Raw genomic sequence first — 49,726 nt, forward strand, 5'->3', positions numbered from 1 at the left:
GGGTATGAACTCGCCAAGTCTCTTGATTAACCAGACTTGTGATCAAGAGACAGCCACATCTGTGGTGCCTTTTAGAATCTAAATTGGTGTTTAGCGAATGCTAAAGATTACTTCTGTGTTGCCGCTTTCATCGGTACAACGAATTCTGCCAGTGTTTTAAGCATTTCTTCTGGTTGTTCGACGTTGTTTTCAATGATTTTCACAACCGCTGAGCCAGAGATAGCACCGGCAGCGCCTGCTTGAATCGCTTCTTTTACTTGCTCTGGAGCTGATATACCGAAACCTAGTAGTGCTGGTGGCGCGTCGAACTTGTTCAAACGATCAAGCAGTGCGGTTACTGGCATGTTTGCTTTGGTTTCTGCACCTGTTACGCCAGCACGAGAAAGTAGGTAAGTGTAGCCACCACCTAGTTCTGAAACAGACTTAAGCGTTTCATCACTCGCTGTTGGCGGAGCAATAAAGATTGGGTGAACGCCAAACTTCTTCGCGGCCGCAACAAACTCACCACTTTCGTTAGTTGGTACGTCTGCAATCAATACTGAATCGATACCAGCATTCGCACAACGCTCGTAGAAGTTCTCAATACCACGTGCGTAAACCAAGTTCGCGTACATCAGTAGGCCGATTGGTAGCTCTGGGTATTTCGCGCGGATTTGACCAATAAGATCAAAACACACATCCGGCGTTACTTTAGAATCTAACGCACGAATGTTCGCACCTTGGATTGTTGGACCATCAGCCAGTGGATCTGAGAATGGGATACCAAGTTCAAGGGCGTCAGCACCTGCTTCAACCAAAGTTTCCATGATCTTAAGAGACTGTTCAGGGTTAGGATCGCCAACCGTTACGAATGGTACAAATGCGCCTTGATTCTTTTCAGCTAAGCGAGTGAAGAGTGATTGATAGCGATCCATTATAGTGCTCCTTTCTCTTTAAGGATGTCGTGTACAGAGAAAATGTCTTTGTCACCACGGCCAGACAAGTTAACGACTAATAGTTGTTCTTTTTCTGGTTCGTCGTGAGCCATTTTGATTGCATGAGCTAAAGCATGAGATGACTCTAGCGCTGCGAGGATACCTTCGTTACGTGCGATAGATTGGAACGCTTCTAGCGCTTCATCATCGGTTACGTTTTCGTATTCAGCACGGCCAATTGCGTTCAGGTGAGCGTGTTGAGGGCCAACTGATGGGAAGTCTAGACCCGCAGATACAGAGTAAGACTCTTCTACTTGGCCGTTCTCATCTTGCATCAATGGTGCTTTCATACCAAAGAAGATACCTGTTTTACCGTGCTTAAGCGGCGCGCCGTGTTGGTCGGTATCAATACCTTTACCCGCTGGCTCAACACCGATTAGGCGAACCGTTTCTTCTTCGATGAAATCAGCAAACATGCCGATAGCGTTTGAACCGCCGCCAACACAAGCGATAACAGCATCAGGAAGGCGACCTTCACGAGCTAGAATTTGGTTCTTGGTTTCTTCACCAATCATGCGTTGGAAGTCACGAACGATGGTTGGGAATGGGTGAGGACCCGCAGCCGTACCTAGTAAGTAGTGTGCATCTTCATAAGTTGCAGACCAGTCACGAAGTGCTTCGTTACATGCATCTTTTAGCGTAGAAGAACCAGAATGAACAGGGATAACCTCTGCGCCCATTAGCTTCATACGGAACACGTTCGGGCTTTGACGTTCAACGTCTTTAGCACCCATGTAAACGCGACACTTAAGACCCAATAGAGCACAAGCGAGAGCCGTCGCCACACCGTGTTGACCCGCACCTGTTTCAGCGATGATTTCATTTTTGCCCATACGCTTAGCAAGTAGAGCCTGACCAAGTACCTGGTTGGTTTTGTGTGCACCACCGTGAAGTAGGTCTTCACGTTTTAGGTAAAGTTTGGTCTTTGTACCTTTAGTTAGGTTGCGAGTTAGCGTTAGTGCCGTTGGACGACCCGCGTACTCTTGAAGAAGCGTCATGAATTCACTGCGGAACTCAGGATCGGCTTGTGCATCGATAAATGCTTGTTCAAGTTGGTCTAGTGCTGGCACTAGGATCTGCGGTACGTATTGACCACCGTATTCACCGAAGTAGGCATCGAGTTTAGCCATTATCTTATTCCTTCAATTCTATTGGCGTGTCTTCACACCAAGTCTTTTAGTCTTGTTTGAGCCTCGCAAGGCAAAGCTCACAAATGTGTTTTAATTTCCGCTTTCTAGCTCTAGTGCTGATTATTGCTTTTAAAAGCCTGACTAGTAATTACGAATCTCTGCAAAAGCGCGTTGCAGTTTGTCTGCGTCTTTTTTACCTGGAGCAGATTCAACACCTGAATTTAGGTCTAACCCTAAGCAGCCCAACTTAGCCGCTTGGTTAGCATTTTCTGGGTTTAGACCACCGGCCAACATGATTGCGCTTTGGTTGTTGATCAGGCTCCAATCGAACGCTTGACCGGTACCGCCAGTTTGAGAACCCACTTTGGTATCTAGCAGGTGACGAGTCACGTTGCTTTCCAGTAATTCTGGTAACGCGCTCTCAGCGTCGCAAGCCACACCGTAAGCTTTCCAAATCTCAACGCTTTCAGGCAGTGACTGTTTAAGTTCATCAACGTACGCTTGAGACTCATCGCCGTGCAGTTGTACAGCAAACAAACCGAGCTCTGAAACTGTGTGAGCTACGTCCGCAACACTATGATTTTGGAACACACCGACGTAGTTCAAAGGTGCGCCGCTCATCGTCAAACGAGCCGCTTCAATATCCACATGACGTTTAGACGCTTCAACGAAAATCAGACCACCGAATACCGCGCCAGCTTGGTACGCTTTTGCTGCATCATCGGAGTGGGTTAAACCACATACCTTGTTTTCGCCAAGCGTTACTTTGCGAACGGCCAGTTCGAGGTTCTTTTCTGCCATAAGAGAGCTGCCAATTAGGAAGCCATCTGCAAATGTTGAAAGGTCACGTACTTGTTGGTGTGTGTAGATACCAGACTCGGAAATTACGACTGCATTAGGTGCTAGTTCACGCAGTAGTGGGGCTAGTTCTTTTGTACGATTCAAATCCGTCGACAGGTCACGCAGGTTACGGTTGTTAATGCCGATCACCTTAGCGTTCAGAGCGACTGCGCGATGCAACTCTTCTTCGTTGCTGACTTCAGTAAGGACACCCATGTTGAGTGAGTGAGCAACCTCAGCAAGAGCTTGGTACTCTTCGTCATCCAATACCGATAGCATTAACAAGATAGCATCAGCCGAGTAGTGACGAGCTAAGTAAACTTGGTAGGTATCCACCATGAAGTCTTTACACAGGGTTGGCTGCTTAGCGATGCTGCGAACCTTAGGTAAAAACTCAAAGTCACCTTGGAAGTATTTTTCGTCGGTCAGCACTGAAATTGCGTTAGCGTGGTTGTTGTAAACCGATGCAATGTAGTCCAGGTCGAACTCGTCACGGATCAAACCTTTTGACGGTGATGCCTTTTTACATTCAGTAATGAAAACCGTCTGTTCGCCGCTCAGTGCATCATAAAAACTGCGGTCTGCTGCGGTTAACGCTGCTTTAAACCCTTCCAGTGGCTGAGCTTGTTTACGCGCTTCAACCCATTGGTATTTATCACGAACGATTTTTGCTAATACTTCCGCCATTTCAGCTTCTTTAACTAAAACGTGGGTCGACAGTTTATCGGTAGTCTGTGTCATGTTCTTTGTCTCAATTCGTCGTTCGTTAGGCGTGAGCAGCAAGCTTTTGTACAAGCTCGTAGGCTTTGCCAGAGTTCATCGCGTCAATGGCCTGTTGTGCGTTGGCTTTTAGGTCTTCGTGACCAAATAGGCGCATCAATAGAGCAACGTTCACGGCTACTGCGCCAACTTGGGCTTCAGTGCCTTTACCCGTCAGGATATCTGTTGTGATAGCTTTGTTTTCTTCTGGCTCGCCGCCCTTGATTGCTTCAAGCGGGTGAGTGTTCAAACCAAAGTCTGCCGGTGTCACTGTGTACTCGTGAATTGCTCCATCTTTGATCTCCGCAACGATCGTTTCGCCGTGAATGGCGACTTCATCAAGTCCGCTACCGTGAACAACCGCCGCGCGCTTCATGCCCATTTGCAGCATGGTTTCTGCGATAGGGCGTACAAGCTCTTTGCTGTAAACACCCATTAGCTCGATGTTAGGGCGAGCAGGGTTAATTAGTGGGCCAAGTATGTTGAAGATAGTACGTGTTTTCATCGTTTGACGAACTGGCATCGCGTGACGCACGCCACCGTGGTATTGCGGAGCAAATAGGAATGCTACGCCAAGCTCATCGACAGCCGTACGCGTGTCTTCCGCCGTCATCGCTAGGTTGATGCCAAACGAATCCAGTAGGTCAGAAGAGCCTGATTTGCTCGATACACTGCGGTTACCGTGTTTCGCAACTTTTAAACCACATGCCGCGGCAACAAATGCTGAAGTTGTCGAAATATTAATGGTGTTGTGACCGTCGCCGCCTGTACCTACGATATCTGCAAAATCGTAATCTGGGCGTGGAAACGGGTTTGCATTAGCAAGCAGTGCTTTCGCCGCACCGGCGATTTCTTCTGGCGTCTCGCCTTTGATTTTCAGTGCAGTCAGTGCAGAAGCCATCAGGATTGGGTCTAGTTCACCCTTGATGATAACGTCGAATAACTGTTGGCTTTCTTCTTGAGTAAGAGACTGCTGTTCGTAAAGTTTATTAATCTGTTCCATGATCGTTTCCTAGTTAGCCTTTTTATCAAGAGTGTCGTTCTTCTCAAGAGCCCATTCGATAGCGTTCGCTAGAAGCGTTGCACCGTAGGTTGTCATAATTGATTCTGGGTGGAATTGGAATCCACATACTTTGTCTTGTTCTTGAACCACAGACATGACCAAACCATCGACTTCAGCGGTTACCGTTAGGCTATCTGATACATGGGTAGCAACCAGAGAGTGGTAGCGAGCAATAGCCAGTGGAGAAGGTAAGCCTTGGTAAGTCGCATGATTTTGGTGCTCCATCATCGACACCTTACCATGAATGATTTCGCCTGCGCCTGCAACGGTGCCTCCATAAGCTTCAACGATCGCTTGGTGACCTAAGCAGATACCAATCATTGGCACCTTGCCTTTTAGCAGCTGAATTAACTCAGGCATGCAGCCCGCGTCTGCTGGAGCGCCAGGACCTGGTGAAAGTAGAGCAACAGGGTTGTCTAGTTCGTTGATTGCCGCTTCCACTACCTTTGCAGAGATGTTGTTACGGTATATTTTTACGTTGTGACCCAATGAGCGGAACTGGTCTACAAGGTTGTAAGTGAACGAGTCGAAGTTATCGATGAATACAATATCAGCCATGATTACGACTCCTTCTTGTTAGAGATGTTTTTAGTGTGAGCAGCTTGAATCGCTGAGATGACCGCTTGCGCTTTGCCGCGAGTTTCATCTGCTTCTGCTTGTGGGTCTGAATCGAATACCACACCTGCGCCAGCTTGCACTTGTGCCACACCATCTTCAACGTAAGCAGAACGAATTACGATACAGGTATCTAACGTGCCTTCACCTGTTAGGTAACCTACCGCACCGCCATAGCTACCACGACGCGTTTTTTCTACATCACGGATAAGCTGCATTGCACGGATTTTTGGCGCGCCTGTTAGGGTGCCCATATTCATACAAGCTTGGTAAGCGTGTAGGGCATCTAAATCTTCACGTAGCTGACCAACAACACGAGAAACCAAGTGCATGACATGGCTGTAGCGGTCTACTTTTAGCAGGTCTGCCACGTGGCGAGTGCCAGCTTCGGCAATGCGCGCTACGTCGTTACGAGCTAGGTCGACAAGCATCATGTGTTCAGCGTTTTCTTTCTTGTCGGTGCGCAGTTCAAGCTCGATACGGCTGTCTAGGTCGAAATCGATTTGACCATCAGGACGCTTACCGCGACGACGAGTACCCGCAATTGGGTAGATCTCAATTTGGTTGGTTTCAGTTTCGTATTTCAGCGCGCTTTCTGGAGAGGCACCAAACAGCGTAAATAGCTCATCTTGCATGTAGAACATGTAAGGGCTTGGGTTACTTTGTTTTAGTTCTTTGTAAGCTGCCAGTGGAGCGGGGCAAGGCAGCGTGAAGCGGCGTGATGGTACGACTTGGAACACATCGCCTTTTACTACGTATTCTTTTAGGTCACGAACCGTTTGACAGAAATCTTCATCAGAAACGCTTGGTACCGCTTCCACGTTGTCTAGTGGTGTCACTTCTGTGATTGCTTTCAGTGACTGACATTGCGTTTGAATGTCGGCTAAACGCTCAGTTAGTTGTGCTTTGATGCTTTCATCGTTAGTGAACAAGCTTGCATGAAGCAGGCCTTGGTTCTCTTGGTGGTCGAAACGAAGCAGGGTTTCAGCCACGTAGAATACAAAGTCAGGGCAGTTGTTGGTTGCTTCAGCATCGCCTAGCGGTTCAAAGTTCGCCACGATGTCGTAAGCGAATAGGCCAGCCATGAATAACGCGTGCTTATTATCAGCGTCTTGCTCAAAGCTGTGCTGAACCAAACGTAGTGCATCGAAAGAAGAAGCTTCTCTTAAGCGTGAGTCTTCGTCTAATTCGTTGCTCGACTCAACAAAAGTCAGCGTCAGTAAGTTATCCGTCAAATCAGATTTAATCTCTGCTTTCACGTTTTGAGTTAGGTGTTCGATAAGCGCTTGACCGTTTTCAGTCAGGGCTTGAAAGGTTACTTCATGTTCGCGGCATACAATGCGAACAGCAGAGTCGATAAGGAGTAGGCTTGTCAGGTTCTGTTTAGATTCAATCTCAGCAGATTCCAACAGCAAACTGTCCGTTTTGTTTTCACACAAGGTATGGAAAACACTGGTTGGATCTTGCGAGTAAGGAACTGAAGAATTGATGACCTCAATGGTTCCCAGCTTTTTGATTTCAATGGCCTTGTTCACAAGACCTCCTTTATGATTCTTTAAATTTCCTGCCGTACATAGTCGCATAAAGATACCTTTCACCCAATCTAGAATATGGTCAATTCGATGATTTGTTAGTCAGTTGAATGTGAGATGTTCGACAAATTAAAAAGCCCGCTATGGAAGCGGGCTTAGTGATAACTTTTTTATAAACAAACTGTTTAATTAGAAGTATACGTTAGCCCACCAAGAACTTGTCCAAGTGCGCCACCAATTAAGCTCTGAACTTGCTTCTACTGAAGAAAGTTCTAAAACTTTATCTTTATGGTCTTGGTTAAATTCTTGTAACATGGTGAACCTATCAAATGTGATACTTCGTATTTGTGTACTAGTTAACTAGTTTTCCGCTTGCGGGTCAAGTGTGTTGACACAAATATAACGATAAAAATTGAAAACAACGAAAAAGAATATATGAGAATTGATCTACATAGTCATACAACAGCCTCAGATGGCCGACTTACTCCACCTGAGCTAATTGACCGAGCGCTAAGCTTTAACATCGAAGCGTTAGCGATTACAGATCATGATACGACGGATGGGCTTGCTGAAGCGCGTAACTATATTGCGGATAACAATCTTCCTATTCAGCTGATAAATGGCATCGAAATCTCAACAGTATGGCAAAACAAAGATATTCATATTGTTGGTTTAAACGTCGACCCTGAGTCACCAGAGCTGAAAGCTCTTATTGAACAACAGAAGCAGCACCGTATTGGCCGTGCCGAACTGATTTCCCAGCGCCTTGAGAAAGCAACACGCGAAGGGGTATTAGAAGAGGTTAAGTTGATTGCTGGCGATGCACCGATCACTCGCGCCCATTTTGCTAAGTGGCTAGTCGATAACGGTTATGCGAAAACCATGCAGCAAGTGTTCAAAAAGTTTCTTACTCGCAATAACCCGGGTTACGTGCCACCAACTTGGTGCTCAATGAGTGATGCTGTCACGGCCATTCACGCCGCTGGTGGGCAAGCGGTATTAGCGCACCCAGGCCGATATGGTTTTACTGCTAAGTGGGTTAAGCGCCTACTGACTGCATTTGTTGAGGCAAAAGGCGACGCGATGGAAGTGGCACAACCTCAACAAGCACAACAAGAAAGACGCACTCTTGCGGATTATGCTATACAATACAAACTATTAGCCTCCCAAGGCAGTGACTTCCATTATCCATCCCCTTGGATGGAACTTGGACGCAATCTCTGGTTACCTTCTGGGGTCGAAGAAGTATGGAAAGATTGGGAGTTTCAAACGGTTTCACCATCTGATAGCGATGTCAGTATCTAAGTGAAGCAGCTCCTTCTGATGATAGAGTCGAGAGATTCGATAACGAGGATCAATAATGAGCCAGTTTTTTTATGTACACCCAGATAACCCACAAGCACGTTTAATCAATCAAGCGGTTGCGATTGTTCGTAATGGCGGTGTTGTGGTTTATCCAACAGACTCAGGCTATGCGCTGGGTTGTCAGCTTGAGAACAAACAAGCACTAGAACGTATTTGTAAGATTCGTCGTATCGACGATAAGCATAACTTCACTCTGTTATGCCGTGACTTGTCTGAACTGTCACTGTATGCACGCGTAGATAACGTTGCTTTTCGTCTGCTTAAGGCCCATACGCCAGGTGCTTATACGTTTATTTTTAAAGCGACCAAAGAAGTGCCAAAGCGTTTGATGAACGCGAAACGTAAAACCATTGGTATTCGTGTACCAGACAACAAGATCGCTCTAGACCTGTTAGAAGCGATGGGTGAGCCATTGATGTCTACGTCTCTTATCTTACCGGGTAATGAGACAACAGAGTCGGATCCAGAAGAAATTCGCGACAGCCTAGAACACGCTGTTGATGTTATTTTGAATGGTGGCTACTTAGGTGAACAACCGACCACAGTGATTGACTTCAGCGACGATGATGCTGTCATTCTGCGCCGTGGTGCCGGTGATCCAGCGCCGTTTGAATAATCGCATTACTGGTTAACAGCCTGTAACGATACAGAGCGCCTGCCATAAGTAAATAACAAGTGCTTTTTGGCAGGTAATTTGCGATAATACGCGACCGCGATTTGGTCGCGAAAAATTCATTCGACGTCTGTGAAGACGACAATTAGGTAGAAAAGAGTAAATGAGCGAAAAATTACAGAAGGTTTTAGCGCGAGCTGGTCACGGTTCTCGTCGTGAACTAGAAGGTTTAATCAAATCTGGCCGTGTAAGTGTTAACGGGCAAGTTGCGAAACTGGGCGAGCGTCTTGAAGACGAGAACTCAGTGATCCGTATCGATGGCCATACTGTTTCAGGTAAAGCGTCTGAAGAAGTGGTTTGTCGTGTACTAGCTTACTACAAACCTGAAGGTGAGCTATGTACTCGTCATGATCCTGAAGGTCGCCGCACAGTTTTCGATCGTCTACCTAAGATCCGTGGTTCTCGTTGGATTTCGGTTGGTCGTCTTGATGCGAACACGTCTGGTCTTTTGCTTTTCACTACCGATGGTGAACTTGCAAACCGTCTAATGCACCCAAGCCGTCAGGTTGAGCGTGAGTACCTAGTACGTGTATTTGGTGAAGTTACTGAACAGAAGGTTAAGAACCTTGTGCGCGGTGTTGAACTAGAAGACGGCATGGCTCGTTTCGAAGATGTGGTTTACGCTGGTGGTGAAGGTATGAACCATACTTTCTACGTAGCGATTAACGAAGGTCGTAACCGTGAGGTTCGTCGTCTTTGGGAATCACAAGAAACAACAGTAAGCCGCTTGAAGCGTGTACGTTACGGTGATATCTACCTTGACAAGAAACTGCCTCGTGGCGGTTGGAAAGAGCTAGATCTTCAAGAAGTAAACTACCTGCGTGAGCTTGTAGAACTTAAGCCAGAGAAAGAGACACTGTTGGACCTTGATCCTTCAAACACTTCTCGCAAGCGTGAGCGTTCTCGTAGCCAGAAAATTCGTCGCGCTGTTAAGCGTCACGAAGAGCGCGCAAATGCGCCAAAAGGCCGTAGCAACCAAGCTAAACGTAAGAAGCCAGCTACTCGTGGTACTACAACACCTGATTCAGGTCGCAGTGCACCAGCAGCAAAAGGCAAGCCTCAGGCTAACAAAAGCAAGCCAAAGATGAACAATGGTCGTCCGGCTAAACCAGCTAAGCCAAGAACACGTCAGTAATTACATGACTTCTTAAGCTTAAAGCTTTATTGTCTTAAAGCTCTGAATACTAAAAAACCTGCTCATTGAGCAGGTTTTTTTACATCTAAGCAAATAGAAGGTGCGGGATGCGAGTAATCGAGTATCGAAAGCATGCTGCCATAAACGCAGTAAGCGTGCTCTTCGCATCTCTTATCTCGTTTACGCGCATCTATAATCTGTTCGTATCTCGTATCTCGTATCTCGTATCTCGTATCTTCTACTTATGATTCGAAAAGTTATCACCCTTCGCCAAGCGGTCGTAAAGCACCACGTTCACAGATGCAGCGAGGTTCATACAACCATTGGTTGGAACGTAAATCGTGTCGCGGCAGAAATCAGTGATCTCTTTCTTTAGCGTGCCATCTTCTGGGCCAAAAATATAAAACGCGCGTGGTGGGTGTTTGTAATCCGGTAGAGGCTTCGCACCTTCAATCAGATCAACGGCCACAGGCACGCAGCCTACTGGAATAATGTCTTTCAGCTCTTCAACACCAATCAGTGGCAGCTCTAAGTGCTTCTCTTTGGTGTCGGTATGGAATTTTCGCGCATGATCGTATCTTGTGCCTGTGTAGAACACAGAGTTAGCGCCGTAGCAGCCAGCCGCTCGCATTACAGAGCCTACGTTTTCAGGCGTCTTTGGGTTAACTAGGCCAATGCAAGCATAGCCTTTGGATTGTGTGTCTGTTTTTGCTTTGGTCATATCAGTGAATATAAAGTTGATAAAGAAAGAGAGTTCTCATGCAAGGAAGTAGCGTGATAAAAATAGCCGAGCAAGTGGCTCGGCTAGATTTTTAACTCGTTTACATGAGTGCTTGTTTACTCATGAAGTTGAGCGCCAGCAGTCGTATTAGTCGCGCTTCCACAGCATGTGACAGAACTTATGCTCTGGGTCACGGCTGATTAGCATGCGAGCAAATACGTCGTCTAGAACGTCATCAGCTTCATTCACAAGACCAATGCGCACTTCTGCGTAGATTTCTTTGTCGACTTCAAAGCCAACATGTTCAACCCAATCATCACCTGTTTCAACAAGCTCTGCAGCGCCACGGTCTTCAAACTGAGCCGTGAATAGAATCACATCTGCAGGTTCAAGGTTATCGGGTGCTATCTCTAGGAAGATGTCGTATGCAGTATCAATTGCGTCGTCATAAGACATTAGGTCGTTAGCTTCGGTCATAATAAGTATCTTAGCTTGCGCGGTTCATGTATTTACGTTCAGCAGTGTTTACTACTACTTTGTCGCCAGTCGCGATGTACTCAGGTACTTGGATAGTCAGACCTGTAGAAAGACGAGCAGGCTTAGTACGAGCAGACGCTGATGCACCTTTGATTGAAGGGTCAGTCTCTTCGATAACTAGCTCAACAGACGTTGGTAGCTCAAGTGTTGCTGCGTTGCCGTCGATAAGGATAGCGTACATACCTTGAGTGTCTTCGTTGATGAACAGTAGTTCGTCTTCGATAGTTTCACCGTTGAAGATGAATTGTGTGTAATCTTCGTTGTCCATGAAGATGTACTCGTTGCCATCAACGTAAGAGAACATTACTGCACGCTTTGTTACATCGATCGTTTCAACGATTTCGTCAGCCTTGTGGCGAACTTCAGTTTTAACGCCAGTTGCTACGTCGTTACCACGGAAACGGTAAATCTTTTGACCGCCACGGCCACCTGGTGTTGTTACTTCGATATCTTTAACAATGACTGTTTTGCTTTCTACTGTGATAGCAAAACCTTTTTTAATTTCACTTGCTCTAGGCATTTTGTGTTTGTCCTTAGTGGGTCTATCCGCTGATTATATCTCGGAGATGCTATAAATAGGAATAGCTTGAATCATAAAGTCACCTAAGCGATCATAGAGTCACAGTTAAATCATGATTTTATTTGCCGAAACGACCTATGCAGTTACCTGTTATTGACCCTACACAGCCTTTTCAACCCGAATTTCAACCTGTGGTTAACGATCTGATTACCTTCTTAAAAGGTGGGCTGGGTTCTAATCTTCACAGTGTCTATATTTATGGCAGTGTTGCTCGCAAGCAAGCGGTAGCCGGTCGCTCAAATCTTGACGTGGTTGTGGTGACACACCGTCCGTTTCCTGAGCAGCGAACTACGCTGTTAAACACCATTAAATGGCGCTTCCAAAAGAGCTCCCCACAGGTCACTCAAGTGGCAATAAAAACCACATTGGTGAGTGAAGTGGTCGACTTCGACAATATCTTCACGTGGGGTTTTATGCTCAAGCACCTGTCGGTGTGTGTATACGGTGAAGACTTATCAGATTGTTATGGTGATTTCGAAACTAGTTGGGAAATAGCCAAGCATTGGAATATGGACGTTGAAAACTGGTTAGCGGTATATCGAAACAAAATTGCGCGAGCAACAACGCCTGAACAGCAAGTCTCAGCGCAAGTGATCATCGCCAAGAAGCTGCTACGAGCAAGCTACTCTTTGGTGATGTACCGTGATAAGTATTGGTTTGATAACCCCGTTGCTTGTGGTCAGCAGTTCTTGAAGTATCACCCAGACAGAGAGGTCGAAATCCAACGACTGGGTATATTGCTTTCAGGCCGACCGATTCCGAAACGTTCAGTGATCGGCATTCTGGATGGGTTTGGGGAATGGCTGGTTAAGCAATATCAGAAAACAGAGTTTCGAATCGGATAGAACTTCGCAACCTACAGATATAAAAAGCAGAGCGAATTGAACATTCCTCTGCTTTTTTGTTTTGATTGAACCTCGATACGAATCTTAGAATAAGCCTAATTGCTGCCCACTGACTCTCTCAAAATCTAAACCAATGAAAGGCAAGATTGCTTCTGCCACCGGCTTAATCTGCTTATCGATGTAATGCTGATAATCGATACCACTCTTCAAATACTCTTTGGGCTCTGGGCCATTCAAGGTAATCAAGTATTCAATACGTCCTTTGTTTTGGTACTGAAGTGGGCGCCCTAGTTTTGCATTGACCTCATCAGCCATTCTGGCAGCCCGAACTTGTGGCGGAATGTTCTTTTGGTACTCATGCAACTTGCGACGCAGGCGCTTTTGGTAAACCAGCAAGTCGTCATGCTTACCTGCTGAAGTCTCATCAACAAACTGTCTGACGTAGTCGGTTGGGTCTTGGTCGTGGAAGACCATTTCATACAAGGTTTGTTGGAACTGTTGCGCGAGTGGTGTCCAGTCTGTTCGCGCGCTCTCAAGCCCTTTGAAAATGATCTTCTCTTGGTCGCCTTGGTTGATTAAACCGGCATAGCGCTTCTTCGAGCCTGTTTCCGAACCACGAATGGTTGGCATCAGGAATTTTCGATAGTGGGTCTCGTATTCTAATTCAAGAATTGAGGTCAGGTTATAGGTCTCTTTTAGGTGCTCAGTCCACCAGTTGTTAATATAAGCGACCAGTTGATGGCCAATCTCGTCGGCTTGATCTTGGTCATAACTGCCATTGAGGGAAACGAAAGTCGAATCGGTATCCCCATAAATTACTTGGTAGCCCTTGTCTTCGATCAGAACCTTGGTTTGTTTCATGATTTCATGACCACGCATCGTGATTGATGACGCCAAGCGAGTATCAAAGAAGCGGCAGCCAGAGGAACCTAACACGCCGTAGAAAGAGTTCATAATGATCTTAATGGCTTGAGAGAAGGCTTTTTCGTTGTTCTTCTTTGCGACGTCACGAGCAGCCCAAAGGTTTTCGATCATCTCTGGTAAAAAGTGTTTGGTGCGGTGAAATTGCCCACCGCGAAAGCCATCAACGGCTTGGTTTTCAGCTGGGCCGATTTCCAATTTCAACCCTTCGATTAACCCCATAGGGTCAATCAAAAATGAACGAATGATGGACGGGTATAGGCTTTTGAAGTCGAGCACCAGAACGGAGTCATACAGGTTAGGAATTGAGTCCATCACATAGCCTCCGGGGCTAGCAATCCAGTTCTCTGGCTCTAGGTTCGGGGCAACATAACCTGCTCTGTGTATCTGAGGTAAATATAAATTGGTAAAGGCTGCAACAGATCCGCCAACACGGTCTAGCTCAACTCCGGTCAAGCGAGAGCGCTCTATAACGAAATCGAGTAGGTGGGTGTGTTCGAAGATTCGATTTACCAACACACAGTCTTGCAGGTTGTACTTAGCCAGTGAGGGCTTATCGAACTTGAACATTCGATTAATCTCATCCATGCGGTCATGAACGTTATGAATATCCTTACCTTCACCAAGTAGTTCGCGTGAGACTGATTCAAGCGACCAAGATCTGAAGTGGTAGGTTGCTGTTTTCAGCATATCGATGCCATCCAAAACGACACGCCCTGGAATAGTAATAAAGCCCTGTTGGCTTTGTGCTGAGCTACGGAAGAAGCTAGGTTGATTGTCTCGACCGATATTGAGCTTTACCTCATTCCATTCCGCCCGCTTGTGTAAGAGCCTAAAATCGAAGTCAATGACATTCCAACCAATGATGATGTCGGGGTCAAATTCAGAGAACCATGCGATCATCGCTTCGAGCAGTGCTTTCTCATTAGCGACCCACTGGATCTTGGTTTCGGCTTGTTGTGGCTCCCCAATCATGATCACTCGGCTGTCCATCGGGCTGTCTAAACCAATAGAGTAGAGCACGCCTTTTTCTGAACATTCGATATCCAGAGAAACCATCGAAAGCGAGGGTAAGTAGTTACCCGCTCTGCACTTAGCATTGGAGACTCGACGATGTTGATTTTTTTGTACCGCCGTTCCAGTAAACTCAATACTTCCTTTGATAAAACGTTCCATTAGGAAGCGATCCGCAAGGCGAATATCGCTCTCAAAAGTCTGGATTTCTTCGTTGTTAAAGGCTTGTGCCAAACCAAAACTGCTTCGTGATAGTGAGGTATAACAAGCCGCGAGAGGGGTTTGTTCGAAGGTCGCGATCTCAAGCGGTTTAAATTGGCAGTCTATCGACTCTTTAGTCGCAATAACCTCACAAGCGGCCACATCAGATTGAGCAACAAAAAATACCGGCTTTTCGTTTTGAATAGTCAGAAGAGTAGGGCCTTGAGGCGTGCTTAACCACAAGTCGATTTGTGTACGCCCAGAAAAATCTCTCGCCTGTCTTGTAAGTACAAAGCCTTGCTGAATATCCAATGTAATAACCTATTGATATGGGGGAGTGAATACTACCATCTAGCGCCAGATTACGCACAATAGGCTGCGAAGATAGTCATTAAATACTTGTTAACAGCAGTAGATAACGGGACTCTGTAAGCAAAAAAGTGAAATAGTCGAGAATGGCCATTTAATGGTATTGAAAATATCTTTATCTTATGTAATTTTATTGGGTGTTGTTTTAACTAGTTGATTTTTAGTGAAAGCTTATGATTTTAGTTTACTTGTTTATAAATAAGTACTTGCTAAAGTTAGTGTTTCAGCACATATTCAACAGAGCTTTTTTTTAGTAATTAAGTTAAGATGTACTCAATGCTGCGATCCACTGTTCCTTTGTCCGATTGTTTCAAACAGATGAAACGACACAGTGGTTGCAGAGCCAATTAATAGTGTGGAGATACAAGTTTGATAAATGTTTTCCTTGTAGATGATCACGAGCTGGTTCGCACAGGGATACGACGTATTATTGAAGACGTCCGTGGAATGAACGTAGCAGGGGAAGCTGAAAGCGGTGAAGATGCTGCAAAATGGTGTCGTACTAACAATACTGACGTTATTTTGATGGATATGAATATGCCTGGTATTGGTGGCTTAGAAGCAACCAAGAAGATCTTGCGTTTCAACCCTGATGTTAAAATCATCGTTTTAACTGTTCATACGGAAAATCCGTTTCCAACTAAAGTGATGCAAGCTGGAGCTGCTGGTTACCTTACTAAAGGGGCAGGTCCGGATGAAATGGTCAATGCAATTCGAGTGGTCAACAGTGGCCAGCGATACATTTCACCAGAAATTGCGCAGCAGATGGCTTTGAGCCAATTCTCGCCTGCGTCTGAAAATCCATTCGCAGACTTATCTGAACGTGAACTTCAAATCATGATGATGATTACCAAAGGTCAGAAAGTGACGGATATTTCAGAACAACTCAATCTAAGTCCTAAGACAGTCAATAGTTACCGCTACCGTTTGTTCAGCAAACTGGATATCAGTGGTGATGTAGAGCTGACGCACTTAGCGATTAGACATGGAATGTTAGACACTGAGACCCTTTAACACTGAGATCGTATAGTGACCAACTTGTTTGACTCAGTCTCATTCCTCAAGACAGTAACCGAGCAGCCCGGCGTTTATCGAATGTATAACGCTGAGGCTGTCGTTATTTACGTCGGTAAAGCTAAGAACCTCAAAAAACGCCTTTCTAGTTATTTCCGTAAAAAAGTCGACAGTGAAAAAACACGGGCTCTAGTCAGCAACATCGAAAAGATTGATGTCACTGTAACGCACACGGAAACCGAAGCTCTTATTCTTGAGCACAACTACATCAAGCAGTACCTGCCAAAATATAACGTGCTCCTGCGTGATGATAAGTCGTACCCTTATATCTTCATTAGCGGTCACAAGCATCCTCGTTTGTCGATGCACCGTGGTGCTAAAAAGAAAAAAGGTGAATACTTTGGTCCTTACCCTGACTCCGGCGCTGTGCGTGAGACACTACACCTAATCCAAAAAATCTTCCCTGCTCGCCAGTGTGAAGATACGGTTTACGCCAACAGAACTCGTCCTTGCTTGATGTATCAGATTGGCCGTTGTGCTGCGCCATGTGTTAGCTCAATCATTTCTGACGAAGAGTACAGCGAACTGGTCGACTATGTTCGTTTATTCCTGCAAGGAAAAGATAAGTTAGTGCTTGAAACGCTCATCGATAAGATGGATACAGCAAGCCGTGAGCTTCGTTTTGAGCAAGCTGCGACTTTCCGTGACCAGATCCAAGCGATTCGACGCGTGCAAGAACAGCAATACGTATCTGACGACTCCATGGAAGATATGGATGTGTTGGGCTTTGCTCAAGAGAATGGCGTGGCGTGTATTCATATCTTGATGATTCGCCAAGGCAAAGTCTTGGGCAGTAGAAGCCATTTCCCTAAAATTCCGAACAATACGGTACGTGAAGAGGTTTTCTCTAGCTTCTTAAGCCAGTATTACCTAGCACATAATGAAGCGAGAACCATTCCAACTCGTTTGATTCTGAATGCTGATTTGATGGAAGACGTCACTCCTATTCAAGAAGCCTTGTGTGAAGTAGCGGGTCGCAAGATCCACTTCAACACAAACCCTTCCGGTACTCGTGGTCGTTATCTTAAATTGTCGAACACTAATGCGTTAACGGCGATTACCACTAAAATTAATCACAAAATGACGATTAATCAGCGTTTCAAAGAACTTCAAGAAGTGCTGTCGATGGATGCAATTAAGCGCATGGAATGTTTCGATATCAGTCATACCATGGGTGAAAGTACCATCGCGTCTTGTGTGGTGTTTAATCAAGAAGGCCCTGTTAAGCCCGAGTATCGTCGTTACAACATCACAGGCATTACCGGCGGTGATGATTACGCAGCAATGGCTCAGGCGCTTGAGAGACGTTATTCGAAGCAACTTGATGTTGATAAGATCCCAGACATTATCTTTATCGATGGGGGTAAAGGGCAACTTAACCGCGCTCATGAGATTATCTCTCAATATTGGGGAGATTGGCCTTTCAGACCGAGAATGATGGGTATTGCCAAAGGCGTGACGCGTAAACCTGGTTTAGAGACTCTCATTACCCTTGAAGGGGAAGAGTTTAATTTGCCAAGTGATGCTCCCGCTTTGCACCTTATTCAGCATATTCGTGACGAAAGCCATAATCATGCGATTGCAGGGCATAGAGCGAAGCGTGGTAAAACGCGCCGAACCAGTGCCTTGGAAGGAATTGAAGGGATAGGGCCAAAGCGTCGCCAAGCTTTGCTGAAATACATGGGTGGCTTACAAGAACTTAAGCGTGCAACTGTTGAAGAAATAGCCAAAGTGCCGGGCATTAGTCATTCTTTGGCAGAAAACATTTATCAAGCATTGAAACAATAGTAAAAATCCCGCACCATTAAAGCGCAATTAATAAGAGCCCAATAATATGCGTTTGAATATACCTAACATTTTGTCCTTACTGAGACTATTTTTGATCCCAGTATTCGTTGTTGTTTTTTACCTACCTTACCAATGGGCTCCTTTTGCTGCTGCGATGGTTTTTTGGGTAGCGGGTTTTACTGACTGGTTAGATGGCATGCTTGCTCGTAAGTTAGGGCAAACGTCTCGTTTTGGTGCCTTTATTGACCCAGTCGCAGACAAAGTACTGGTGGCGACGGCTCTTATTTTGATTACCGAGCATTACCACTCAATTTGGGTCACTATTCCAGCTGTGACCATGATAGCTCGCGAGATCATCATCTCTGCGCTTCGCGAATGGATGGCTGAAATCGGTAAACGTGCAAGCGTTGCGGTTTCTTGGGTCGGTAAGGTTAAGACGGTTTCTCAGATGTTCGCGTTGTGGGTGCTTATCTGGCGCTATGACGATTGGATGATTTGGGTTGGCTATATCGCGCTCTACGTTGCAACGATTCTAACCTACTGGTCGATGGCACAATACTTAATGGCCGCCAAAGACGATTTGTTAGACGAAAAACACCATTGATGAAGAAGCGAGCTGAGGCTCGCTTTTTTGATCTTTAACCTAAGGTCAAATAATCAATACTGGATATCTAATGTGATATAGATCTCTTTTGAATAGCCGATACACGGTGCGTTTTGCACATAAAGTCAGCTATTTAGCCTGTTTAGTATGAAATCTATTCAAACGAATTAAAAATACAAAAATATTATTGACTCATCCGCTCGAATCCGTAGAATGCACCCCGTACCCAAGAGGATGGCAATGAGCGATTTAATTGGAGTTAGTAAGGCGCCTTGGCAGAGTGGCTATGCAGCGGATTGCAAATCCGTGGACCTCGGTTCGACTCCGGGAGGCGCCTCCATTATATCTCTTGTTTAAGAGAAGAATAATGAAATGCGACACTAGCTCAGCTGGTAGAGCGCAACCTTGCCAAGGTTGAGGTCACGAGTTCGAACCTCGTGTGTCGCTCCAAATTTTGTATGTTGATTGGCATCAGCATAAGATGGTGTTTTACTTTTCAGTAATCGGCATCGCAATAAAGAATTGCGTGCCCTGGTGGTGGAATTGGTAGACACAAGGGATTTAAAATCCCTCGACGTTCGCGTTGTGCCGGTTCAAGTCCGGCCCGGGGCACCATCTACAAGTCTTTATCTCGATAAAGCAAATGCGACACTAGCTCAGCTGGTAGAGCGCAACCTTGCCAAGGTTGAGGTCACGAGTTCGAACCTCGTGTGTCGCTCCAATTTGAAAAAGGCTCATCAGAAATGATGAGCCTTTTTCGCATCTGAAACACACTAAAGCTATTTGAGATACCAGGTCACGAGTTGACCCCGCAGCCAAGCTTCATCTCTATATCAAAACCTCCGTTATCAAATACGTATATATCACTCAGTTTTTAAAAGCGAGACTCCCTATGAACTCGTTCTAGCACTAGGGAATGATGTGGCGCGGGCAGGTGATTAACTTTTCACTCCCTTATCGTGTACTGAACTTTGCTGGTTTCAGTGTAAGGTTCGGTATGAGGTCGCCTATGGTTCTAAGGTTAGCTTTAAACTCTCACCAGTAACATTTGTATACCTACACCGTCATCCTCGGGCGTGGAGGGACGAACGAACCGGGGATCTCGCTTTTAAACTTATATTGGCGATAATTAAAGCAATTTGTCACTCACTGCGCGTATTAATTAAGCGTTTATTAAAAACTATTGATAGTTCGTTTCACTTTATGTTACTTTCCCGCGCAATCTCGGAACGGCCGATGTTCAAAAAGAGCCGCGACTGCTTTCTGGGGGATACGCGTAATGACCATTCTTGCTGATTGGGAAATTACGTAGGGTAGGTATCGGCTAGTCCTTTAGCTGATAGACGGGATACTTATGGCGCAGTTCGCCATGCTAATGGGAAACCCAACATTGAACATACTAACTACAACATTGCTAATCAGCTCTGCATTTCCAAAGGGACAAGCTCCTCATAGCTGTCCGATCCTGCAAAAATGTCCAATTCTTCAAAACAGTAGCATTACTGAACCTTGAGCTCTCGCTAACAATTTATCACTGTCTTAAGGCAGCTTAATTTCGTATTCGTCGTTTGACTTATGCGGGCGTACAGCTATATCTCATTTCTAGACAATATGCGTATTTCATTACGAACTCTTGTTAATCGAGAGGGCTGGTGTGTATTTGCGTTTGATGGAGGTGAGTATGAAATATTCAAGGGAATTTTTATGACTACCGCCTTTGAAGTCGATATCAACACTATCGCAAATTCATTTTCAACTATGGTTCCTATCTTAGAGGGAACGTACGACCTAACACCTGACGCTATTTTGCTAGAGCAAGAACAGCATGAGTCGGATGTTCGCTCTTACCCAAGACGCCTGCCGATTGCTATTAAACGAGCATGTGGCGCTTTAGTTGAAGATACTCGTGGCCAACTGTTTCTCGATTGCTTAGCCGGTGCAGGTACACTTTCTTTGGGTTATAACCACCCAGAGATTAACCAAGCACTCAAAGACCAGCTCGATTCTGGTTTGCCATACCAAACTCTTGATATTACGACTCAAGCAAAAGAGACGTTTATCAAGCGCGTGAAAGCCTTTCTTCCTCAAGAGTTTTCAAACAACTCAGTGATTCAATTCTGTGGCCCATCCGGTGCAGATGCTGTTGAAGCAGCGATCAAGCTAGCCAAACAAACCACAGGTCGCAATACCATGTTTGCTTTCCGTGGTGCTTACCATGGCATGACCAACGGCACCATGGGCATGATGGGTAACCTAGGTACAAAAGAACGTCGCAGCGGTTTGATGTCTGACGTGCACTTTATGCCTTTCCCATACAACCTACGCTGCCCGTTTGGCATTGGCGGAGAAGCAGGGGCTAACGCAAGTATCCGTTACATCGAACGCATGTTGAACGATGATGAGTCTGGCATCATGAAGCCAGCTGCAATGATCGTAGAGCCCGTACAGGGTGAGGGCGGTGTGATTCCAGCTCCTGCGTCTTGGCTACAAGGCTTGCGTCGCATCTGTGACGAACACGGTATCCTACTGATTTTTGATGAAATTCAGTGTGGTGTCGGTAAAACCGGTCATCGATTCGCGTTTGAAGAGTCGGGCGTTAACCCTGATATCTTGTGTCTGTCTAAAGCGATCGGTGGCGGACTTCCAATGTCATTGCTTGTGTTTGATAAGAGTATCGACACTTGGAAAGCTGGCGAGCACACGGGTACTTTCCGTGGTAACCAACTGGCAATGGTGTCAGGCGCTAAAGCGTTAGAAATCATCGAGCGTGACGGCTTGGTTGAGCATGCAAAGATTGCCGGTCAATACCTACGTCAAGGTCTAGAAAAAATCCAATCTCGCGTGAATTGTATTGCTGAAGTGCGCGGTAAAGGCCTGATGCTTGGCGCTGAGATCAAGCAACCAAACGGCGAACTTAATAAATTTGGTGAGCCCAAATCTGATGGTGAACTAACACTAGCTATTCAACGGGCAGCATTAGAGCGTGGTTTAATGGTTGAGAAGGGCGGTCGTGACGGCTCAGTGATTCGCTTCCTGCCACCGATGATCATCTCTTTCGAGCAGATTGATTTTGCTCTACGTGTAATGGAAGAAGCCATCGTTGCGGCTGGTGGCGGTGTTCAAGAAGAGCAAGCTTCTGGTGAGCAAGTAAACCAAGAGTGGAACAAGTACTTCATTCACACAGGCCTAGGTGGTAGCGATGAATTCGCTAACGTGATGAACCAAACCACTCAAGCGATGAAAGCGGTTTTTGAGCAGGTTGAAACGCCGTACTCAAGTCTAGAACCAAAAGTGCTGGAGGCCGCTATCAAGGCTGTCGATCTAGACAACAACCAACACGCCTTGGTGGACGTTGTAGATAGCACTGCAGACCTTGTCGCTACAAACTCTATCTTTGTGCAACACCCAGACTGTATTGCACACCTTCATACTCCTCCTCTTATGGCATCGGTAGCGGCGGAATCCATTATCGCAGCTCTGAATCAATCAATGGATTCATGGGATCAAGCATCGGCTGCAACTTACGTTGAACAGCGCGTGGTTGATTGGATGTGTGACAAGTACCAACTTGGCGATCAAGCGGATGGTGTTTTCACCAGTGGCGGCACGCAAAGTAACCTAATGGGCTTATTGCTAGCGAGAGACTGGGTTGCCGATAAGCAAGATGGTCACTCAATCCAAAAGTTGGGTTTGCCAGAGTATGCAAGCAAGCTTCGTATCTTGTGTTCAAACAAATCTCACTTCACGGTTCAAAAATCTGCTTCATTGCTTGGTTTAGGCGAGAGCGCGGTGTGCTGTGTTGAGACCAACGCAAACGGCACCATCAAACCTGATTTGTTGTGCGCAGAAGTCAAAGCACTTAAAGCTCAAGGTCTGATTCCTTTTGCTGTAGTGGGTACGGCAGGTACAACCGACCACGGTGCTATCGACGATCTTGATGCGATTGCAGACATCGCAAGCCAACAAGGCCTTTGGTTCCATGTCGACAGTGCTTACGGCGGTGCGCTTATCTTGAGTAGCCACAAAGCTCGCTTACAAGGTATCGAAAAAGCAGACTCTGTGAGTGTCGATTTCCACAAGCTTTTCTACCAAACAATCAGCTGCGGCGCGGTGTTGTTGAAAGACAAAACGAACTTTAAGTACCTTCTGCATCATGCAGATTACCTAAACCGTGAACACGATGAGTTGCCGAACTTAGTCGACAAGTCTATCGCGACCACCAAGCGTTTTGATGCATTGAAAGTATTCATGACCATGCAGAGCGTAGGGCCAAAGCAATTGGGCGATATGTACGACCATCTTCTTGAGCAAACGCTAGAAGTGGCAGACCTGATTCAACAGCAAGCGAACTTAGAGCTACTCGCGGAGCCTTCACTATCAACAGTGCTGTTCCGATCTAAGCCCTCAGCAAACGGTGACCTAGATTTAGATAAACTGAATCAAACGCTAAGACTGGAAGCGCTGACTCGTGGTGTTGCAGTATTGGGTGAAACTGTCGTGGATGGTAAGAGTGCGCTTAAATTCACTATCTTGAATCCGTGCCTAAAGACTTCTGATTTCAAATCTCTAATTAACAAAATTCAAACTCTAGCCACTGAGCTAGCAGAACAACAAGGGTAATTAATACTATGGCTATTCTACAAATTGGTGCAGGCGGCGTTGGTTGGGTTGTTGCACATAAAGCAGCACAAAATAACGAAGTACTGGGTGATATCACAATCGCTTCTCGCACAATCGCGAAATGTGAAAAAATCATCGAATCAATCAAAGGTAAAAACAACCTTAAAGATTCAACTAAAAAACTAGAAGCTCGCGCAGTAAACGCTGACGATGTTGATGCTCTTGTTGCGTTGATTAACGAAGTGAAACCAGACCTAGTCATCAACGCTGGTCCTCCTTGGGTAAACATGGCGATCATGGAAGCGTGTTACCAAGCAAAAGTATCTTACCTAGATACATCGGTAGCGGTTGACCTATGTTCTGAAGGTCAACAAGTACCACAAGCTTACGATTGGCAGTGGGGCTACCGTGAGAAGTTTGCTGAAGCAGGTATCACAGGTATTCTTGGTGCGGGTTTCGATCCTGGTGTGGTTTCAGTATTTGCAGCGCACGCGGTTAAGCACCTATTCGATGAGATCGATACGATCGACGTAATGGATGTAAACGCAGGCGATCACGGTAAGAAGTTTGCGACTAACTTTGACCCAGAAACCAACATGCTTGAGATCCAAGGTGACTCTTTCTACTGGGAAAATGAAGAGTGGAAACAAGTTCCTTGTCACTCTCGTATGCTTGAATTTGATTTCCCTAACTGTGGCACTCACAAAGTGTACTCAATGGCGCACGATGAAGTTCGTTCAATGAAGGAATTCATCCCAGCTAAGCGCATCGAGTTCTGGATGGGCTTTGGTGACAAGTACCTAAACTACTTCAACTGCATGCGTGATATCGGCCTTCTGAGCCCAGAACCGCTAACATTGCATGACGGCACTGTGGTTCAGCCTCTACACGTTCTTAAAGCACTACTGCCAGATCCAACATCTTTGGCTCCGGGTTACACAGGTTTAACGTGTATCGGTACTTGGGTGCAAGGTAAGAAAGATGGCAAAGAGCGCAGCGTCTTCATCTACAATAACGCAGACCACGAAGTGGCATACGAAGATGTAGAGCACCAAGCAATTTCTTACACAACGGGTGTTCCAGCTATTACGGCTGCACTTCAGTTCTTCCATGGCGAATGGGCTGATAAAGGCGTGTTCAACATGGAACAGCTAAACCCAGACCCGTTCCTAGCAACCATGCCTGAAATCGGTCTAGATTGGCATGTTCAAGAGCTAGAGCCTGGGCAAGGTCTACCTCTAATCCATACTTTGAAGTAATTCTTGCTCTTTGCCCTTGTCGCGTTGTCCATCGTGCTCATTTACGTTCGTAAACTCCGCGCGATGTCCTAGCGACAAGGTCAAAGCTCTGCGAATTCCATTCAAAGTCATATGATTGACGAGAACGTATAATTACAAGCCGATGCTGTTGCGTCGGCTTTGTTCGATTATCATGTGCCTTCGTGAACTCGAGGGCCGCAAGGTATTAACATGCAAAACAACGAACTAAAAACGCCGTATTTCATGATCAACGAAGATAAGTTGATTGCGAACTTAGAGAAAGCCAAGCAACTGAAAGAGATTTCAGGTGTAAAACTGGTATTGGCACTGAAGTGTTTCTCGACATGGGGTGTGTTTGACATCATCAAGCCTTACCTTGATGGCACGACAAGCTCTGGCCCATACGAGGTGAAACTTGGCTACGAAACCTTTGGCGGTGAAACGCATGCTTACAGTGTGGGTTACAGCGAAGACGACGTGAGAGAAGTGGCTGACATCTGCGACAAGATGATCTTCAATTCGCAAAGCCAATTCGAAGCGTACCGTCATATTGTTGAAGGTAAAGCGTCACTAGGTTTACGTTTAAATCCGGGTGTGAGCTATGCAGGGCAAGACTTGGCAAACCCAGCGCGTCAATTCTCGCGTTTAGGTGTTCAAGCTAACCATATCAAGCCTGAAATCTTTGATGAGATTAATGGCGTGATGTTCCACATGAACTGTGAGAACAAAGATGTCGATGCCTTTATTGGATTGCTTGATTCAATCTCAGAACAGTTTGGCGAGCACCTAGATAAGCTAGATTGGGTGAGCATGGGCGGCGGTGTGTTCTTTACATGGCCGGGTTATGACATCGAGAAACTGGGGCTTGCGCTGAAAGCCTTCTCTGAAAAGCACGGTGTGCAGATGTACCTAGAGCCGGGTGAAGCGATCATCACGAAAACAACAGACTTGGTTGTGACAGTGGTGGATATTGTTGAGAACGTGAAGAAAACGGCTATTGTGGATTCAGCAACTGAAGCCCACCGTCTTGATACGCTTATTTACAATGAACCAGCATCGGTATTAGAAGCGTCTGAAGACGGCAGCCATGACTACGTGATTGGTTCGTGTTCATGCCTTGCGGGCGATCAGTTCTGCGAGGCGAGCTTTGATGAGCCACTGCAGATCGGACAAAAACTTCACTTGTTGGACAGCGCAGGTTACACCATGGTGAAGCTCAACTGGTTCAACGGCTTAAAAATGCCTTCAATCTACTGCGAGCGCAGCAATGGTGAAGTGCAAAAGCTGAATGAGTTTGGCTATCAAGACTTTAAGCGTTCATTATCACAGTGGTCAGTTAAGTAATTGAGTCGCAGGTTTCGAAAAAGAAAAGAGCAGCCAGGTGCTGCTCTTTTTGATTACTTGTACCGTAGAAGCTAGTTAAATGTTTTCACTAATCGAACAAGAGGGTGTGGAATATCATCTGGGTCGGTAATGACTTCTAAAGCTTCTTCAAAATCAATAATTAAACCATCATAATTGCTGTTTATTTTATGAGCGTCGGGTGTGTTAGTCCAATATGGTTCATTGGTTGTGGTTGGGAAGTACGTCAGGTTGACTGCTGGTCTAGTACAGCTATAGTCAACGATTGAACTTAACTCTTTGATGTTAGGTAACCGAAAACCAGCCTGGCCGGCAATAGTGGTCAAATCTGCATCTTTGGTTGCGATGAGCGCATCCTGCCAATTCTGATATTTAATCGCTGTACCATCACATGTGTCATTGGATTGATTATAGATTTCACCTAGGTTGCATTTTGACCAAAGTAAATTAGTCGTTACGTCGAGTAATGTGCCATCTTTACGATCAATAAATTGCCCGTCTTGGTGAGAGGGTGTTTGAGTTTGTACGCAGGTTTGTGCGATGGTATTTGCACTTAACAAAGAGGCAGTTACACCTAAGATTAGTTTTAGTCTCATTATTCAATACCCCCACTTACCGCCACAATACCTGTCGAACCTGCAATGTTTTTATTACATAGCTCAAGTTCACCATTTTGAGAGTCGATACATCTAGCACTACCATCTTGCTTAACAGAGCTAGAATGTGTGAAGAGTCGCTCTCCTAGATTAGGAAAGAAATCAATGGCGCCAGCAGGGACGCTGCCGACATTGAAGTTAATAAATGAGCGGGCTTCAACAGGAGACGGTAATCGCCAATCTGTAATACCGCAAATTGAGCGACTGTTTAGGCTATCAATATAGCTAGCTGTATTACAGTAGTTGCTCCCTGAACCATCATTAATGTAAGCACATTGAGAAGATATCGGGCCGGCACTATACAAGAGATCATTGGGTGCTCCGGCATAGCCACCATTTGTTGTATTGTCAGAGTCGTACCAAGTATATGTGTATGATGCGCTTCTCCATGAGCTTGACTGGCTATCCCACGGGTAAGGGTTGGCGTCAGGGTCGTCTTTGTGGTTCTTGACCCAGGTGTCTACCTCTGATTGACTGGGCAGTGCTATCGGAGCTTGTTTCGCTTCAATATATAATCCGGTATGTTCGTCTCTAACGCAGCGCCAATCATTAGCGCTAGGTGTTAGACGGTTTCCGTGAGCATCTAACTTGGTGTAGCGGAAGCCATACTCTCCATCCGAATGTTCGTCTCCATTTGTTATATCTAAACCAAAATCTGCATCTTGATTTGGATGTGATACTGGAGGAGTGACGCTGTCGTAGTCTGTTCCATCAAAATAAGTGACATACCCAGTATCATTAAAACTTTTCTGCCCCGGAATATAGAACGCGAGAGTGTTTTTACTCGAATCGATAGTCGCGTTACCAACGGAAGCTATCGTGTAGATTACCGATTCGCCACCTTCATCGAAGCTATCATCACGAGCAGAAAAAGTGATATTTGTTGATAGGGTTTCTGCTGGCAATTTAAGAGTTAACTCTGATATATCAACAGTAAAGTCCTCAGGCGCGGCAATACCAGTTTGAGTTAAGGTAAGTGTTACATCTTGAGATGTGTAATGACTCAAAACAGCTTGTTGAATAATGCTGTCACCTTCTACAACGGTACTTAAGTCGTTACTAAAACTAACTGTTGGTTGAGTATCGCTATCATCAATGGTTACTACAGTTCGTTCGTTTGAAAGAGTGTAATTTGTACCGTTATCAGCGCTAATTGAGTAATGAAGTGTTTTACTGCCCTCATACAGATTATTGTGTATAAGGTTTAGTGGTAGAGCTGCGCTGGTTGCACCTGCCGCAATTTTGACGTTTTGACTTGATATAGCATCGTAGTTTTTGAAGGTGCCATTAGAGTGAGTTGTCACATCACTAGTTAAGATAGTTAAGGTGAGTTCTTGAGCTAATGCTTCGGAAAGAGAAACGGTAATGGATTCTGTTTTCGACCCTGATTGTGGTTCAGAAAATGAGACACTACTTGGGATGCTAAGCGTAATAGGAGAAGATGACGTACTTGAAGTTGTTCCCGTAGTCGTTGTTCCACTATCGTTATTTTCATGACCACTTTTGCAACCGCTAAACAGTGTCGTAAGAAGGATTGCTGAGATGACATTGAGCTGCCAACTCGACCTTTTTCTTTCCATGTGTGAACCTAAGTGACTAAATTATAAAAGATAATCTATGGTAACAAAAATATGAGAACAATGCTTGGTTTCATATGTCTTGCTTATGTATTTTTTAGATTTTATACGTTTTTTTGTAAGCTATGTAAGGAGGGAGGAAGTATCCTCCCAACGATAGGGTATCGTTAGGAGGTTAGTTCAACTAGCTCTCGACCATCACTCGAGTATCTTCACTGAGAGTTTCTAGTTCATTGATAACATCATCGATTTGAACTTCGATTGGTAGCTTAACCGCGATTTTAGAAGTGAATAGGCTTGAACTGACACCGCCACCACCGGCAATAAATACGCGCTGGCAATCCATGTCGAGAATATTGATACCTTGTCTATCGAGTACATGTGTCACTTCATTGACGATACCGGCGCGATCGTTAGAATCGAGTCTCAGATGGTGAATGGTATCTTGAACATTATGTGCATGGTCTGAATCAACGAACTGGACAATCAGGTCCGGGTTAGCGCTGAATGCCTCTTTAACAATCGATTCATTGATGGCTGGAAGTTGAACCTTAAGTACGCCTGCAACTTGGTCTTCAATAAAGTTCACTTTACTGATGAGCCATTTGCCGTCGTTCTCATGAGTCACCGCAGCGAGTTGTTTAATGGTCGCAGGCGACGCTTTTCCGATAAAGTTTACGATAAATGTACTGTTCATATCAGCCCCCAAAGTTTCAATTAATCATTGCTAATTAAATGTTTGATATTAAGCGATAAAGTTCGTTAATTTCAGTGTAGAAGTTTATATCGAACAATGTTTGACCTGTGTCAATTTTTGAAACTAAGCTGTGATGCAAAAAAAGAGAATGAAGAGTAGGGCACAAAAAAAGCGGCTAGAGAGCCGCATTTTAGAAAAGTTTTGGTTATTACCGAAAGTAATCAGGTCGCTGTATTAGAAGGTTACTTTAAAGTTCATACCAACAAACTGAGAATCGTATGGCGCGCCAGCATCGTAAGCGAATTTCGCGGCATCTTGGTTATCCCACCAAGGGTTAGTATTCAGGTTAACTTCTGCGTCACCACCCCAAGCATCACTTACCCAATAGTGGATATGACCGACAGGGTTTAGGAAAAACAGAGACACATCACCCATGGTTTGAGAACCCATCACTTCACCGCCTGAAGCAATGATGTCTTGCTCGGTTTCTAGCATTATTTCACCCACAACCGCACCGAAGAAAGGTGTGATGAAAAGGTCTTGCCATGAAGGTACTTCAGCAAATGCTTCTACGCCGTATTCCCAGAAGAAGGTCGACATCGTCCAAGAGTACATAAACGATTCAAACTCGTTGTAACCCGCGTGACGTGCTGCTGTGTAGTAAACACCACCAAAATACGGGTGCATCACATAGTTTAGGAAGTGTTCGTCACGGTCCCACACAGGGCCTTCAGAAACGTTATCTTTCCACTTTTGACCTAACTTACTTAAGTCGCGTTGGTCGTCGTCCCATTTAGTGATACTTTCTGGTAAGAAGGTCATTAAACCAACGGTTGCAACACTTAAGCCAAGAATCGTGTAAGTTTGACCCATTAGGTAATCCCAATTTTTCTCTTCGCTAACCAAAAGGTGCTTTGGTTGTTGGATTGAGAAATCGTACTCTTCGCTTGATTCGCTCAGTGCGTAATTGGTACTAGGCTTGTAGGTGTACAAGCTATCATTAACACAGTAATCTTGAGCACATTCATCCGAATAAGAAAGGTTGATTGGCTGGTCGAAGTCGTATTGGCTTGCAACCGAGTTAACTGACATTAGCATTGTAAATGCAGCAGTAACCTTTGCTAGTAACGGTGATTTGGCCACAAGGGTCTCCATGAGAAAGTTTAGAATTGATCAGGGTCACAATTATCCATTAAATGCCTGATTTAGGGAACTAATAATTTATCGCTTTTCCTAAGAAAACCTTAGATTTAACATTGTTAATATTTGTTAAAAAGCCAAATAGCTCAAACTCAAACATAGACCAGTTTGTAGATAATGCAGCGTCTTTTTATGACTACAAGGGATAGAAACATGACGAAAATCGCAATGTTAAGTACAGGTGAAGAAGTTCTTCACGGAGACATTGTAGACACGAACGCGGCTTGGATGTCTGCTGAGTTTTATCAGCACGGTTTTGCTTTGGCTAAACGCTCCACAGTCGGTGATCAAATGAATGCCTTGGTTGAAGAGTTGCTGATGCTAAGCTTTAACTATGATGTGGTTATCGTTAATGGTGGCTTAGGCCCGACAACCGATGATATGAGTGCTGCGGCAGCTGCGACTGCGTCAGAACAGAAATTAGTCATGTTCCCTGAGTGGCTAGCGCGTATGGAAGAGATGTTTTCTGGACGTGGCATGCCGATGCCAGACAGCAACCTAAAACAAGCCTTATTGCCAGCAAGTTCAGAAATCGTCGATAACCCTGTTGGAACAGCATGTGGCTTCAAACTTAAGATTAACGATGCGACTTTCTATTTCACTCCGGGCGTACCGAGTGAGTTCAAGCGCATGGTGAGCTTTGAAATTATCCCTGATCTTGCTCGCACTTATCCTCAAGTAGTCGCTTCTGAATGCAGCAGGTTATTTACCTTTGGTTTGTCTGAATCCGGCATTTCTGATGTGTTAGACCAACTGAAACTGCCGGAAGGTTATGAGCTGGGTTACCGCTCTTATCTGCCGTTCATTGAAGTGAAACTGTTTGGGCCTAAGTCGGATTTAGAAACTCGCGTTAAGCTACTGCAAATGGTGTACAAACTGCTAGAGAGCAATGTTGTCAGTGTTGATGAGCCGATGATCGACCATATCGGTCATATTATGGCGGAAAGAAAGAAGACCTTGTCGGTATCAGAAGTATCAACCAAAGGTGCGCTTTCGGCTTGGCTACAATCGAATGAACAAGTTGAAGATTGCTTCGGTCACTCTTGGGTGATGGCGGAGCCAAAAGAGAGTGAGCTTGAAAAGAACGACCCACTAGCAGCAACGTTTGCTCTGGCTGGCGCTACAAGAGAAAAGTGCGGCACCGAGTTAGCCCTAGTCACGGGCAAGTTAGAGGGCAATACCTTTAGTGTTGCATTATCGAGCGAAGCGGGTGAGTGGGGGCAAGTGCTGGAGTTTTATCGTCAATACAAGCGCGAAGATGCACGTACTATCATCAAAACGGTCGCTGCAGACATGCTAAGAAGGCATCTAGACAATAAACCTATGTTTGGTGACTACTCTTCAGTAAAACGTGTGAAGGATATGTTTATCCCTTCAGCGATCATCAAATAAGACGCTCTTGTCGTAAACCAAGATCTCTTAAATCAAGATTAGACAGAACCAATAAAAAGGCCCAACATCTAAATAGGTGTTGGGCCTTGAGTTTATCTAGCCTTCTAGATAACCAAATAAGGAGCCTGTGATTACAAACCGCTTGTCATATGTAGGCTGTAGAACAAGCCACGGCCGATTAGTTCTGACGCTAGGAATAGTACTAATGTTAGGCCTAGATTGACTGGGTTCACTTTTGCTTTATTAAGCATAGGTAGAATCCAAATCAGTAAGCTTGCCATTAGCAATGCAACTTGAAGGATCACATAGCTGCCTAAACCATCAACCAACTCTGAAGCTTTTGCTACTGAAGTTTGGATGTCACCGATTAGATTCAGTTTACCGACTGTCACAAGCAAACTGATCGCAACGGCAATCACAGCCAGCATGGTGATGTTACGGTCAACTGTAAAGCGACTGTCGTTAACAAATACAATCACGAACTGAGACAGCAGCAAGCCACCTACAACCATAGTCATGACGAAGCTCAGTGGTGTGTAGATGTTGTCCCATGTTGGTACTGTGTTGATTATGTATACGTTGATCATCGCGTACATGAAGATGACACCCAGCACCATAGCGCCAACCATCAGTGCTTTCTGGATAGCAAGGCCACCTTTCTTGACCACTGACAGTAGCCATTGCAGGCCACCGACAGCGAAGAATGCCGCACCGAAGAACACTTCGTTAGACAACCAAGCTGAGCCTAGTTGGTTAAAGGCATTAAACGCGCGCAGTGGAGAGCCTAGGTGCGTTGTCGAGAACATAAAACCAAGACCCATTAATGCCCACAGAATGAACATTGGAACCTTGTAGCTGTTCAGTTTCTCTTCGTCATGACCAAGTGCCAGTGCACGGGCACCAATAAGCAGGTAACCACCGACAGCGGTTTGAGCTAGCACCGTGAAGAAGATCAAAGACCACTCATGAAAAATCATCTTACACCTCCTTAGGGTTTGCTAGGTGACCACTGGTATCGCCAGTCGGCTTCGCGTTTTTGTTTAGCTTAATCACGATGTTCGGTAGCGTTTCTGTTGAAGATGGCAGTGGCGCCACATCTGCACCAGAGCCGTATTTCTCGCGAAGTGTATTGATTTCGCCAAACTCCAATGCACGAAGTGGGCAAGACTCAACACAGATTGGCTGTTTGCCTTCAGAAACACGTTGGTAACAACCATCGCATTTGGTCATGTGGCCTTTTTTAGCGTTGTATTGTGGTGCGCCGTAAGGGCACGCATTGCTACAGTGCTGACAACCGATACACACACTTTCATCAACCACAACCAAGCCGTCTTCATCACGTTTGTGCATTGCGCCCGAAGGACACACTTTCACACATGCAGGGTTAGTACAGTGGTTACAAGCGATAGAGAGGTAGTAAGAAAAAACATCTTTCTGAACCCAGGTATCGCCATCTTGAGTGAAGCCACCACCTGCGTATTCGTACACGCGACGGTAGTTCGTTTTGATGTCTAGATCGTTATAATCTTTACAAGCAAGCTGACAGGTTTACAACCCGTGCATTTACTTGAATCAATGTAAAAGCCGTATTGTTTCATTCCAACCTACCTTATGCTTTCTTAAGCGCTTTGATTTGAACTAGGTTTGTATGCTGAGGGTTACCCTTAGCAAGTGGGCTCGGGCGCTGAGTGGTCAGCACGTTGATAGAGCCTGCATGGTCGATCTTCTGACCATCGGGTGCGTACCATGCACCTTCACCTAGCGCGACAACTCGAGGAAGAATCCTTGGTGTCACTTTCGCTGGAATATGAACTTCACCACGGTCGTTAAAAATGCTGACCATGTCGCCGTTTTCAATACCGCGCTCTTTTGCATCGATTGGGTTGATCCACAACTCTTGTGGTGCCGCAGCTTTGATCTCTGCAACGTTGCCGTAAGTGGAGTGGGTACGAGCCTTGTAGTGGAAGCCCGTTAGTTGTAGCGGGTACTTCTCTACTAGTGGATCGTTATGGCCTTCGAAAGAGTCCGCGTAAATTGGAAGTGGGTGAATCACTTCGTCTTCTTTTAGCTTCCAAGTCTTCGCAATCTCTGCCAGTTGCTCTGAGTAGATCTCGATCTTGCCACTTGGTGTGGTTAGTGGGTTCGCTTCAGGATCTTTACGGAAATCTTCGTAAGCGATGTAGTTGTGGTCATAGCTACGCTTGTAGATACCCAGTTCTTTCATCTCTTCGAAGGTTGGCAGTGTAGGGTCGTTTTTACGAGTTTCTGCGTAAAGGTGCTCAATCCACTGCTCTTGAGTACGACCTTCAGTGAACTCTTTTTCAACGCCCATGCGTTTAGCAAGCTCAGTACACATCTCGTAGATAGATTTTGCTTCGAACTGAGGTTCAATCGCTTTCTGTGCGTAGATGAAGTAAGGCATGTTCGATGCTTTGCCATCCATACACCAGTCGTCTTGCTCTGATGTGGTTAAGTCAGGCAGGATGATGTCAGCGTACTTCGCTGAAGAGGTCATGTGGTTATCAATGACAACAATCATTTCACAGGCATCTTCGTCTTGAAGAATCGCGTGTGTCTTGTTGATGTCTGAGTGTTGGTTGATGATGCAGTTACCCGCATAGTTCCAGATCATCTTGATTGGGTTTTTCAGGCGCTCTGCACCACGAACACCGTCAGTGATGTCGGTCATCTCGTGGTGACGGTGAATCGCGTCTGTCCACATGAACATTGAAATGGAGGTTTCAATTGGGTTTGGTACGGTAGGGAAGCGCACAAACGGAATGTTGATGTCACTTTCACGAGCACCCGTAGAACCGCCAGATACACCCACAGAGCCTGTCAGTAGTGACAGCATAGCGATTGCGCGACAAGCTAACTCACCGTTCGCAGTGCGTTGTAGGCCCCAACCTTGGTGGATAGCACACGGTTTCGCTGTACCCATCTCACGAGCAAGTTTAACGATGGTATCGACAGGGATACCCGTGATTTTAGAAGCCCATTCAGGTGTTTTTTCTACGCCATCTTCACCTAAACCTAGGATGTAAGATTTGTAGTCGCTGTTTTTAGGAGCTGAAGCAGGGAGAGTCTTCTCATCGTAACCGACACAGTATTTGGCTAGGAACGCTTGGTCGACTAGGTCTTCAGTGATCATCACGTGTGCAAGACCCGCTACCAATGCAGCATCGGTAGATGGGCGAATTGGGATCCACTGATCTTCACGGCCACCGGCAGTATCGGTGTAACGTGGATCGATGATAATCGTTCTAGCGTTTGATTTGTTTTTGCTTTCTACGTAGTGGTGGATCAGACCGCCGCCAGACATAGGAGTCTCAGCAGGGTTGTTACCAAATTGGATGTTAAGCTTAGTGTTCTCTAAGTCAGAGAAAGAGTTGTTGTTTGCCCAACCACCGTAGGTGTAGCTCAAGCCTTTCGCGATTTGCGCGGTTGAGTAGTCGCCGTAATGGTTTAGGTAACCGCCACTTAGGTTCATAAGGCGAGCAATCAGCGTTTGTGCTGGTGGCCAAGACTTAGTGACCGTACCACCAAGTGTACCTGTACCGTAGTTTAGATAGATGGTGTCGTTACCATAATCTTTAATAAGGCGTTGCATGGTGCCAGCGACTTCATCAAAAGCCTCTTCCCAACTGATGCGCTTAAACTTACCTTCACCACGTTTACCCACACGTTTCATTGGATACTTAAGGCGATCTGGGTTGTAAACACGGCGACGCATAGAGCGACCACGCAGGCATGCACGCACTTGGTGATGACCGTATTCGTCAGTACCCGTGTTGTCTGTTTCTACGTATTTGATTTCACCGTTTTGTACATGCATACGTAGCGGGCAGCGTGAGCCACAGTTTACTGTACATGCACTCCATACGATTTTCTCATCCACATTTTCAGCAACTGCAGCAGCTACTGGTTTGGATTTGAAAGGCAAAGCGATACCGCAGAAGAAGCTTTCATGAAGCCTCTTCGAGTAAGATTCATTACCCCAGATTCTTTCTTATTCGTCATTCTAAGATGCCTATTGTTATTGATGGGTAGCACTTTATAGGTAGTTTTACTTTTGTCTTTTAATATTTAAATGTTGATTGATGAGCGTCAAATAAGTGTGAAATTTAAAGTTTATGAATTGAATGTATAAATTAGATCAAAGAATGAAATGGTTTGATTTATATAATCAGTTTTAAAACCTATTACGATGTAAATAATAATGATTATCGATACGAACAAATTACTTGGCTCAATATTCTATCAAGCAAAAAGTAAAGAGCAGTTAATAGAGATTGTTCAAGCTCTCGTTGAGAACCAAGTATTATCAGAAGATTGTTTATTAGCCGTTCAAAATGAACAGGAGGATGACTTAACAGCCGAGTTTAGCCGCCTGTTTGAAGGGGTTGGAGAGATGCCAGCACCACCATGGGGCTCGGTTTACCTCGATAAAGACCGTGTTGTGTTTGGCGAGTCAACGGTCGCGTATCGACAGTTTTTAGAATTAAATCAAATTGAATTAGATACTGGTTTAAGAGAGCCCGAAGATCAGTTTGGTCTAATGTTATTCGCTCACGCCTATTTGTTAGAAAATAATAATATAAATTCAGCTCGTGAATTACTTGAGTCTCATTTATTAACTTGGTCTTTTGTATATTTAGAAACTCTAAATAAAAAGTCAGAACTATCCTTTTATAAGAAGTTATCAGTTAGTGTAATTGATTGGCTTAATTACCTAACATCTGAATATAAATTAAGCGTTGCTACTAAAAAGTTATATATTGATTAATGTCTGAGCAAGTAAATTCAAATAGGCGTGGTTTTTTAACTCGGTTGTCTAAACCTGTTCAAGCCGCAGCCAGTTATGAAGAGAAATCAAAGCGTTTACATGCTAGGCCACCGCGAGCCGTTGATGAAGTGCTGTTTGAGCGTCTGTGTGATGGCTGTGGCTTGTGTGAGCAAGCGTGCCCAAACAGTGTTATTGAGATACAAGAGGGCAGCGCGCTGCTCAATTTGGATTACAACAGCTGCTCTATGTGCAACAAGTGCAGTGAAGTGTGTCCGACTGGTGCGCTTCACCCAACGGTCACGCCTTACATTGATTTAAAACCTAACTTTGCTGATAGCTGCAATAACTATATGCAAATGGACTGTCATGCCTGCCAATCTGCGTGTTCAGCGGGCGCAATACAGATTGAGGCCGGGGAGTTACCTACGGTTGCTCAAGATAAGTGCAATGGCTGTGGAGAGTGTCGAAGCGCTTGTTACATCGGTTCGGTGACATTGAACCTGACTCAACAGTAAACATCTGGTTTGATGCTTGAGAACTAAAGACTCGAATAGAAAAAGGGTCCGCATTCCAAGAGGAAGCGGACCCTTTCTAATCTGTATTGCTTTGAAGTCTCTAATCTTCGCTTAACTCATTCTCTTCGGAACATAGCGTACTTAAGCCGATTGGATTAAGCACGCTTTTGCTTGTTTCGATGAATCACGTTACTCAGCGATAGATCGGATTTCGCTTTGCAGATACAAGGCAAAATCTCGTTGCCTTGCGTGTAAGCCATAGCAAAACCAACGTACTCAACCTCACCAGAATCCAACGTACAGCGGCATGCGCCACAGTGACCATCTCGGCAGTTGTATTCTGGTTCTAACCCAGCTTGTTCCATTGTTTCCAATAGCGTATTTGAAGGGTTAGATTCAATTGAAGTTAGCTTGTTGATTTTGATTGTTGGCATTACAGCTCAAATCCTTCAAAGTCGTCAGCTTTCACTTCGTTGTCGATCTGACCAACTAGGTAAGAACTGATTTCTGCTTCTTGCGGAGCAACTTGTACGTTATCAGAAGACAACCAAGCGTTGATCCATGGAATTGGGTTTGATGTTGCTTCTGGGTAAGCGGTACCTAGACCAACGGCCTGCATACGGATGTTGGTGATGTACTCAACGTATTGGCAAAGAATGTCTTTGTTCAGGCCAATCATAGAGCCGTCTTTGAATAGGTATTCTGCCCACTCTTTCTCTTGCTCAGCTGCTTGCTTGAATAGGTCGAAACACTCTTGCTTGCATTCTTCAGCAATTTGCATGAATGCGAAGTCGTCTTGACCGTTACGTAGCAAGTTGATCATGTGCTGAGTACCGGTCAGGTGAAGCGCTTCATCACGAGCGATTAGCTTGATGATTTTTGCGTTACCTTCCATTAGCTCACGCTCAGCGAATGCAAATGAACATGCGAAACTCACGTAGAAACGGATTGCTTCTAGTGCGTTTACCGACATTAGACATAGGTAAAGTTTCTTCTTCAGGTCGTGAAGAGAAATCTTAACGTCTTCGCCGTTGATGTTGTGGTTGCCTTCGCCGTAACGATGGTAATCAGCGGTTAGCTTAATTAGGTCGTCGTAGTAGAACGCGATGTCTTTAGCACGCTTTAGGATCTCTTCGTTTTCAACGATGTCGTCAAATACTAGACCTGGATCGTTCACTATGTTACGAATAATGTGCGTGTAAGAACGAGAGTGAATCGTTTCAGAGAAAGACCAAGTCTCAATCCAAGTTTCAACTTCTGGTAGTGATACTAGCGGAAGTAGGGCAACGTTCGGGCTACGGCCTTGGATAGAATCCAGCAGTGTTTGGTACTTCAGGTTAGAGATGAAGATGTGCTTTTCATGCTCAGGAAGCTTGTTGTAGTCGATACGGTCGCTAGACACGTCTACTTCTTCTGGACGCCAGAAGAAAGAAAGTTGCTTCTCGATAAGCTTTTCGAAGATTTCGAATTTTTGTTGGTCGTAACGTGCAACGTTAACCGACTGACCTAGGAACATTGGTTCTTTTAGCTGGTCATTTTTTTTCTGAGAAAAAGTACTGTAAGCCATAAATGCCTCAAATCCTTTAAAGACTCGTTATAAAACGAACCCTGTTAATGCTTTAAACCCAGAGAAGATAACTTCTCTGGGGTCTTAATGTTTTACTGCGGTTTAGATCTTACAACCGCCGCCTTCACAATCTTCTTCCGGCACTGTTACTGCGTCACCTTGGTCGTCTTTTGCACCATCACGAGTGTTATGGTAGTAAAGAGTCTTAACACCAAACTTGTATGCAGTTAGTAGGTCTTGAAGCAGCTTCTTCATTGGTACTTTACCGCTGTCGTAAACACTTGGATCATAGTTAGTGTTTGCAGAGATAGCTTGGTCAACGAATTTTTGCATGATACCCACTAGGTGTAGGTAACCGTCGTTAGAACCAATGTTCCAAAGTAGCTCGTAGTTCTCTTTAAGATTTAGGAAATCTGGAACCACTTGCTTCAGGATGCCGTCTTTCGATGCTTTCACTGATACGTAACCACGTGGTGGCTCGATACCGTTAGTCGCGTTCGAGATTTGAGACGAAGTCTCAGAAGGCATAAGCGCAGTTAGCGTAGAGTTACGCAGACCGTGCTCCATGATCTCTTCACGTAGCGCATCCCAATCGTAGTGCAGAGGCTCATCACATACTAAGTCGATATCTTTCTTGTAAGTATCGATTGGCAGTAGGCCTTTCGCGTAGTTAGTCTCGTGGAAAGATGGGCAACGACCTTGCTCTTTCGCTAGTTCAACAGACGCTTTTAGTAGGTGGTATTGAATCGCTTCAAAAGTACGGTGAGTCAGGCCATTTGCGCTGCCGTCAGAGTACTTCACACCATTCTTCGCTAGGTAGTATGCGTAGTTGATAACACCTACACCTAGAGTACGACGGTTCATTGTCGACTTGTATGCTGCTGGAAGCGGGTAGTCTTGGTAATCAAGAAGTGCGTCTAGAGCACGAACAACCAGTTCAGAAAGCTCTGATAGGTCATCCAGTTCGTTGATTGCGCCAAGGTTAAATGCTGAAAGCGTACATAGTGCAATTTCGCCTTCGTCATCTTCTACGTTAGAAAGCGGCTTAGTTGGCAGCGCAATTTCTAGACATAGGTTCGATTGACGAACAGGTGCAACTTCAGAGTCAAACGGGCTGTGTGTATTACAGTGGTCAACGTTCTGAATGTAGATACGACCAGTAGAAGCACGCTCTTGCATTAGTAGAGAGAATAGCTCTACTGCTTTTACTGTTTCACGCTTGATTGACGGATCGTTTTCGTACTTAACGTACAGCTCTTCAAAGCGCTCTTGATTTTCGAAGAACGCGTCGTATAGGCCTGGTACGTCAGAAGGTGAGAACAAGCTGATGTTGCCACCTTGAACTAGGCGGGAGTACATAAGCTTGTTCAGTTGTACGCCGTAATCCATGTGACGAACACGGTTCTCTTCAACACCACGGTTGTTCTTCAGTACTAGTAGAGACTGAACTTCACCGTGCCATAGTGGGTAGAATACCGTTGCCGCACCACCACGAACACCACCTTGAGAACAACATTTTACTGCTGTTTGGAAGTATTTGTAGAAAGGGATACAGCCAGTGTGGAACGCTTCACCATTACGGATTTCAGAGCCAAGCGCACGGATACGACCTGCGTTGATACCAATACCAGCACGTTGAGATACGTAACGAACAATTGAGCTTGCTGTTGCGTTGATAGAATCAAGGCTGTCACCACACTCGATCAGTACACAAGAACTGAATTGACGAGTAGGAGTACGTACACCAGACATGATCGGTGTAGGTAGAGAAATCTTAAACGTAGACGATGCGTCGTAGAAACGTTTGATGTAGTCAAGACGAGTCGATTTCGGGTATTTAGCGAATAGACATGCAGCAACTAGAATGTAAAGGAACTGAGCACTCTCGTAGATTTCTTTCGTTACACGGTTTTGTACGAAGTATTTACCTTCAAGCTGTTTAACCGCTGCGTAAGAAAAATCTAAGTCACGCTTATGGTCGATGTACGAGTCAAGTTCGTCGAACTCAGCCTTCGTGTAGTCTTCCATTAGGTGGCTATCGTATTTACCCATATCAACCAGTTTTGCAACGTGGTCGTAAAGTGCAGGTGGCTCGTATTCGCCGTACGCTTTCTTACGTAGGTGGAATACTGACAGACGTGCTGCAAGATATTGGTAATCTGGAGTCTCTTCAGAGATTAGATCCGCTGCTGACTTGATGATTGTCTCATGGATATCAGTAGTGGTAATGCCATCGTAAAACTGAATGTGAGCTTTCAATTCTACTTGTGATACTGAAACATTGTGCAAGCCTTCCGCTGCCCATGTAATCACGCGATGGATTTTTTCTAAATCGATCGTTTCTTTGCGCCCGTTACGCTTAGTAACAGTAAGTTGTTGGTTCATTCTGCTTAATTTCCCTAACAAAACTGAACAAGGCCGTGTTTTTGTCTATTTCTGTGTAATTTTTGTAAATTACGTTTCGGCTTTGTGATCTTGGTCTACCCATATATTGTAGTTCAAACACAACATATAGGGGTCATTTGTTTGTTGGGTTACAAGATAGTGCTACAACTGACATTTTTCAAGGTAAAGAAATGGGGTTGCTTGTGGATAAGTGGTGGATTGAAAAAAAACTGTAAGTGACCACTAACTGATGAGGTTAGATGTCACTTGATTGTATAAAACTCGCCTTTTAAGGATGCTTTATTTTTGCACGCTGATAAAAAAAAATACCTTGATCTTTGGGCAAAATGAGCGATGGATTTTCGGCGATTAAATTTAAATCGAGGTGGTTAAAATGGAAGCTGGCGCACGAAATTTAGACTGAAAAAAGTCGCAAACTTATGTTAATTGCAACTCTTTTCATTAGTCTTTTTTTATAAAAGATTTTACGGTTGGATTTTTGATATTGGTTAGGCGAAATTTTGCGTATGAACTATGTAGTTAACATCTACATTTTGCCCTAAACGGTAACTGTCTGTTAACGGATTATAGTGCAGTCCAGTGATGCCTAATTCTTGAAGTGGGGTGTTATCGATCATCTTGATTAGCTCAGCTGGGCGAATGAACTTGTCATGCTCATGTGTGCCTTCAGGAACAATTCTAAGCAGTTTTTCTGCGCCAACAATCGCGAACAGGTAAGATTTGAAATTACGGTTCAACGTAGAGAAGAACACATGTCCGCCTGGTTTCACCAATTTTGAACACGCGGTAATCACGGATTGTGGGTCTGGTACATGCTCGAGCATTTCCATACAAGTCACCACATCATAAGTTTGCGGGTTTTGCTCTGCATGGTCTTCAATCGTGCTTTGGATGTAATCTAGCTTGGTACCGGTTTCTAGTGCATGAAGACGTGCCACTTCGAGTGGCTCTTTGCCCATATCTAAGCCAGTGACTACTGCACCTTCAACAGCCATGCTCTCCGCTAAAATACCGCCGCCGCAGCCAACATCGAGGACTTTCTTACCAAACAAGCCTTCGGTTTTTTCTAGCACGTAATTTAGGCGAAGTGGGTTGATTTGGTGTAGAGGCTTAAACTCGCCTTCGAGATCCCACCAGCGCGACGCCATGTCTTCGAATTTCTTAATTTCTGCTGGGTCTACGTTCTGTGATTTAGTCATAATCGGCATTTCCAAGTTAAATAATGCATCCATGAAATTGCAGGCATTATAACTTGCCTTTTCGTGCTGACCAGAAGATCTACAATTTTGCGAATTTATTGGATGTAAAGTGACCATGTTTCAGCGAGATATGATGCTGAGGTGCAATTTCTCATCAATTGATTGGCTACAAGGGTCACAAGATGGTAAAAGGATAGGGAAAGTGATGCCTCCGTAGGTAAATTTGTGTTATATTTTTCGGTCTTATACGTATTCAAATATACGATCTGACTATAGAGGGAAAATGGCTCTATGAGCGATCTAGCGAAAGAGATCACGCCCGTAAATATTGAAGATGAGCTTAGAGGTTCATACCTAGACTATGCGATGTCCGTCATCGTTGGTCGTGCCCTTCCAGATGTGCGTGATGGCCTAAAACCAGTACACCGCCGCGTTTTGTTCGCGATGAATGTACTAGGTAATGATTGGAACAAACCATATAAAAAGTCTGCTCGTGTAGTAGGTGATGTAATCGGTAAATACCACCCGCATGGTGATAGTGCTGTATACGACACAATTGTTCGTATGGCTCAACCGTTCTCACTGCGTTACATGCTAGTTGATGGCCAAGGTAACTTTGGTTCTATCGATGGCGACTCCGCGGCTGCAATGCGTTATACCGAAGTTCGTATGGCGAAAATTGCTCACGAGCTTTTGGCTGACCTTGATAAGGAAACTGTGGATTACGTACCGAACTACGATGGTACTGAACAAATCCCAGCAGTTCTTCCGACAAAAATTCCTAACCTATTGGTGAACGGTGCTTCTGGTATCGCAGTAGGTATGGCTACCAACATCCCACCTCATAACTTAGGTGAAGTTGTTGATGGCTGTTTAGCACTTATCAATAATGAAGAGATCACTATTGATGAGCTAATGGACTACATTCCTGGTCCTGACTTCCCGACAGCAGCACTTATCAGTGGTCGTAAAGGCATCGTAGATGCATACAAGACTGGCCGCGGTAAGGTTTACATGCGTTCAAAAGCGGATATCGAAGCTGACAAGAATGGTAAAGAAACCATTATCGTTACTGAGATCCCTTACCAAGTAAACAAAGCTCGTTTGATCGAGAAAATTGCTGAACTGGTTAAAGATAAGAAAGTAGAAGGCATCAGTGCTTTACGTGACGAATCTGATAAAGATGGTATGCGTATTGTTATTGAATGTAAGCGTGACGCTGTGGGTGAAGTTGTTCTGAACAACCTATACGCACAAACTCAGCTGCAAACGACTTTCGGTATCAACATGGTTGCTCTAAACAATGGCCAACCACAGTTGTTTAACCTAAAAGACATGCTTAAGTGCTTCGTTGACCACCGTCGTGAAGTGGTGACACGTCGTACTATCTTCGAACTGAAGAAAGCGCGCGACCGTGCACACATTCTTGAAGCTCTGTCTCTAGCATTGGCTAACATTGACGAAATCATTGAACTTATCCGTAACGCTCCAACACCAGCTGACGCAAAAGCTGGCTTAGTTGCTCGTGGCTGGGATCTTGGTAACGTTGCTTCAATGCTTGAGCGTGCAGGTACTGACGCAGCTCGTCCTGATTGGTTGGAAGACCAATACGGCATCCGCGATGGTCAATACTTCCTAACGGAAACACAAGCACAAGCAATTCTAGAACTTCGTCTTCACCGCCTAACTGGCCTTGAGCACGAGAAGATTCTAGACGAGTACAAAGCACTTCTAGAAGAAATCGCTGAGCTAATGCACATTCTTGCAAGCACTGAGCGTTTGATGGAAGTTATCCGTGAAGAACTTGAAGCGGTACGTGAAATCTATGGCGACGAGCGTCGTACAGAAATCACAGCGGCAGTTCATGACATCGACATGGAAGAGCTGATTGCTCAAGAAGACGTTGTAGTAACGCTTTCTAACGCAGGTTACGTTAAGTACCAAATCCTAAGCGACTACGAAGCTCAGCGTCGTGGTGGTAAAGGTAAGAGTGCAACTAAGATGAAAGATGAGGATTACATTGAGCGTCTGCTTGTTGCTAATACTCACGATAACATCCTATGTTTCTCTACTCGTGGTAAGACATACCGCCTGAAAGTTTACCAACTGCCATTAGCAAGTCGTACTGCTCGTGGTAAGCCTATCGTTAACATTCTTCCTCTAGAAGAAGGTGAGCGTATCACGGCTATCCTGCCTGTTTCTGAGTTCTCTAACGAGAAATTCATCTTCATGGCAACGGGTGACGGTACTGTTAAGAAGACATCACTGGATCAGTTCGCAAACGTACGTGCTAACGGCCTAATTGCAGTTAACCTACGTGACGATGATTCACTGATTGGCGTTGACATTACTAACGGTGATAGCGACATCATGCTGTTCTCTAAATCGGGCAAAGTTGTTCGCTTTAACGAGGACAAAGTACGTGCAATGGGCCGTACTGCCTCTGGTGTTCGTGGTATGAAGCTTCCAGAAGACGATCAAGTAGTATCGTTGATTGTTCCTTCTAACGAAGGCGATATCCTAACTGTGACTCAAAACGGTTACGGTAAGCGTACTGAACTAGCTGAATACCCAACGAAAGGCCGTGCAACGCAAGGTGTGGTTTCTATCAAAGTCTCTGAACGTAATGGCCCAGTTGTTGGCGCTGTTCAAGTTGAAGAAGGCGACGAAATGATGATGATCACCGACGCAGGTACGCTAGTACGTACTCGCGTTGCGGAAGTGAGCCAAGTTGGTCGTAACACTCAAGGTGTAACACTGATTCGTACTTCTGACGACGAGAACGTTGTAGGTCTACAACGTATCGACGAAGTAGAAGAAGCTGAGGTTGTTGAAGGCGAAGCTGAAGTAGCAAACGCTGAAGCAGCAGTCGTTTCTGAATCAAGTGAAGAGCGAGCATCAGACGCTTCTGATAGCGAGCAAGACACTGAGTAATCTTTCACTTCTATAAATAGAAGTTGAGACAAAAAGCCGAGCCATTGTGCTCGGTTTTTTATTACCTAGAATTTGGCTGTGACTTATTTAAACGCCAATAGCTAAACCTCGATCAATATTGTTTTAGTGAGAAAAAGGTACAGTAAAGCGTCAATGAAAGGAGAGTAGAATGGATATCTGGTTACTGATTGCTTTGCTGCTAATGAGCCTATTTCTAGTGGCAATCGTGATCGCATCAAACAGAAAAACCAGTCATCTTAAAGGCAATCTCCTTATTTCATGTGTGGCGATATTAGCCAGCATTCTGGTTTGGTCTCAGATGAAACAAGAAGCCCCTCAACTTACTTCAAGTGACGACAGCAGCTATACAGCAACAGATTTCCAAAATGAACTTCAGCAGAGCCTGGAGCAAGACCCTAATCAATCAGACCTTTGGTTTAAGCTTGGTGGTGTTTATATGCAGAAAGGGGAGTTTGATGCTGCATTTATCTGTTACGACTATGCGATTCGTTTAGACCCACAGGCGCCTTCAGGGCTTTATGCAGCTAAAGCGAGCGCCTTGTATTACCTAAGTTCACAGGCGATGAGTGATGATGTGAAAGTGCTCTTAAATCAATCCATGGAACTTGATCCCAACGATCGTACGGCATTGATGTTGATAGCGACCGATCACTTCATCAGTATGCGCTACCAACAAGCGATCGATGCTTGGACTCAAATTCTCGATTCTAACCAGAAAGGCATTGATCGTGTCTCTATCATCCATTCGATCAACCAAGCTAAGCAAATGATCCGTTAAACGGGCACTATCTTTAATTTCTAGATTATTTGCTTTCTTGCATCTCAATTAAGCCGCCAGCGTTGTGGATCTGTGTAAACCCTTGAGCTTTCAAATATTGGTAAGCTTGTCCTGAGCGGTTACCACTGCGGCAATACAAAACGATAGGTTGAGCTTTGTCTCTGCTAGCAAAGTGCGTAGCGACTTCAGAAAGAGGGTAGTTAAGCGCATTGTCCAGATGACCTTACTTGAACTCTCCTGGTGTCCTGACATCAACCACAAGCGCACCTTCCTCAATCATTTCCCACCCTGTTTCTGCTCGTTCTGAGGCGTGAAGTCCTGAACTTATTAATGCGATGCATAATGCCGAAAGCGAAAGTAAGTGCTTCATTCTTTGTTCCTTGAATTAGCTAAAAGGTAATGTGAAATTGGGACGGTTGAGTGCGCCCAAATCTAAAAAACCAGCCACACCTTTACAGTGTGACTGGTTTTCTCTTTTTGGTCTATTTGAAGGAACTAGTATTCGTAGTTAGCTTCACGCTTTTCAGCTTGCTCTTCCCACTTAGGAACCACCGTGTCTAAGAAGTGTTGCTTCTCAGCATTCATCTTATCCATGTCCATTCCTAGCGCTTTCTGAGCGGCTTCTTTGGTTGAGATATCTGGAATCTCGATTGGATCGGTAATGCCTTTCTTCGCAAGTAGACGAACAATCTTAGTTCGCGCGTCTGCTGCGCGGTCAACCGCCGTTCCAAGAACCTCTAGGGCTACTTCAGGTGCGTGCATGTGAACACCATGAGATGCGATAGCGCAGTCCCAACGCCATTGCGCATGACGAATATCTTGTAAGATAGGTGCCATCTCTTGTTCTGTTGCGCCTGCTTCCCATGCTGCGCCTGCTTCAAAGTGAGCGGCTACGATTTGTTTCTCAGCGGTCAGCTTCATGTTTAGCACTTGAGCTTTGCGGCTTGAAACGATGTTACGCATGGTCTCTTTAGATTGAGTATGGCAGTTCGCACAGGTGTCTTCGAAGCGGTCAAACGGGTTACCTACTTTATGGTCGGTGTAAACGGTACCGTCTTCTTTCGTCACTTTAGGCATGTGGCAGTCAACACAAGCAACGTTGTTCTTACCGTGAATACCTTCACGCCAAGTTTCGTAACCAGGGTGCTGAGCCTTTAGCATTGGTGCTTTAGAGACTTTATGTGTCCAATCTTTAAAACTAATCTCATCGTAGTACTCTTCCATCTGTTCAACACGCGTCCCTTTATCTCAAGGGAATTTCACACCTTTTGTTGGACCTGTGAAGTAGTATTCCACGTGACACTGAGCACACACAGAGGCTTGCTGATCAAAGCGACCTTGTTCTTCGAAGTTCTTCCCAATCGCATCGAACGCACGTTCAACATAAGGACGAGTGATCTTTAGTGCAGGTTCGCCATTTTTAAAGCCTTCACTTTGAGTATCGTGACAGTCGGCACAACCAATTGGATTGACTATCTCGCTGCCAAGGCGAGCCCATTTACCTTCAAAGTAGCCGTCTTCATCACGCTCTTCAATAACGCGTGCTACGTCTGGGCTTTTACAGCTCCAACACGCCATTGGCATTGGGCCTGAGTTTTCGTCGGTTGGTCCACCAGTACGCAGGGTTTGTCTTACATCATCAACTGCATAAAAGTGGCCGCGGGCTTTGTTGTAGTCTTTCGCGAAACCGTAGCCCGCCCATAGAATAACCATGTTTGGATCTTCTTTTAGTGCGTCTTCAATGGCTTCGCTCTCTGACGTTTGTCTCCATGAATGGTATTGATCTGGGTGGTTTTGCTCGAACTGGTCGTTACGAGGATCACCAATTTCTTTTTGTTCAGACGCAGCAAAGCTGGTCACGCTTACTAGTGATGCGCTAACCATTAATAATGCTGTGACGGAATTACGTATCCAATGCTTTTTCACAGTGATATCTCCAATATACTGATTTTTATACCAAGCGTTGTGAGTTTGCTATTCAAATTAAGAACTGGAGAATTGCTGTTTATATTAATTCATAAATAAACACATTTTGTTACGTGTCGGATGTTTGCTTGTTTTAGATCAATTAATGACAGTGACTTCAATCACGTTGAAGTTTATATAACCCTAAAGGGATATGTGACCATCAAGTTAGACGGGTCTTATTGAGAATTATTATCATATATAACAAAGAATCACCCGACATGCCTTTACTATAAATAGGGTTATTGTGTTCACATATTACCCTTTGTATATTTCGCTTTACCTAATTAGGGGTATATTCTAAATATAGAAAGCGTTGTGGCTTATCCAAAATAAGAATTGACATCATTTAAGCGGTAATAATATCGTTTAAGGGTACTTTTGTTTAACCGGAATATTATTTAGTTGAGAGTTAAATAATGCCGGTATAAGGAAAGGATAAAATGGGCAATATTAAATTGGCCATAGTCATAATGCTTAAATCCCTTCTAGCATTCTGCCTCTATGGTTATTCCATTCATGCTGTTGCAGAGCCTGCTGTTACGCCAGTAGGAGAGTCAACAAGACATGATGTCGAATTAATACGTGACAAAGATTACAAGTGTGTCCAATGCCATAAAGATTCTAAAGAAACGGTATTTGGTTCACATGGTGAGAGTGCGCACGCTTTGCTTGGCCGTGAAGTGAATTGCACAGATTGTCATAGTTCTATTGGCCCCGATCACCGTGATGGTGCACCTGAGGTGGTGAAGTATCGCGCGGCTCAATCACAACCCGGAACCGAAAAGGTTTTCCTCGATCCTAGCTTAATCTTAGATGCCAACAGCCAATGTATAGATTGTCATAAGCCTGATGATCTGCGCGAAGCCAGTTGGACTCATGACGTACACGCACAAAACTTAACGTGTTCAAACTGTCACGATGTGCATGCGAGTGAAGCGAAGGTGCTTGGCTTAGATAAAAAGCAAACCATCAAGCTGTGTGTGGATTGCCATTCAGACTTCAACCAGAAGAAAGAAGGGGAGTAATCTATGAGCTGCTCAAGAAGAAACTTTTTAGCTGGCGCGGGTTCCGTTATTTTCACAACTGGTGTTGCAGGTACTGCAGCGGTTACAAGCCGCAAAACGCTAGCTAATGTTCAGGAAGATGGCACCAAGCGTTACGGAATGGTTCATGACGAAACCGCTTGTATTGGCTGTACTGCTTGTACTGAGGCGTGTCGTGAAGTAAACAAAGTGCCTGAAGGCGTATCGCGCTTAGAAATCATAAAGAGCGAACCTCAAGGTGAATATCCAAATGTTGATTACCGTTTCACTCGTAACTCTTGTCAACATTGTGATAATGCACCTTGTGTAATGGTTTGCCCAACAGGCGCCGCCTATAAAGATGAGAAGACAGGAATTGTTGATGTACATAAAGAGAAGTGTGTCGGCTGTGGTTATTGCCTGCTAGCTTGTCCATATCAAGTGCGCTTCTTCCATCCTGAGAATAAGTCGGCCGACAAATGTAATTTCTGCCGCGATACCAATCTTGCACAAGGTAAATTACCTGCTTGTGTTGAATCTTGCCCTACCAATGCGCTGATATTTGGCGACTTAAATGACCCTAAGAGCGAGATAAACCAGGTACTTAAATCTGAAGTGGTTTACAGAGATAAGGCTTATCTAGGTACTCAGCCAAAACTCTATAAAGTGCCACACCAAAAAGGGGAGATTTGATTATGAGTGCATGGGATACAGCGTTTCAATCAGGTACCGTGGTTTGGGACTGGATCATTGCTATCTATCTGTTTTTGGCGGGTATGTCAGCGGGTGCAGTGATGATCTCGATCTATCTCAAGAGAAAGGTGATTGATGGGGATCCAGCGAATAATGGTGTATTAAAGGCAACGGCTTTTCTAGCACCATTCGGGATCATCTCAGGTTTATTGATCTTGGTTTTCCACCTGACGAAACCACTATCATTTTGGAAGATCATGATCTTTTATAATCCGACGTGGCGTTGTTGCCTAAATCCATTGAACCTTTTCCAAGTCCTGCGATCTGATCCTTT

38 protein-coding genes, 4 tRNA genes, 4 pseudogenes and 1 other annotated feature are annotated in these 49,726 nt (G+C 44.9%); of the genes and pseudogenes, 22 read left to right on the forward strand and 24 right to left on the reverse strand.

The genetic code is table 11. The annotated features are described in order from the left end of the window. Window positions 1–107: 107 nt before the first annotated feature. From trpA to JC606_RS14765, 7 genes are all read right to left on the reverse strand, one after another. Window positions 108–914 carry a tryptophan synthase subunit alpha gene (gene trpA / locus JC606_RS14735; protein ID WP_198778868.1) on the reverse strand — a complete coding sequence of 269 codons (807 nt, stop codon included), beginning with the start codon at window positions 912–914 and terminating at the stop codon, window positions 108–110. Next, window positions 914–2,104: a tryptophan synthase subunit beta gene (gene trpB, locus JC606_RS14740; RefSeq protein WP_061032809.1), complete on the reverse strand. Its 1,191-nt coding sequence runs from the start codon at window positions 2,102–2,104 to the stop codon at window positions 914–916. The genes trpA and trpB overlap by 1 nt, the downstream gene beginning before the upstream one ends. A gap of 141 nt (window positions 2,105–2,245) precedes the next feature. Beyond that, on the reverse strand, window positions 2,246–3,685 hold the full coding sequence (trpCF, locus tag JC606_RS14745; protein WP_198778869.1) for a bifunctional indole-3-glycerol-phosphate synthase TrpC/phosphoribosylanthranilate isomerase TrpF: 1,440 nt from the start codon (window positions 3,683–3,685) through the stop codon (window positions 2,246–2,248). Between the two features lie 25 nt (window positions 3,686–3,710). Then, entirely contained in the window at window positions 3,711–4,706 is a 996-nt protein-coding gene (gene trpD, locus JC606_RS14750) for an anthranilate phosphoribosyltransferase (protein ID WP_137407454.1), read from the reverse strand. A gap of 9 nt (window positions 4,707–4,715) precedes the next feature. Beyond that, entirely contained in the window at window positions 4,716–5,324 is a 609-nt protein-coding gene (locus JC606_RS14755; RefSeq protein ID WP_019821126.1) for an aminodeoxychorismate/anthranilate synthase component II, read from the reverse strand. 2 nt (window positions 5,325–5,326) lie between these two features. Beyond that, entirely contained in the window at window positions 5,327–6,916 is a 1,590-nt protein-coding gene (locus JC606_RS14760) for an anthranilate synthase component 1 (RefSeq protein WP_198778870.1), read from the reverse strand. Between the two features lie 125 nt (window positions 6,917–7,041). Further along, window positions 7,042–7,156 (reverse strand) — a sequence feature (Trp leader region). After that, window positions 7,103–7,228 carry a hypothetical protein gene (locus JC606_RS14765; protein ID WP_004741253.1) on the reverse strand — a complete coding sequence of 42 codons (126 nt, stop codon included), beginning with the start codon at window positions 7,226–7,228 and terminating at the stop codon, window positions 7,103–7,105. Its footprint overlaps the feature before it by 54 nt. Before the next feature lie 120 nt (window positions 7,229–7,348). Between JC606_RS14765 and rnm the strand changes: the two genes are divergently transcribed. The 3 genes from rnm (at window position 7,349) to rluB (ending at window position 10,086) form a co-directional block, all read left to right on the forward strand. Next, the gene (rnm, locus tag JC606_RS14770) at window positions 7,349–8,218 is read left to right on the forward strand and encodes an RNase RNM (protein ID WP_198778871.1); all 870 of its coding nucleotides are present in this window, start codon (window positions 7,349–7,351) and stop codon (window positions 8,216–8,218) included. 55 nt (window positions 8,219–8,273) lie between these two features. Further along, window positions 8,274–8,894, forward strand: coding sequence for an L-threonylcarbamoyladenylate synthase (locus tag JC606_RS14775; RefSeq protein ID WP_004741255.1), 621 nt, complete (start codon window positions 8,274–8,276; stop codon window positions 8,892–8,894). 160 nt (window positions 8,895–9,054) lie between these two features. After that, window positions 9,055–10,086, forward strand: a complete 1,032-nt coding sequence (gene rluB / locus JC606_RS14780) for a 23S rRNA pseudouridine(2605) synthase RluB (RefSeq protein ID WP_004741256.1) — start codon at window positions 9,055–9,057, stop codon at window positions 10,084–10,086. Window positions 10,087–10,324: 238 nt separating this feature from the next. On the opposite strand, the gene JC606_RS14785 is transcribed toward rluB, so the two are convergent. The 3 genes from JC606_RS14785 to efpL form a co-directional block, all read right to left on the reverse strand. Next, window positions 10,325–10,807: an RNA methyltransferase gene (locus JC606_RS14785; RefSeq protein ID WP_004741257.1), complete on the reverse strand. Its 483-nt coding sequence runs from the start codon at window positions 10,805–10,807 to the stop codon at window positions 10,325–10,327. 147 nt (window positions 10,808–10,954) lie between these two features. Continuing rightward, complete coding sequence (locus JC606_RS14790) at window positions 10,955–11,284, reverse strand: HI1450 family dsDNA-mimic protein (protein WP_198778872.1); 330 nt, start codon at window positions 11,282–11,284, stop codon at window positions 10,955–10,957. Window positions 11,285–11,294: 10 nt separating this feature from the next. Beyond that, on the reverse strand, window positions 11,295–11,864 hold the full coding sequence (efpL, locus tag JC606_RS14795; protein WP_004741259.1) for an elongation factor P-like protein EfpL: 570 nt from the start codon (window positions 11,862–11,864) through the stop codon (window positions 11,295–11,297). A 137-nt stretch (window positions 11,865–12,001) separates the two neighbouring features. Here efpL and JC606_RS14800 point away from each other — a divergent pair, with 137 nt between their 5' ends. Then, on the forward strand, window positions 12,002–12,769 hold the full coding sequence (locus tag JC606_RS14800; protein ID WP_137407457.1) for a nucleotidyltransferase domain-containing protein: 768 nt from the start codon (window positions 12,002–12,004) through the stop codon (window positions 12,767–12,769). A gap of 84 nt (window positions 12,770–12,853) precedes the next feature. On the opposite strand, the gene JC606_RS14805 is transcribed toward JC606_RS14800, so the two are convergent. Further along, a complete protein-coding gene (locus JC606_RS14805) occupies window positions 12,854–15,217 on the reverse strand; it encodes a DNA polymerase II (protein WP_137407458.1) in 2,364 nt (787 codons plus the stop codon). 426 nt (window positions 15,218–15,643) lie between these two features. Between JC606_RS14805 and uvrY the strand changes: the two genes are divergently transcribed. From uvrY to nspC, 10 genes are all read left to right on the forward strand, one after another. Further along, the gene (uvrY, locus tag JC606_RS14810) at window positions 15,644–16,288 is read left to right on the forward strand and encodes a UvrY/SirA/GacA family response regulator transcription factor (RefSeq protein WP_004729778.1); all 645 of its coding nucleotides are present in this window, start codon (window positions 15,644–15,646) and stop codon (window positions 16,286–16,288) included. Between the two features lie 15 nt (window positions 16,289–16,303). Continuing rightward, entirely contained in the window at window positions 16,304–18,136 is a 1,833-nt protein-coding gene (uvrC, locus tag JC606_RS14815) for an excinuclease ABC subunit UvrC (protein WP_137407459.1), read from the forward strand. A gap of 46 nt (window positions 18,137–18,182) precedes the next feature. Next, window positions 18,183–18,740 (forward strand): CDP-diacylglycerol--glycerol-3-phosphate 3-phosphatidyltransferase, encoded by a 558-nt coding sequence (gene pgsA / locus JC606_RS14820; RefSeq protein ID WP_004741263.1) that lies wholly within the window; start codon window positions 18,183–18,185, stop codon window positions 18,738–18,740. 266 nt (window positions 18,741–19,006) lie between these two features. Beyond that, a tRNA-Cys gene (locus tag JC606_RS14825) sits at window positions 19,007–19,080 on the forward strand. A gap of 34 nt (window positions 19,081–19,114) precedes the next feature. Next, window positions 19,115–19,190, forward strand: a tRNA-Gly gene (locus JC606_RS14830). Between the two features lie 78 nt (window positions 19,191–19,268). Continuing rightward, window positions 19,269–19,355: transfer RNA gene (locus tag JC606_RS14835), tRNA-Leu, on the forward strand. Window positions 19,356–19,385: 30 nt separating this feature from the next. Then, window positions 19,386–19,461, forward strand: a tRNA-Gly gene (locus JC606_RS14840). Window positions 19,462–20,444: 983 nt separating this feature from the next. Continuing rightward, complete coding sequence (locus JC606_RS14845; protein ID WP_198778873.1) at window positions 20,445–23,360, forward strand: pyridoxal phosphate-dependent class III aminotransferase; 2,916 nt, start codon at window positions 20,445–20,447, stop codon at window positions 23,358–23,360. Between the two features lie 8 nt (window positions 23,361–23,368). Then, complete coding sequence (locus tag JC606_RS14850) at window positions 23,369–24,619, forward strand: carboxynorspermidine synthase (RefSeq protein ID WP_198778874.1); 1,251 nt, start codon at window positions 23,369–23,371, stop codon at window positions 24,617–24,619. A 210-nt stretch (window positions 24,620–24,829) separates the two neighbouring features. Then, window positions 24,830–25,963: a carboxynorspermidine decarboxylase gene (nspC, locus tag JC606_RS14855; RefSeq protein ID WP_137407462.1), complete on the forward strand. Its 1,134-nt coding sequence runs from the start codon at window positions 24,830–24,832 to the stop codon at window positions 25,961–25,963. 71 nt (window positions 25,964–26,034) lie between these two features. On the opposite strand, the gene JC606_RS14860 is transcribed toward nspC, so the two are convergent. The 4 genes from JC606_RS14860 to JC606_RS14875 all read right to left on the reverse strand — a co-directional run bounded on the left by JC606_RS14860 (window position 26,035) and on the right by JC606_RS14875 (window position 30,054). Beyond that, window positions 26,035–26,577 carry an Lcl C-terminal domain-containing protein gene (locus tag JC606_RS14860; protein ID WP_198778875.1) on the reverse strand — a complete coding sequence of 181 codons (543 nt, stop codon included), beginning with the start codon at window positions 26,575–26,577 and terminating at the stop codon, window positions 26,035–26,037. Further along, window positions 26,577–28,217, reverse strand: coding sequence for a DUF1566 domain-containing protein (locus JC606_RS14865; RefSeq protein WP_198778876.1), 1,641 nt, complete (start codon window positions 28,215–28,217; stop codon window positions 26,577–26,579). Before JC606_RS14865 ends, JC606_RS14860 begins: the two co-directional genes overlap by 1 nt. 181 nt (window positions 28,218–28,398) lie before the next feature. Further along, the gene (locus tag JC606_RS14870; RefSeq protein ID WP_061032798.1) at window positions 28,399–28,911 is read right to left on the reverse strand and encodes a glycine cleavage system protein R; all 513 of its coding nucleotides are present in this window, start codon (window positions 28,909–28,911) and stop codon (window positions 28,399–28,401) included. Between the two features lie 234 nt (window positions 28,912–29,145). Continuing rightward, window positions 29,146–30,054 carry a DUF3943 domain-containing protein gene (locus JC606_RS14875; RefSeq protein WP_137407466.1) on the reverse strand — a complete coding sequence of 303 codons (909 nt, stop codon included), beginning with the start codon at window positions 30,052–30,054 and terminating at the stop codon, window positions 29,146–29,148. Between the two features lie 210 nt (window positions 30,055–30,264). On the opposite strand from JC606_RS14875, the gene JC606_RS14880 reads away from it, so the two are divergent. Next, on the forward strand, window positions 30,265–31,503 hold the full coding sequence (locus tag JC606_RS14880; RefSeq protein ID WP_102426152.1) for a CinA family nicotinamide mononucleotide deamidase-related protein: 1,239 nt from the start codon (window positions 30,265–30,267) through the stop codon (window positions 31,501–31,503). A gap of 131 nt (window positions 31,504–31,634) precedes the next feature. Here JC606_RS14880 and JC606_RS14885 read toward each other — a convergent pair whose 3' ends face one another. The 3 genes and pseudogenes from JC606_RS14885 to JC606_RS14895 form a co-directional block, all read right to left on the reverse strand. Beyond that, window positions 31,635–32,480, reverse strand: a complete 846-nt coding sequence (locus JC606_RS14885) for a dimethyl sulfoxide reductase anchor subunit family protein (RefSeq protein WP_198778877.1) — start codon at window positions 32,478–32,480, stop codon at window positions 31,635–31,637. 1 nt (window position 32,481) lies between these two features. After that, window positions 32,482–33,101, reverse strand: a pseudogene (locus JC606_RS14890) (DMSO/selenate family reductase complex B subunit). An 11-nt stretch (window positions 33,102–33,112) separates the two neighbouring features. Beyond that, window positions 33,113–35,523: pseudogene (locus JC606_RS14895) on the reverse strand (DmsA/YnfE/YnfF family dimethyl sulfoxide reductase). 199 nt (window positions 35,524–35,722) lie between these two features. On the opposite strand from JC606_RS14895, the gene JC606_RS14900 reads away from it, so the two are divergent. Then, the gene (locus JC606_RS14900; RefSeq protein ID WP_137407468.1) at window positions 35,723–36,289 is read left to right on the forward strand and encodes a TorD/DmsD family molecular chaperone; all 567 of its coding nucleotides are present in this window, start codon (window positions 35,723–35,725) and stop codon (window positions 36,287–36,289) included. After that, window positions 36,289–36,804 carry a ferredoxin-type protein NapF gene (gene napF / locus JC606_RS14905; RefSeq protein ID WP_137407469.1) on the forward strand — a complete coding sequence of 172 codons (516 nt, stop codon included), beginning with the start codon at window positions 36,289–36,291 and terminating at the stop codon, window positions 36,802–36,804. The genes JC606_RS14900 and napF overlap by 1 nt, the downstream gene beginning before the upstream one ends. Window positions 36,805–36,959: 155 nt before the next feature. Here napF and yfaE read toward each other — a convergent pair whose 3' ends face one another. From yfaE to ubiG, 4 genes are all read right to left on the reverse strand, one after another. After that, window positions 36,960–37,238 (reverse strand): class I ribonucleotide reductase maintenance protein YfaE, encoded by a 279-nt coding sequence (gene yfaE, locus JC606_RS14910; RefSeq protein ID WP_008222053.1) that lies wholly within the window; start codon window positions 37,236–37,238, stop codon window positions 36,960–36,962. Beyond that, a complete protein-coding gene (gene nrdB / locus JC606_RS14915) occupies window positions 37,238–38,371 on the reverse strand; it encodes a class Ia ribonucleoside-diphosphate reductase subunit beta (protein WP_102398203.1) in 1,134 nt (377 codons plus the stop codon). The genes yfaE and nrdB overlap by 1 nt, the downstream gene beginning before the upstream one ends. 102 nt (window positions 38,372–38,473) lie before the next feature. After that, on the reverse strand, window positions 38,474–40,756 hold the full coding sequence (gene nrdA / locus JC606_RS14920; protein WP_198778878.1) for a class 1a ribonucleoside-diphosphate reductase subunit alpha: 2,283 nt from the start codon (window positions 40,754–40,756) through the stop codon (window positions 38,474–38,476). Window positions 40,757–41,265: 509 nt separating this feature from the next. Further along, window positions 41,266–42,009, reverse strand: coding sequence for a bifunctional 2-polyprenyl-6-hydroxyphenol methylase/3-demethylubiquinol 3-O-methyltransferase UbiG (gene ubiG / locus JC606_RS14925; protein ID WP_171731632.1), 744 nt, complete (start codon window positions 42,007–42,009; stop codon window positions 41,266–41,268). A 258-nt stretch (window positions 42,010–42,267) separates the two neighbouring features. On the opposite strand from ubiG, the gene gyrA reads away from it, so the two are divergent. Together gyrA and JC606_RS14935 are read left to right on the forward strand one after the other, a co-directional pair. Further along, window positions 42,268–44,910: a DNA topoisomerase (ATP-hydrolyzing) subunit A gene (gyrA, locus tag JC606_RS14930; protein WP_137407470.1), complete on the forward strand. Its 2,643-nt coding sequence runs from the start codon at window positions 42,268–42,270 to the stop codon at window positions 44,908–44,910. Window positions 44,911–45,079: 169 nt separating this feature from the next. Then, window positions 45,080–45,709, forward strand: coding sequence for a tetratricopeptide repeat protein (locus JC606_RS14935; RefSeq protein ID WP_198778879.1), 630 nt, complete (start codon window positions 45,080–45,082; stop codon window positions 45,707–45,709). A 25-nt stretch (window positions 45,710–45,734) separates the two neighbouring features. Here JC606_RS14935 and JC606_RS14940 read toward each other — a convergent pair. Both JC606_RS14940 and nrfA read right to left on the reverse strand, forming a co-directional pair. Further along, window positions 45,735–46,079 (reverse strand): annotated as a pseudogene (locus tag JC606_RS14940) (rhodanese-like domain-containing protein). A gap of 125 nt (window positions 46,080–46,204) precedes the next feature. After that, a pseudogene (nrfA, locus tag JC606_RS14945) lies at window positions 46,205–47,635 on the reverse strand (ammonia-forming nitrite reductase cytochrome c552 subunit). A gap of 482 nt (window positions 47,636–48,117) precedes the next feature. Here nrfA and nrfB point away from each other — a divergent pair. The 3 genes from nrfB to nrfD all read left to right on the forward strand — a co-directional run. Next, a complete protein-coding gene (nrfB, locus tag JC606_RS14950; RefSeq protein ID WP_198778880.1) occupies window positions 48,118–48,702 on the forward strand; it encodes a cytochrome c nitrite reductase pentaheme subunit in 585 nt (194 codons plus the stop codon). A 3-nt stretch (window positions 48,703–48,705) separates the two neighbouring features. After that, window positions 48,706–49,392, forward strand: a complete 687-nt coding sequence (gene nrfC / locus JC606_RS14955) for a cytochrome c nitrite reductase Fe-S protein (RefSeq protein WP_198778881.1) — start codon at window positions 48,706–48,708, stop codon at window positions 49,390–49,392. 2 nt (window positions 49,393–49,394) lie between these two features. Further along, window positions 49,395–49,726, forward strand: a 332-nt coding sequence (nrfD, locus tag JC606_RS14960; RefSeq protein ID WP_198778882.1) for an NrfD/PsrC family molybdoenzyme membrane anchor subunit, incomplete at its 3' end; no start/stop codon positions are given.

This window comes from Vibrio sp. IB15 (assembly GCF_016406055.1).
Classification (GTDB): domain Bacteria; phylum Pseudomonadota; class Gammaproteobacteria; order Enterobacterales; family Vibrionaceae; genus Vibrio; species Vibrio chagasii.

Bases quoted from the DNA above. Each gene is read 5' to 3' on its own strand.
- JC606_RS14870 (WP_061032798.1), bottom strand. From the start codon at position 28,911: ATGAACAGTACATTTATCGTAAACTTTATCGGAAAAGCGTCGCCTGCG.
- JC606_RS14880 (WP_102426152.1), top strand. From the start codon at position 30,265: ATGACGAAAATCGCAATGTTAAGTACAGGTGAAGAAGTTCTTCACGGA.
- JC606_RS14860 (WP_198778875.1), bottom strand. From the start codon at position 26,577: ATGAGACTAAAACTAATCTTAGGTGTAACTGCCTCTTTGTTAAGTGCA.
- JC606_RS14785 (WP_004741257.1), bottom strand. From the start codon at position 10,807: ATGACCAAAGCAAAAACAGACACACAATCCAAAGGCTATGCTTGCATT.
- trpCF (WP_198778869.1), bottom strand. From the start codon at position 3,685: ATGACACAGACTACCGATAAACTGTCGACCCACGTTTTAGTTAAAGAA.
- nrfB (WP_198778880.1), top strand. From the start codon at position 48,118: ATGGGCAATATTAAATTGGCCATAGTCATAATGCTTAAATCCCTTCTA.
- rnm (WP_198778871.1), top strand. From the start codon at position 7,349: ATGAGAATTGATCTACATAGTCATACAACAGCCTCAGATGGCCGACTT.
- nrdA (WP_198778878.1), bottom strand. From the start codon at position 40,756: ATGAACCAACAACTTACTGTTACTAAGCGTAACGGGCGCAAAGAAACG.
- rluB (WP_004741256.1), top strand. From the start codon at position 9,055: ATGAGCGAAAAATTACAGAAGGTTTTAGCGCGAGCTGGTCACGGTTCT.
- JC606_RS14885 (WP_198778877.1), bottom strand. From the start codon at position 32,480: ATGATTTTTCATGAGTGGTCTTTGATCTTCTTCACGGTGCTAGCTCAA.
- nrfC (WP_198778881.1), top strand. From the start codon at position 48,706: ATGAGCTGCTCAAGAAGAAACTTTTTAGCTGGCGCGGGTTCCGTTATT.
- efpL (WP_004741259.1), bottom strand. From the start codon at position 11,864: ATGCCTAGAGCAAGTGAAATTAAAAAAGGTTTTGCTATCACAGTAGAA.
- napF (WP_137407469.1), top strand. From the start codon at position 36,289: ATGTCTGAGCAAGTAAATTCAAATAGGCGTGGTTTTTTAACTCGGTTG.
- nspC (WP_137407462.1), top strand. From the start codon at position 24,830: ATGCAAAACAACGAACTAAAAACGCCGTATTTCATGATCAACGAAGAT.
- JC606_RS14755 (WP_019821126.1), bottom strand. From the start codon at position 5,324: ATGGCTGATATTGTATTCATCGATAACTTCGACTCGTTCACTTACAAC.
- JC606_RS14845 (WP_198778873.1), top strand. From the start codon at position 20,445: ATGACTACCGCCTTTGAAGTCGATATCAACACTATCGCAAATTCATTT.
- pgsA (WP_004741263.1), top strand. From the start codon at position 18,183: ATGCGTTTGAATATACCTAACATTTTGTCCTTACTGAGACTATTTTTG.
- nrdB (WP_102398203.1), bottom strand. From the start codon at position 38,371: ATGGCTTACAGTACTTTTTCTCAGAAAAAAAATGACCAGCTAAAAGAA.
- JC606_RS14800 (WP_137407457.1), top strand. From the start codon at position 12,002: ATGCAGTTACCTGTTATTGACCCTACACAGCCTTTTCAACCCGAATTT.
- JC606_RS14765 (WP_004741253.1), bottom strand. From the start codon at position 7,228: ATGTTACAAGAATTTAACCAAGACCATAAAGATAAAGTTTTAGAACTT.
- yfaE (WP_008222053.1), bottom strand. From the start codon at position 37,238: ATGCCAACAATCAAAATCAACAAGCTAACTTCAATTGAATCTAACCCT.
- trpD (WP_137407454.1), bottom strand. From the start codon at position 4,706: ATGGAACAGATTAATAAACTTTACGAACAGCAGTCTCTTACTCAAGAA.
- JC606_RS14790 (WP_198778872.1), bottom strand. From the start codon at position 11,284: ATGACCGAAGCTAACGACCTAATGTCTTATGACGACGCAATTGATACT.
- JC606_RS14775 (WP_004741255.1), top strand. From the start codon at position 8,274: ATGAGCCAGTTTTTTTATGTACACCCAGATAACCCACAAGCACGTTTA.
- JC606_RS14900 (WP_137407468.1), top strand. From the start codon at position 35,723: ATGATTATCGATACGAACAAATTACTTGGCTCAATATTCTATCAAGCA.
- trpB (WP_061032809.1), bottom strand. From the start codon at position 2,104: ATGGCTAAACTCGATGCCTACTTCGGTGAATACGGTGGTCAATACGTA.
- JC606_RS14865 (WP_198778876.1), bottom strand. From the start codon at position 28,217: ATGGAAAGAAAAAGGTCGAGTTGGCAGCTCAATGTCATCTCAGCAATC.
- trpA (WP_198778868.1), bottom strand. From the start codon at position 914: ATGGATCGCTATCAATCACTCTTCACTCGCTTAGCTGAAAAGAATCAA.
- JC606_RS14935 (WP_198778879.1), top strand. From the start codon at position 45,080: ATGGATATCTGGTTACTGATTGCTTTGCTGCTAATGAGCCTATTTCTA.
- ubiG (WP_171731632.1), bottom strand. From the start codon at position 42,009: ATGGATGCATTATTTAACTTGGAAATGCCGATTATGACTAAATCACAG.
- JC606_RS14850 (WP_198778874.1), top strand. From the start codon at position 23,369: ATGGCTATTCTACAAATTGGTGCAGGCGGCGTTGGTTGGGTTGTTGCA.
- gyrA (WP_137407470.1), top strand. From the start codon at position 42,268: ATGAGCGATCTAGCGAAAGAGATCACGCCCGTAAATATTGAAGATGAG.